The sequence below is a fragment of the Candidatus Woesearchaeota archaeon genome (assembly GCA_018303425.1).
In the GTDB taxonomy this organism is placed as follows: domain Archaea; phylum Nanobdellota; class Nanobdellia; order Woesearchaeales; family JAGVYF01; genus JAGVYF01.
In genome coordinates, this window is sequence record JAGVYF010000003.1 from 1 (window position 1) to 57671 (window position 57671).

Annotated in this window: 64 protein-coding genes, 3 tRNA genes and 1 other RNA gene (1 of these 68 running past the window's edge); 47 read left to right on the plus strand and 21 right to left on the minus strand. The window is 31.4% G+C overall.

The annotated features are described in order from the left end of the window. Nucleotides 1–150 precede the first annotated feature (150 nt). Nucleotides 151–786: a hypothetical protein gene (locus J4418_00660; protein ID MBS3112582.1), complete on the minus strand. Its 636-nt coding sequence runs from the start codon at nt 784–786 to the stop codon at nt 151–153. Nucleotides 787–805: 19 nt separating this feature from the next. Further along, nucleotides 806–1042, minus strand: a complete 237-nt coding sequence (locus J4418_00665; protein MBS3112583.1) for a hypothetical protein — start codon at nt 1040–1042, stop codon at nt 806–808. Between the two features lie 319 nt (nt 1043–1361). Here J4418_00665 and J4418_00670 point away from each other — a divergent pair, with 319 nt between their 5' ends. Both J4418_00670 and J4418_00675 read left to right on the plus strand, forming a co-directional pair. Then, entirely contained in the window at nt 1362–1550 is a 189-nt protein-coding gene (locus J4418_00670; GenBank protein ID MBS3112584.1) for a hypothetical protein, read from the plus strand. A gap of 35 nt (nt 1551–1585) precedes the next feature. Further along, nucleotides 1586–2134 carry a CDP-alcohol phosphatidyltransferase family protein gene (locus J4418_00675; protein MBS3112585.1) on the plus strand — a complete coding sequence of 183 codons (549 nt, stop codon included), beginning with the start codon at nt 1586–1588 and terminating at the stop codon, nt 2132–2134. Here J4418_00675 and J4418_00680 read toward each other — a convergent pair. The 5 genes from J4418_00680 to J4418_00700 form a co-directional block, all read right to left on the minus strand. Then, on the minus strand, nt 2131–4404 hold the full coding sequence (locus tag J4418_00680) for a CDC48 family AAA ATPase (protein ID MBS3112586.1): 2274 nt from the start codon (nt 4402–4404) through the stop codon (nt 2131–2133). The two genes, J4418_00675 and J4418_00680, sit on opposite strands and share 4 nt — an antisense overlap. A 79-nt stretch (nt 4405–4483) precedes the next feature. Further along, a complete protein-coding gene (locus J4418_00685) occupies nt 4484–6538 on the minus strand; it encodes a hypothetical protein (protein MBS3112587.1) in 2055 nt (684 codons plus the stop codon). Continuing rightward, nucleotides 6531–7136, minus strand: a complete 606-nt coding sequence (locus J4418_00690; GenBank protein ID MBS3112588.1) for a hypothetical protein — start codon at nt 7134–7136, stop codon at nt 6531–6533. Before J4418_00690 ends, J4418_00685 begins: the two co-directional genes overlap by 8 nt. Nucleotides 7137–7465: 329 nt before the next feature. Further along, the gene (locus J4418_00695; protein MBS3112589.1) at nt 7466–7855 is read right to left on the minus strand and encodes a hypothetical protein; all 390 of its coding nucleotides are present in this window, start codon (nt 7853–7855) and stop codon (nt 7466–7468) included. Between the two features lie 147 nt (nt 7856–8002). Beyond that, entirely contained in the window at nt 8003–8437 is a 435-nt protein-coding gene (locus J4418_00700; GenBank protein MBS3112590.1) for a hypothetical protein, read from the minus strand. Nucleotides 8438–8530: 93 nt separating this feature from the next. Between J4418_00700 and J4418_00705 the strand changes: the two genes are divergently transcribed. Continuing rightward, nucleotides 8531–9022: a hypothetical protein gene (locus J4418_00705; GenBank protein MBS3112591.1), complete on the plus strand. Its 492-nt coding sequence runs from the start codon at nt 8531–8533 to the stop codon at nt 9020–9022. Here the strand turns inward: J4418_00705 and J4418_00710 are convergent. Further along, nucleotides 8996–9520 (minus strand): CDP-archaeol synthase, encoded by a 525-nt coding sequence (locus J4418_00710; protein MBS3112592.1) that lies wholly within the window; start codon nt 9518–9520, stop codon nt 8996–8998. The genes J4418_00705 and J4418_00710 overlap by 27 nt on opposite strands. Nucleotides 9521–9607: 87 nt before the next feature. Here J4418_00710 and J4418_00715 point away from each other — a divergent pair. After that, nucleotides 9608–9753: transfer RNA gene (locus tag J4418_00715), tRNA-Asn, on the plus strand. A 249-nt stretch (nt 9754–10002) separates the two neighbouring features. Next, nucleotides 10003–11544: a hypothetical protein gene (locus tag J4418_00720; protein MBS3112593.1), complete on the plus strand. Its 1542-nt coding sequence runs from the start codon at nt 10003–10005 to the stop codon at nt 11542–11544. On the opposite strand, the gene dnaJ is transcribed toward J4418_00720, so the two are convergent. The 5 genes from dnaJ to J4418_00745 all read right to left on the minus strand — a co-directional run bounded on the left by dnaJ (nt 11530) and on the right by J4418_00745 (nt 16358). Continuing rightward, complete coding sequence (gene dnaJ / locus J4418_00725; protein MBS3112594.1) at nt 11530–12636, minus strand: molecular chaperone DnaJ; 1107 nt, start codon at nt 12634–12636, stop codon at nt 11530–11532. The two genes, J4418_00720 and dnaJ, sit on opposite strands and share 15 nt — an antisense overlap. After that, entirely contained in the window at nt 12617–13396 is a 780-nt protein-coding gene (locus J4418_00730) for a class I SAM-dependent methyltransferase (GenBank protein ID MBS3112595.1), read from the minus strand. Before J4418_00730 ends, dnaJ begins: the two co-directional genes overlap by 20 nt. Nucleotides 13397–13420: 24 nt before the next feature. After that, the gene (dnaK, locus tag J4418_00735; GenBank protein ID MBS3112596.1) at nt 13421–15316 is read right to left on the minus strand and encodes a molecular chaperone DnaK; all 1896 of its coding nucleotides are present in this window, start codon (nt 15314–15316) and stop codon (nt 13421–13423) included. A gap of 135 nt (nt 15317–15451) precedes the next feature. After that, nucleotides 15452–15841, minus strand: coding sequence for a DUF3467 domain-containing protein (locus tag J4418_00740; GenBank protein MBS3112597.1), 390 nt, complete (start codon nt 15839–15841; stop codon nt 15452–15454). Nucleotides 15842–15851: 10 nt separating this feature from the next. Beyond that, nucleotides 15852–16358, minus strand: a complete 507-nt coding sequence (locus J4418_00745; GenBank protein MBS3112598.1) for a nucleotide exchange factor GrpE — start codon at nt 16356–16358, stop codon at nt 15852–15854. Between the two features lie 112 nt (nt 16359–16470). On the opposite strand from J4418_00745, the gene J4418_00750 reads away from it, so the two are divergent. From J4418_00750 to J4418_00765, 4 genes are all read left to right on the plus strand, one after another. Beyond that, nucleotides 16471–16908, plus strand: a complete 438-nt coding sequence (locus tag J4418_00750; GenBank protein ID MBS3112599.1) for a winged helix-turn-helix transcriptional regulator — start codon at nt 16471–16473, stop codon at nt 16906–16908. Between the two features lie 113 nt (nt 16909–17021). Next, the gene (locus J4418_00755; protein MBS3112600.1) at nt 17022–17384 is read left to right on the plus strand and encodes a hypothetical protein; all 363 of its coding nucleotides are present in this window, start codon (nt 17022–17024) and stop codon (nt 17382–17384) included. Nucleotides 17385–17482: 98 nt separating this feature from the next. Continuing rightward, the gene (locus J4418_00760; GenBank protein MBS3112601.1) at nt 17483–18022 is read left to right on the plus strand and encodes a nucleotidyltransferase domain-containing protein; all 540 of its coding nucleotides are present in this window, start codon (nt 17483–17485) and stop codon (nt 18020–18022) included. Further along, the gene (locus J4418_00765) at nt 18022–18453 is read left to right on the plus strand and encodes a HEPN domain-containing protein (GenBank protein MBS3112602.1); all 432 of its coding nucleotides are present in this window, start codon (nt 18022–18024) and stop codon (nt 18451–18453) included. The genes J4418_00760 and J4418_00765 overlap by 1 nt, the downstream gene beginning before the upstream one ends. A 332-nt stretch (nt 18454–18785) precedes the next feature. Here J4418_00765 and J4418_00770 read toward each other — a convergent pair whose 3' ends face one another. Continuing rightward, the gene (locus J4418_00770; GenBank protein MBS3112603.1) at nt 18786–19793 is read right to left on the minus strand and encodes a Fic family protein; all 1008 of its coding nucleotides are present in this window, start codon (nt 19791–19793) and stop codon (nt 18786–18788) included. A gap of 385 nt (nt 19794–20178) precedes the next feature. Between J4418_00770 and J4418_00775 the strand changes: the two genes are divergently transcribed. From J4418_00775 to J4418_00810, 8 genes are all read left to right on the plus strand, one after another. Beyond that, nucleotides 20179–20595 carry a nucleotidyltransferase domain-containing protein gene (locus J4418_00775; protein ID MBS3112604.1) on the plus strand — a complete coding sequence of 139 codons (417 nt, stop codon included), beginning with the start codon at nt 20179–20181 and terminating at the stop codon, nt 20593–20595. Next, nucleotides 20592–20816: a hypothetical protein gene (locus J4418_00780; GenBank protein ID MBS3112605.1), complete on the plus strand. Its 225-nt coding sequence runs from the start codon at nt 20592–20594 to the stop codon at nt 20814–20816. Before J4418_00775 ends, J4418_00780 begins: the two co-directional genes overlap by 4 nt. Beyond that, nucleotides 20807–21034: a hypothetical protein gene (locus tag J4418_00785; protein ID MBS3112606.1), complete on the plus strand. Its 228-nt coding sequence runs from the start codon at nt 20807–20809 to the stop codon at nt 21032–21034. The genes J4418_00780 and J4418_00785 overlap by 10 nt, the downstream gene beginning before the upstream one ends. Nucleotides 21035–21207: 173 nt before the next feature. Next, entirely contained in the window at nt 21208–21879 is a 672-nt protein-coding gene (locus J4418_00790; GenBank protein ID MBS3112607.1) for a (Fe-S)-binding protein, read from the plus strand. Further along, the gene (locus J4418_00795) at nt 21876–23027 is read left to right on the plus strand and encodes an FAD-binding oxidoreductase (protein MBS3112608.1); all 1152 of its coding nucleotides are present in this window, start codon (nt 21876–21878) and stop codon (nt 23025–23027) included. Before J4418_00790 ends, J4418_00795 begins: the two co-directional genes overlap by 4 nt. Continuing rightward, nucleotides 23024–23329 (plus strand): (Fe-S)-binding protein, encoded by a 306-nt coding sequence (locus tag J4418_00800; GenBank protein MBS3112609.1) that lies wholly within the window; start codon nt 23024–23026, stop codon nt 23327–23329. Before J4418_00795 ends, J4418_00800 begins: the two co-directional genes overlap by 4 nt. A 109-nt stretch (nt 23330–23438) precedes the next feature. After that, nucleotides 23439–23609: a hypothetical protein gene (locus J4418_00805; GenBank protein ID MBS3112610.1), complete on the plus strand. Its 171-nt coding sequence runs from the start codon at nt 23439–23441 to the stop codon at nt 23607–23609. After that, nucleotides 23606–24505 (plus strand): S-methyl-5-thioribose-1-phosphate isomerase, encoded by a 900-nt coding sequence (locus J4418_00810; GenBank protein ID MBS3112611.1) that lies wholly within the window; start codon nt 23606–23608, stop codon nt 24503–24505. The genes J4418_00805 and J4418_00810 overlap by 4 nt, the downstream gene beginning before the upstream one ends. On the opposite strand, the gene J4418_00815 is transcribed toward J4418_00810, so the two are convergent. Then, nucleotides 24498–24908 carry a Holliday junction resolvase gene (locus J4418_00815; GenBank protein ID MBS3112612.1) on the minus strand — a complete coding sequence of 137 codons (411 nt, stop codon included), beginning with the start codon at nt 24906–24908 and terminating at the stop codon, nt 24498–24500. The two genes, J4418_00810 and J4418_00815, sit on opposite strands and share 8 nt — an antisense overlap. A gap of 40 nt (nt 24909–24948) precedes the next feature. Then, the gene (gene rnz, locus J4418_00820; protein ID MBS3112613.1) at nt 24949–25848 is read right to left on the minus strand and encodes a ribonuclease Z; all 900 of its coding nucleotides are present in this window, start codon (nt 25846–25848) and stop codon (nt 24949–24951) included. 251 nt (nt 25849–26099) lie between these two features. Between rnz and endA the strand changes: the two genes are divergently transcribed. The 4 genes from endA (at nt 26100) to J4418_00840 (ending at nt 29972) form a co-directional block, all read left to right on the plus strand. After that, complete coding sequence (gene endA / locus J4418_00825; GenBank protein MBS3112614.1) at nt 26100–26630, plus strand: tRNA-intron lyase; 531 nt, start codon at nt 26100–26102, stop codon at nt 26628–26630. 209 nt (nt 26631–26839) lie between these two features. Then, nucleotides 26840–27835, plus strand: a complete 996-nt coding sequence (locus J4418_00830) for a hypothetical protein (protein ID MBS3112615.1) — start codon at nt 26840–26842, stop codon at nt 27833–27835. A gap of 25 nt (nt 27836–27860) precedes the next feature. After that, nucleotides 27861–28883, plus strand: coding sequence for a flap endonuclease-1 (gene fen / locus J4418_00835; protein MBS3112616.1), 1023 nt, complete (start codon nt 27861–27863; stop codon nt 28881–28883). A 39-nt stretch (nt 28884–28922) separates the two neighbouring features. After that, nucleotides 28923–29972 carry a class I SAM-dependent methyltransferase family protein gene (locus tag J4418_00840; protein MBS3112617.1) on the plus strand — a complete coding sequence of 350 codons (1050 nt, stop codon included), beginning with the start codon at nt 28923–28925 and terminating at the stop codon, nt 29970–29972. 125 nt (nt 29973–30097) lie between these two features. Here the strand turns inward: J4418_00840 and J4418_00845 are convergent, their stop codons facing one another. After that, nucleotides 30098–30670 carry an RlmE family RNA methyltransferase gene (locus J4418_00845; GenBank protein ID MBS3112618.1) on the minus strand — a complete coding sequence of 191 codons (573 nt, stop codon included), beginning with the start codon at nt 30668–30670 and terminating at the stop codon, nt 30098–30100. Nucleotides 30671–30725: 55 nt separating this feature from the next. On the opposite strand from J4418_00845, the gene J4418_00850 reads away from it, so the two are divergent. Then, complete coding sequence (locus tag J4418_00850; GenBank protein ID MBS3112619.1) at nt 30726–31292, plus strand: hypothetical protein; 567 nt, start codon at nt 30726–30728, stop codon at nt 31290–31292. Nucleotides 31293–31301: 9 nt separating this feature from the next. Here J4418_00850 and J4418_00855 read toward each other — a convergent pair whose 3' ends face one another. Further along, a complete protein-coding gene (locus J4418_00855) occupies nt 31302–32435 on the minus strand; it encodes an AAA family ATPase (protein MBS3112620.1) in 1134 nt (377 codons plus the stop codon). A 348-nt stretch (nt 32436–32783) separates the two neighbouring features. Continuing rightward, complete coding sequence (gene topA / locus J4418_00860) at nt 32784–35042, minus strand: DNA topoisomerase I (protein MBS3112621.1); 2259 nt, start codon at nt 35040–35042, stop codon at nt 32784–32786. Between the two features lie 311 nt (nt 35043–35353). Between topA and J4418_00865 the strand changes: the two genes are divergently transcribed. From J4418_00865 to J4418_00895, 7 genes are all read left to right on the plus strand, one after another. Next, nucleotides 35354–37009: an AarF/ABC1/UbiB kinase family protein gene (locus J4418_00865; protein MBS3112622.1), complete on the plus strand. Its 1656-nt coding sequence runs from the start codon at nt 35354–35356 to the stop codon at nt 37007–37009. Between the two features lie 57 nt (nt 37010–37066). Then, nucleotides 37067–37396 carry a hypothetical protein gene (locus tag J4418_00870; protein ID MBS3112623.1) on the plus strand — a complete coding sequence of 110 codons (330 nt, stop codon included), beginning with the start codon at nt 37067–37069 and terminating at the stop codon, nt 37394–37396. Nucleotides 37397–37457: 61 nt separating this feature from the next. Beyond that, nucleotides 37458–38297 (plus strand): hypothetical protein, encoded by an 840-nt coding sequence (locus J4418_00875; GenBank protein ID MBS3112624.1) that lies wholly within the window; start codon nt 37458–37460, stop codon nt 38295–38297. A 95-nt stretch (nt 38298–38392) separates the two neighbouring features. Next, nucleotides 38393–38749, plus strand: a complete 357-nt coding sequence (locus J4418_00880; GenBank protein ID MBS3112625.1) for a hypothetical protein — start codon at nt 38393–38395, stop codon at nt 38747–38749. 207 nt (nt 38750–38956) lie between these two features. After that, nucleotides 38957–39042 (plus strand) — tRNA-Thr (locus J4418_00885). 39 nt (nt 39043–39081) lie between these two features. Continuing rightward, complete coding sequence (locus J4418_00890) at nt 39082–39462, plus strand: hypothetical protein (protein ID MBS3112626.1); 381 nt, start codon at nt 39082–39084, stop codon at nt 39460–39462. A 57-nt stretch (nt 39463–39519) separates the two neighbouring features. Then, nucleotides 39520–40152, plus strand: coding sequence for a nucleoside monophosphate kinase (locus J4418_00895; protein ID MBS3112627.1), 633 nt, complete (start codon nt 39520–39522; stop codon nt 40150–40152). Here J4418_00895 and truD read toward each other — a convergent pair. Next, entirely contained in the window at nt 40141–41082 is a 942-nt protein-coding gene (truD, locus tag J4418_00900; GenBank protein MBS3112628.1) for a tRNA pseudouridine(13) synthase TruD, read from the minus strand. The two genes, J4418_00895 and truD, sit on opposite strands and share 12 nt — an antisense overlap. 53 nt (nt 41083–41135) lie before the next feature. Here truD and J4418_00905 point away from each other — a divergent pair, with 53 nt between their 5' ends. From J4418_00905 to J4418_00980, 16 genes are all read left to right on the plus strand, one after another. Next, nucleotides 41136–42227 (plus strand): NAD(P)/FAD-dependent oxidoreductase, encoded by a 1092-nt coding sequence (locus tag J4418_00905; GenBank protein MBS3112629.1) that lies wholly within the window; start codon nt 41136–41138, stop codon nt 42225–42227. Between the two features lie 104 nt (nt 42228–42331). Further along, nucleotides 42332–43075: a PGF-pre-PGF domain-containing protein gene (locus tag J4418_00910; GenBank protein MBS3112630.1), complete on the plus strand. Its 744-nt coding sequence runs from the start codon at nt 42332–42334 to the stop codon at nt 43073–43075. 187 nt (nt 43076–43262) lie between these two features. Further along, nucleotides 43263–43814, plus strand: a complete 552-nt coding sequence (locus J4418_00915; protein ID MBS3112631.1) for a hypothetical protein — start codon at nt 43263–43265, stop codon at nt 43812–43814. Then, nucleotides 43808–44653 carry a hypothetical protein gene (locus tag J4418_00920; protein ID MBS3112632.1) on the plus strand — a complete coding sequence of 282 codons (846 nt, stop codon included), beginning with the start codon at nt 43808–43810 and terminating at the stop codon, nt 44651–44653. The genes J4418_00915 and J4418_00920 overlap by 7 nt, the downstream gene beginning before the upstream one ends. A gap of 213 nt (nt 44654–44866) precedes the next feature. Then, nucleotides 44867–46828 (plus strand): hypothetical protein, encoded by a 1962-nt coding sequence (locus J4418_00925; protein MBS3112633.1) that lies wholly within the window; start codon nt 44867–44869, stop codon nt 46826–46828. A 192-nt stretch (nt 46829–47020) separates the two neighbouring features. Next, a complete protein-coding gene (locus tag J4418_00930) occupies nt 47021–47644 on the plus strand; it encodes a hypothetical protein (protein MBS3112634.1) in 624 nt (207 codons plus the stop codon). A gap of 1 nt (nt 47645) precedes the next feature. Beyond that, on the plus strand, nt 47646–48326 hold the full coding sequence (locus J4418_00935) for an SMC-Scp complex subunit ScpB (protein MBS3112635.1): 681 nt from the start codon (nt 47646–47648) through the stop codon (nt 48324–48326). A gap of 117 nt (nt 48327–48443) precedes the next feature. Continuing rightward, entirely contained in the window at nt 48444–51134 is a 2691-nt protein-coding gene (gyrA, locus tag J4418_00940; protein MBS3112636.1) for a DNA gyrase subunit A, read from the plus strand. A gap of 1 nt (nt 51135) precedes the next feature. Beyond that, a complete protein-coding gene (locus tag J4418_00945) occupies nt 51136–52275 on the plus strand; it encodes a hypothetical protein (protein MBS3112637.1) in 1140 nt (379 codons plus the stop codon). A gap of 200 nt (nt 52276–52475) precedes the next feature. Then, nucleotides 52476–53357, plus strand: a complete 882-nt coding sequence (locus tag J4418_00950; GenBank protein MBS3112638.1) for a transposase — start codon at nt 52476–52478, stop codon at nt 53355–53357. 82 nt (nt 53358–53439) lie between these two features. Next, nucleotides 53440–53798, plus strand: an RNA gene (rnpB, locus tag J4418_00955) — RNase P RNA component. A 50-nt stretch (nt 53799–53848) separates the two neighbouring features. Continuing rightward, nucleotides 53849–54022, plus strand: a complete 174-nt coding sequence (locus J4418_00960; GenBank protein ID MBS3112639.1) for a preprotein translocase subunit Sec61beta — start codon at nt 53849–53851, stop codon at nt 54020–54022. A 5-nt stretch (nt 54023–54027) separates the two neighbouring features. Further along, nucleotides 54028–54366 carry a nascent polypeptide-associated complex protein gene (locus J4418_00965; protein MBS3112640.1) on the plus strand — a complete coding sequence of 113 codons (339 nt, stop codon included), beginning with the start codon at nt 54028–54030 and terminating at the stop codon, nt 54364–54366. A gap of 183 nt (nt 54367–54549) precedes the next feature. Continuing rightward, nucleotides 54550–55035 carry a hypothetical protein gene (locus J4418_00970; protein ID MBS3112641.1) on the plus strand — a complete coding sequence of 162 codons (486 nt, stop codon included), beginning with the start codon at nt 54550–54552 and terminating at the stop codon, nt 55033–55035. Then, nucleotides 55016–55501, plus strand: coding sequence for a hypothetical protein (locus J4418_00975; protein ID MBS3112642.1), 486 nt, complete (start codon nt 55016–55018; stop codon nt 55499–55501). Before J4418_00970 ends, J4418_00975 begins: the two co-directional genes overlap by 20 nt. Further along, entirely contained in the window at nt 55467–55970 is a 504-nt protein-coding gene (locus J4418_00980) for a hypothetical protein (protein MBS3112643.1), read from the plus strand. Before J4418_00975 ends, J4418_00980 begins: the two co-directional genes overlap by 35 nt. A 6-nt stretch (nt 55971–55976) precedes the next feature. Here J4418_00980 and J4418_00985 read toward each other — a convergent pair. Further along, a tRNA-His gene (locus tag J4418_00985) sits at nt 55977–56139 on the minus strand. Nucleotides 56140–56549: 410 nt separating this feature from the next. On the opposite strand from J4418_00985, the gene J4418_00990 reads away from it, so the two are divergent. Both J4418_00990 and J4418_00995 read left to right on the plus strand, forming a co-directional pair. Next, complete coding sequence (locus tag J4418_00990) at nt 56550–57170, plus strand: hypothetical protein (GenBank protein MBS3112644.1); 621 nt, start codon at nt 56550–56552, stop codon at nt 57168–57170. Beyond that, nucleotides 57167–57671: the 5' portion of a hypothetical protein gene (locus J4418_00995; protein ID MBS3112645.1), read on the plus strand. The gene runs 164 nt beyond the window's last position; only the first 505 of its 669 coding nucleotides appear in the window; its start codon is at nt 57167–57169; its stop codon lies off the right edge, out of view. The genes J4418_00990 and J4418_00995 overlap by 4 nt, the downstream gene beginning before the upstream one ends.

Sequence of the window (57671 nt, forward strand, 5' to 3'; positions counted from 1 at the left end):
ACAATGACTGGCATGTTTTACTTCCATTTGGAAATGAAAGTCCTTTTTGGTTATTAAGTTACCGCAGCAAGCTGCGGGGTATTAAACCCAAACGGTAATGAAGCCATATATTGAAAAATTGAAAATTGCTACTGGCAAAATTTAGAGCTGTTAAATCAAACTAAAAACATAATCACCAAAGTCTGTTCCAAAAACAATTTTGGGATTATCAATATATCCCGTATTCAAAAAGAATAGATAACCTTTATGCACACCTAACGGCGATACTGAACCGCTAATACCAAACTCAGGCAAATCCTGATTAATGGGGTTAAAATCAGATAAATATTCATGGCCAGTTCCATCTGCTAATTTAACTGAATTGAAAGAAATATTAAAATCTTCCAAATTTCTTACTGCAACAAATACTCTATTATACATATATTCAACATCTGCAAAAACAACAACATTCTCCGGATTTCGTTTAAGTTCTTTAATGGTATATAATCCTCTTTCTAACTTCTCAATTTTAAATTCAAGATTATTCTCATTTACAGATTGTAAAACTGGTTCTTTTTCAACATTCTCTTTAATTGTAAAACCTGAAAAAGGAGTTTCAGCTCGGGATATTAATACAACATTTTTATACAAAGAATCTGAATCAACAAACCCGCCAACAGAAAAGAATATTAAAAAAACTAATACAAACGAAACAAATAAAGAAACAAAAATTAATCTTCGGTCTAATTCATTATTAGAAAATATTGTTTCCGGAATCATTTTTTTAACCTTAAGTTTTTTTACCATTGAATTTACCCGAATTAATTTATTTTTTTAAAACCCATAGATTTAACCCTGGTTTCTTCATCCTTGTAACCTTGCCATCCAAAGCTAACTCAAGCAGTTTTTTCTCAGCAGTATTCCACGAAATTTTTAAAACCGAGGCTATCTCAGATGTGGTTGTAATGCTACCGACCCCCTCAATCACATCAAGGATATGAGTATATGTAAGTGATTTATTACGTAAAACATTACTAATTTTAGCTTTATATTTGGCAGGCATATAGGTATGAAATGTCATAATTAATATATAAATCTATTTGTTAAGTTGGTATTGTCCAAAGTCGCCCAATTATCGATTAATACTCGCATCTGAAATATCATTGCAAGAAATAGTTCTTGACTAATAATTATTCTTTGAAATATACTAATATACAGACAAGGAACTTTCTGAAGAAAATAGTTAATTTAGCAGTATGGGCTTAAAATTCTCAATTCCCCTATACTAAACCGCATTAATGTTACTTTTGTGTCTGTGTAGTGACACTTTATATCCAATTCCGACCAATAAATTTATAAATGCCCCTAAAATTCATATAAATATGTCAATTGCACACTGGAAACCAATATTAAAAAGTAGGGGAAGAAACAGAAAAGTTAGAAGCAAAAGCTTCAAATCTGTAGAATTAGCTGATGCTTGGGCAAAAGCCCATAATGTAGCAAAATATAATTTAATAGATTTAAAACCTAATTCTCTAAATAAAAAAATTAAAATTGAATATACCGAATAAAAAGTTTTATAACTTTGAATTCAAATAATCTATTTATGAATAAAAAATATTTAGTATTACCAAATATATTATCAATAATAAGGCTAATCTTTTCACCCTTTATAATCTATTTATCTTATCTGCAACGATATAATCCTGCATTGGCTCTATTTATCCTAATCTCATTAACAGATGTACTTGATGGTTACTATGCAAGAAAAAATAAAGAATGCACCCCCTTTGGCAGCGTGTTAGACAGCACTGCCGATAAAGTAACAATATTCTGCGTTATGATTGCTTTATACATAAAAAACGTTCCAAATTACATATTAATCATTTTTGGAATTATGATTTTTCTCGGAATTATCAAAATAATTGAAATGTTGTATCACTTAAAAAAATCAGATAAGAAAATTTTAAATGCCAAACTCTCGCATTTGCAAATTTCTAGAATAAACATTTTTTTGATATATGCATGGTTGGGGTTATTACTTTTAGAATTTCAAGAGATAGAAAATATAAAATATTTTTTTAGCAGTATAATTGTGCTTATAATGACTATTATCACTGCAATTTATAATGCAAAAGAATTTTTCAAGAATTAACCCATATACCGCGGCTTTTCTTCTTTCATTTCATTAGCTTTCGCAGTTCTAAACTTTTCCTGCAAAACCATATAATCTCTTATTATTTCCTTTGTAGCCGAAGGCCTTACCTTTTTTATTGCTTCCTCAAAATGCTTCATCTGAACTTCTTTAGCGTCCATATTTTCACGCAATGCAAAAATTGCTGCTTCTTTGCAAATGCCAGCAATGTCTGCGCCGACGTAACTATCAGTTTTCTTTGCAAGTTTAGATATATCGATATCTTTTGCCAGCGGCATTTTCTTTGTATGAACTTTAAATATAATTTCTCGATTTTTTTCATCAGGCGCCCCCACTAAAACAATCCTGTCAAATCTCCCAGGCCTAAGTAAAGCTGGATCCAATATATCGGGACGGTTAGTCGCGCCTATTATAACTACGTCGTGCATCTCTTCAAGCCCGTCAATCTCTGTTAATAATTGGTTCACAACTTTTTCAGATACATCATTATTTGAAGAGACATTTCTTGAAGGAGCAAGCGCATCTATCTCATCAAAGAAAATAATTGAAGGTGAAGCTTGCCTGGCTTTTGCAAATATTTTTTTCACGCCTTTTTCGCTTTCACCAACCCATTTACTTAATAGTTCTGAACCTTTGACTAAAATAAAATTAAATTCGCTTTCACTAGCTACTGCTTTAGCTAATAATGTCTTGCCTGTGCCAGGCGGGCCATACAATAAAATGCCTTTTGGTGGAGTAATGCCTAATTTTACAAATGCTTCAGGAAACTTAATAGGCCACTCTACAGCCTCTTTCAATTCTTGCTTAACCTCATCTAACCCGCCGATCTCTTCCCAATTAATATTGGGTATGTCTACAAGAACTTCGCGTAATGCGCTTGGCCTCACATATTTCAATGCTTGTTTAAAATCATCCATTGTAACTTTTAATTTCTCAAGAACATCAACTGGCACCGGTTCTTCTTTGTCAAGTTCAAGCTCAGGCAATACTCTTCTTAATACAACCATTGCGGCCTCTTTAGCCAAAGATTCAAGATCAGCGCCAACAAACCCATGTGTAACATTCGCAAGATGACTTATTTCAAAACCTTCATCAAGTGGCATATTCCGTATATGAATTTTCAATATCTCTTCTCTCGCAGCTTTAGTGGGAATTCCTATCTCGATCTCACGATCAAACCTGCCCGGCCTGCGTAATGCAGGATCAAGCGTATTAGGAATATTTGACGCCGCAATCACAATTACTTTGCCTCTTGACTTAAGCCCGTCCATTAAAGCTAATAATTGTGCAACAACCCTTTTTTCAACATCTCCTTGCGTTTCTTCACGCTTTGTAGCAATTGCGTCAATCTCGTCTATAAATATAATTGAAGGTGAATTTTTTTCAGCATCCTCAAATTTATTTCTTAAATTTTCTTCACTTTGTCCATAAAACTTAGACATTATTTCAGGCCCGTTTATAGAAATAAAATGAGCATTGGTTTCATTCGCTACTGCTTTAGCAAGTAATGTCTTGCCTGTGCCAGGCGGACCATGTAATAAAACTCCTTTAGGGGGCTCAATTCCCAGCCTTTGAAAAAGTTCAGGGTGTTTTAATGGCAGCTCAACCATTTCCCTGATCTTGCCAAGTTCATCTTCAAGGCCCCCAATGTCCTCGTATGCAATCTCAGAAATTAAATCTTCTTTCAACTCAACAGCCTGCGGGTTTAAAATAATTTGAGTATTATCAGACACGATTACAGCTTGTTTAGGATTAGTTTCAACTATCATAAACCTTAAATCACCAAATCCAAACCCGACAAAGCTCTCGCCTAATCCTGGGAATAGGTCACTAAATGGAGAATCTACTAACGTATTTTTCCTTCTTCTCATTCCGCCTAATGAGACAATATCCCCTTTAACAGCGGTCCTTCCAAGTAAACCCATCTTAAAAGTATTAGGCGCACCTTTTACATACACCCCTTTAGTTGCAGGCGCTATTATAACTGAATTAGCTTCTTTAACAACAGCCTTTTTTATTTTTACAATTTCATCAATTGATGTCCGAGCATTTTTCCTTGTTATTGGATCCATCCGAATAATGGTAAGACCAATATCTGCAGGTAAGGCTCTATCAATAATTGCAACCGTTGCTCTTTCACCTTCGACCTCAATTATGTCGCCCGGTCTAACATCTATATTCTGCATAATAGATGAGTCAACCCGAACTATTCCTTTATACACATCATCCTGCTGTGCTTCAGCCACTTTTAATTCAATAACTTTATCCATCATAATCAGTCTTCCTGTCTTGATCTATATACAGCTATTAAAAAAAGATAAAGTTTTGATTTTTAAAGATTGTTATCATTTAAAACAACCTTTCTCTAAATTTCTGAAAAAAAGTTTTTTCAGGCTCATTTAGGAGTTTAATTTCTTTAATTTTAAAATCAATTTCATCAATGCAAGAATCTAAAACTTCAATTCTTTTATAGATATCATCTTGAATCTTTCTTAGTTTAATTTCTAATTTAGGATTTGTTTTAATCTTATAATCACCCCTATCTATTTCAGGTCTTATTTGACTTAAATTAATCTTATCAACTTTCTGAATTTTAGAATCAATCTCATCAAGAAATAAGCCCCCAAACCTTTCTTTATTCTCGAATTGTTTAGTAAATCGTTCAGGTTTTTGTTTAATGTTCGAATTCCTTTCTCGATTAATTGTAATTAGGGGTCTTACTGGTTGAAATTTTATTCCCTTTTCTAAATTGTCAATGCTAGTATCTAATCTTTCAATTTTCTTATTAAGCATAGAAGAAGTTTCTTTAACAATGTTTATTATTTCAGTTTTCACTTTTATTTTAATGTTAGAAACTTTCGGAGAAACTTTAAATAAAATAATTGGTTTTATCTTTTGCAATTTAATGCCCGATTCAATGTTATCAAATTTCTCTTCTAATTTATTATTTAAACCTATTAAATATTCAGAAATAATATTGCGGCCCTCATGATGCGCAGGTTTAATATCTTTGATAGGCTCAAAAGTCCTATTCGCCAAACGTTTGTACCTACGAAATAAATCCAAGATTAAGTTAACAATTTTATCTTTTATATCCTTAATCTGCACAAGTATTTGACTAAAAATGCTTACAACAAAACCGCCGCTTTCTTTTAAGATAATAATAACCTTGTTGGAAATCAGATTTGACCATATAAAGATACTTCTAAAAAGCTCCGATATTCTTGAAAAAACCGCAAATCCTCCAAGAGCTTTGCAAGTTTGAACTTCAGGAATATTAATTTTAGGAATTAACTTTTTAACATTAATTTTAATATCTTTAACGTTGTACTTGAAATCCTCTTTTTTATTTTCAACAGTCTTAACAGTATTCCTCTTTAACCTAAACATATCTCTTCTAATATATTTATAAGCTCCTCTAATGACTTTAACTAATAAAAATGACAAAAACCCAAATAACACTTTAAAATCTAAAATGGATTGTTGAATTGCGGGTCTAACAATTAAATAAATTAATTCTGAAATTGAAAATACCTTATCCATTAAAGGTTTAACCCATAACTTGCAAAATCTTAAAATAATTTCAATAAACCGGATAAACTTATCAAATATTTTGTTAATCTCTGGTTCAGAATTTATTACAGAATTTCGGCTTATTATTAATAAAAAAGATAAAACCAAAAATACAATAAAAAACGATAATGGTCCGTCACGTAAATTATTATAACTCCTATTTGTTAAAATATCGACAACTGACATTGGCGCAACATTCTCTTTAGAAACATTAACATTTAATTCTCTGAAAAATTCAATAAATTTTGAATTAAAGTTCTCAATCAGATTTTCCCCGGCTAACAATAGAATATTATCAGATTTTAATTCAGGGATACTGCCATTCACCCCGCGTACCCAATCTTTGACAGGTTTATCTATTAAAATAGCATCAATAACTAAATTTCTATCAGCAGATAACTTATTCTGGGTATTAATAAGCGCAATTTTTAATTTATGTACCCCCAGTCCTAAATCTGTACCAATGTCTCTTTTTATCAAAACTTCATCTTTAGAATACAAGTCATATACAGTTACATTATTATCAAGATAAACCCGAATAACTCCTGCGCTTGGTCCTACTTTTAATGCTAATGAAATCACATGTCCTTCAAATTCTACTGATAAGCTAGACCCGGGCTGGTTTGAATAAAGGGCCGACCCATCTAGATAATTACCATAAACAGTTGTCCATAACCCTTCCTTGGCGAAATCTAATTCATTTATATCTTTTATAGCAAAATTTGTAATTGTTGCTTGATAATACGGGGAATACAGGAACAGAATAGCCAACATAGTAAAAACTAACACAAAGCTAACTTTCATAATCCGCTTATTCGTTTCACTAACCATTCTTCTGTAAACTCCTCCTATAAATTGTAGAAATTGTAGTTTCGCCCCTGTTTAATTTTTCAGCAATATTTCGATTTGAAAAACCTAAAGATTTTAAATAAAGAACAAGTGGCCCCAATAGTGAGTCTTTACCTTTAAAAATTAATAAAGGCACATTCAACTCGCTTTTAGTTATAGTAAAAACTTCAGCTTTTCTTTGTTTAGCTTTTTCATATGCTAACCAAATACTGCGGTTATCTTTAATTAATAAATCTGAAATCTTCTTATTTGTATTATTTTTATTTTCTCTAAGATATTTTACAAGAGACTGCAACAAACTTAGCTTTCTCTCAGCAAATATCTCAATAGGCACCAAAATCTCATTTGACATCAAAAGTTTGGCTAAATCGTCAGAACTAATATTAAACTGATTCTTAATAATCTCTAAAACTTCGATTAAAACACTTTCTTTCTCATTCTTAATCGTTTCAACAATTTTAAGAACCGCTTTGTTTTTAGCAAATTCAACGGCAGAAACAGTTTCGTTTTTTTGAGTCTTCAAATTACCTAAAAATTGTAGAATTAATTCTTTTTGTTGAATTTGAGGACTATTTACCAAAAATTAATCTATTAAAGTAGTATTAATATATAAAAGTTGCTACTTTAAACTAATTTGGTAGATAAATAATCTATCAAGGTAGTATTAAATATAAGAAACGAGCATTAATCAATCAAGACCAGACGCCACCAATGGAGCACATTGGTAGAAAATGTGATATTATGAACCGCCCGCAAGAAGTGAAGCTCCTGCGCACAGAACTTTCAGTTCTTATAGAACCAAAGCTAACTTTTGATAAACAAACTTTCTAATTACAAAAGAAATAAAATTTAATATAAAAATGCGAAAATAAAACAGGCCATTGACAAAACTATTTCAATGACACATTTTTATCTAATGGTAAAAATATTTTTGAGCTTTTTTGGAATACCCTGCAATACCAACAAAGCTAATGGAGCCGCCCAATTTGCCGTACGTTCTACAAAATCCCAAATTGGATCTCCGGCGATTGGACGTGACAATGCTGTAGCAAACGCCCACAATACTGCATAGATTAGCACAAGCCTAATCGGCCAAATAAGCGCCAAAATGGCTACAACTATATCCATTGTTCCAATTATAGGTAGCATTACCCTGGCTGATGATTCAGAAAAACCAAATGCCGTAATAAGTGGTATCCACCCTTGCTTTATACCTAGCGCAAAAATTCCGTGTCCCAAAAAAGAACCAAATACCCCTATTCGTAAAATCCATTCCGCTATTTTTTGTTGTGAATTCATAATACTAAATGTCAATTAGTGATTCTTTATATATTTTACTGAATTAACATCCAAACCCATTTCACTGAATTTAAGTATCCATATTAATAGACCAAAGGAAAAACACAATCTATTCAAAAGAGATAAATAAGAAAAAGGTAACAAAATCTAAACTGGAGCCTTTTCCACAGTTTCTACTTTAGGCAGAGGTATAGGAGAAGGCAGATTTAAATCTCTACTTAGAATAATTGACTGAATATTGCACTTTGCAAGAGCAGTATTTAATACTTGTAAAGTCATTTCTTTTTCAAGATTTTTATTCTTTTTCCAACCATCTAAAGCTTTTTTAACTTTAACAGCATCTTCCAAGATTAATACTTCCCCCACTAAATCTATATGGGCTAATACATCCTTTAAATCACTTGCATAATTAACACCATAATCAAAAGTAACTCTTAAACCTGATTGCTTTTCTGTACCTAACTGTAAATCCTTAGATTCAACTTCTTTGATAACAATGTTGTTATTTATACTGACTTTACCTTGTAACGCTTTATTTTTTTCAACTACAATTTTATTAAAATTAAATCCTACAACTGTCATATTAAAACCTCCCTAAACTTTAATCTAAAAAAGCATAATCTAGTATTTAAAGATTTAGATTATATTATAATTGTTATCTAACAAAATATATAAATGCTGAATGCATTAAATATATTAATGCTTGAGATATATTTTATTTTAGGACTTTTATCATTTGCGGGCATAATCCTGGGTCTGATATTAGGAATGATTGCTCCAGAAGAATTAAAACCTGGAGCTCCATGGTTTATCAAATTAAAAAATACAATATTTACATTATTAATATTAATATTATTATATTACAACATTTATAATCTTATAATAATACCATTAATTATTTTCTTAATATTATACTGGTACCGAGGAACTTTAGGCGAAGAATCATATATGCTTGAGTATAGTATGATGGGTTCGCTATTTGGAATGGGATATTATACCCCCGCCATACCTGAAATAATTGGATTGATTTTTATATATAAAATTACATCAGGAAGTTTGTTAATATACAAAAATAATAATTTCAATTTTTTAATAAAATCAATTTGCTTAAGATTAATATTCTATATTTTGGGATTATTATTACCACTTATGTTTGCGAATGTGTAAAACAAATCCAACATAGCTTAATAAAAGTTTAAGAAAATAAGTAAAAACTACCATTAAAACAATCTGCAAATATGTAAATTTAATTATAAGGCTTGAAAATAAAATGGCTCCTAATACCGCATCAATTTGATCTGCAATAAAAAAATTATGCCCGGGAATAATATTTATTCTCCTCTTAATGAACGATTTAAATAAATCCCCAAACATGGCCCCAGTTGCAAGAAAAAGACCTAATAACACGCTATAATCCTGATATATGATAATACTGTTGATATTAATAACCTTCTGAAAATAAAACATTATAGTGCCAAATAGAATTGCAACCAATATCCCCCTAAATGTTTTATGTGCCCCAAATAAAGAATTGCCCTCCAATTTTATCCCTAAGTCCAAAGGAAATTCTAAAGATTTCAATTTATTCCTAAATAATAATGGCATAATATCTGCTATATAAACAGGAAATAAAAAATAAATCAATTTCAGACTTTCAGCTAACATAGATTATTAAAAATATATTGCTTTAATAAATCTTATCCTATATCTAGCGAAACGTTTATAAATGAAGCTCGGATTTCATAATTCAATGTCTCCGTAGCTTAGCGGTGGAGCGTGCGGCTGTTAAATTGGCGATAAGATTAACTAAAACGTCAATTAAAGAAACCGCAAGGTCCCCAGTTCGAATATTGGCGCCAGATATTTTAGACGCCTGTGAGAAAGTCTGGGCGGAGACGTCAAAAATCTAAGATTTTTGATCGTGCACAGGATTTAAAATCCTGACACGTTTTTTATTTTCACATGAGCTTGTAGCTTAGCCTGGTGGAGCGCACGACTGATAACATTTTGTCAGAGATCGTGAGGTCCGGAGTTCAAATATTAACGCCTGAGGCAAAATGCTTCGAACGTCAGTGAGAAAATCTCCGCAAGCTCATTTTTTAAAATGATACACAAACTTTATAACAAATTACCCAAAAACTATTCTTATGTCTATAAATATTCCTGAATTATGCAAAGATGCCTATATCAATATTGCTTTAGACACTATTAGGCTAGGTAAACAAGCGCTAATTTTTACTAATTCAAAACCTGGCGCAGAAAAAAGCGCAGAAGAAATATCTAAAAAAAATAAAAATAACGAATTATCTGAACTTTCTGAACAAATCCTAAAAACACTGCCTAAACCGACTAAACAATGTGAAAGATTAGCTAAATGCGTTAAACATGGCATTGCGTTCCACCATTCAGGTTTGCACCCCAAACAAAAAGAAATAATTGAAAATGCTTTTCGGGACGGCACTATCAAAATTATCGCGTGTACACCTACACTTGCTGCCGGACTTGATATGCCTGCGTTTAGAACAATATTAAGAGAAGTCAAACGCTACACTAATACTGGCTATAACTGGATTCAAACCCTGGAATATTACCAAATGGCTGGAAGAGCCGGACGTCCGGGTAAAGAAGATTATGGTGAAAGTATATTGATTGCCAATGACAAAAAACATTCGGAAGAATTACTTAACAGGTTCATTTATGGTTCACCTGAAGACATTTTTTCAAAATTAGCCGTTGAACCTGTATTAAGAACATACATCCTTTCATTAATATCAAGTGGCTTTGTAAATTCAAAAAAAGAAATTATTGATTTCTTTTCTAAAACATTCTGGGCTTTTCAGTTTAGAGATTTGGATAAATTAATTTTCATAATCGAAAAAATGTTGCGCCTATTAATAGATTTTAAATTCATCGAAACTTCAAATACAAATAATTTTTCAAGCATTGATGAGATAAACACAAAATTATACATGGCAACAGCCCTAGGTAAAAGAGTTGCAGAACTTTACATTGACCCATTAACAGCTAACCATATCCTTAATTGTTTAAGCCGGAACGATAACCCCTCTCCGCTGGGGTTACTACAAATGACATCGCACACTCTGGAGATGATGCCTTTATTAAAAGTAAAAATGAAAGAATTTGACAGCTACCAAAATGAAATAATTAGATACACTGAAGAATTGCTTGAACCAGAGCCAACAATCTATGATTATGAATACGACGAATTCCTTAATTCATTAAAAACAGCGCTATTCTTTAATGACTGGATTGAAGAAAATTATGAAGATTATCTTTTAGAAAAATATAATATTACTCCCGGGGCAGTGCACACAAAATTAACTATACTTGACTGGCTGCTTTATACCTCCGCCGAAATAGCAAACATTGCAAATTTAAAATCAAGTATTAAGCACATCAACAAAGTTAGATTTAGGATAAAACATGGAATTAAAGAAGAATTAATTCCTCTTTGCAGATTAAATAATATCAGCAAGATAAGGGCACGTAAACTTTACAACAACGGAATCAAAGATTTAGGCGATATTAAGAAAGCTAACTTCCAAACATTAATCCAAATTTTGGGAGAAAAAATTGCATTAAATATTAAAAGCCAAGTTGGACAAAAAATCGAACCTGAAGTAAAACCAACAAAACGTATTGGGCAGATGGGTTTAACCAAATACTGATTCAAGAAAACCTTTTTTATTTTTAACTGTTTTATCAAATTCTTTCAACAAATCTTTCTGTTGTTTATTAAGTTTTGTAGGTATATCTATTACAATTTTAACATTCTGTGAACCTTTCCCATAGCCTTCTAAATTAGAAATTCCATATTCTTTCATTCTAAAAACAGTATTGCATTGAGTGCCTGCAGGGATAGTTAAGGAAGCAACACCTTTCAAGGTTGGCACATCAACATTTGCGCCCATCACAGCCTGCGCATAACTAATAGGCAATTCTAAATAAATATCATCTCCCTCCCTCTTAAAAATATCATGCTTTTGAACATTAATATATACATAAAGATCTCCTTTATTTCCTCCATTTATACCTGCTTCACCTTCGTTTTTAACTCTCAATCTCGAACCGTCATGTATACCACCTGGAATTTCAATTTCAATCTCTCTTGTATTTCTTACTCTCCCATTTCCGCCGCAATTTGAACACGCTTTGCGAATAGTTTTACCATGCCCATTACAGTCATGGCAAGTAGATGATTGCGCAAATATTCCAAAAGGAGTTCTAACCTCGCTTTTAATTACACCTGAACCTTGACACAAACGGCAATTAATAATATCCGAATCAGATTTAGCGCCAGTACCATGACAACTTTTACATGTTTCCATTCGGGGAATATTAATAGTTTTTTTCTTGCCAAACGCGGCATCTTCTAAATTGATAGTTATTTCAAATTCAATATCACTTCCCCTAACCGAAGAACTCTTCCTGCGCCTTTTTCCTCCAAATAATCCATCAAACATATCACCCAAATCAAAATCAAACCCGAAATTTCCGCCTGAAAACCCTGAAAAATCAAACCCGCCCTGTCCTGAACTAAAATTAGTGTCAGCTGTGCCAAATTGATCATACTGCTGCCTTTTTTTATCATCACCCAATACAGATGCAGCTTCATTAATCTCTTTAAACTTTTCATCCGAATCACTCTCTTTATTCAAGTCTGGATGATATTGTTTAGCTAACTTTTTATAAGCCTTTTTAATCTCTTCTTTTGAAGCGTCTTTCCCTAACCCTAAAACTTTATAATAATCTTTGCCCATTTTTTACACCAAATATTTCTAAAATTTCCGATTCACCAGAATAAAGAAGTTCAGTTTTTATATCTGATAAGCCTTGTTTCTCCATATTATAATCCATTTCTCGAGCATAAACATCCGCAAACCCTGAACAATTTGCATGTGAAATTAATAGTTTTCCGCCCGGTCTTAATATTCTAATCATATTTTGAAATTTATTCCCCATGTTAAAATCATTATATTCATAGTCCCGTTCAACACAAGCAGATTCATGTATCATGTTTGAAACTAGAACCATATCAAATGCCTTACTAAATGGCGCAGCTAATAAATCTCCTTGGACTATCCCAATATTTTTACATCCATATTTTTTAGCTCTTTTTTCCAATTCTGATAATGCTATTGCTTGAACATCTAAAGCAACAAAATAAGTTCCAGGATTATTTAATGCAAGATACACTGTTTTAAGTCCAGTTCCTGAACCAACATCTAATACTTTTTCACGCCCTTTAACGCTTTTATCCAGATAAGGAAGAATAACTTTCACGTCGCTAGCGCGAAAACAATCAACATTGCCAAACAAATTGCATCCATAAATCAAATTATACATTTCTCTTTCTAAAGGCACTAAATCACCTGACCTTGAACAAATTAACTTTTCAATTTGTGTCAATCTTTGTTCTACTGCGTCACCCATGCCTTTTTTATTCAAATCAACTAACTCCTCTAATGAAATCTGTTTAATGCCTTCATTCCCAAAATAATCACTTAGCGATATCGTCATAAAAATAAAAATTAAGTAAAGCTATTAAGCTTTACCTTTTTTATCATTTTTAACTTTGAAATCTGCATCAACAACTTTTTCGCCTTTCTTTTCACTAAAAGCTTTGCTTCTGCGCCCAGAACCCTGTTCTTGGGCTTTAGATTCAGATTTAGTTTCGGCATCTTTTTTAGCATGTTGTTCCTGAGCAACTTTTTCGTACATTTGAGTTGCAGCTTCTTGTAAAGGTTTTTGGACTTCTTCAAGTTTTTTCTTAATAGCCTCCACATTCTTTTCTTTGGCTTCCATTAACTTCTTTAGTTCCACAATGCCTTTCTTAGCTTCATCAAGTTTAGCTTGGTCAGCCTTCCCTTCCATGTCTTTCAAAGTTTTTTCTGATGTGTAAATTAAAGCGTCAGCCTGATTAACAACTTCAACTTCTTCTCTTCTTCTAACATCGGTTTCAATGTTAGCTTCAGCTTCTTTTCTCATCTTCTCAATTTCTTCCTTTGAAAGATTTGAAGATGCAGTAATTGTAATGTTTTGTTGTTTACCGGTTCCAAGATCTTTTGCAGATACATTTACGATGCCATTTGCATCAATATCAAAGGTAACTTCAATCTGTGGTATCCCTCTTGGTGCTGGAGCAATTCCAACTAACTCAAATCTGCCTAATGTTTTATTATCAGCTGACATTGCCCTGTCTCCCTGCAATACATGAATACTTACAGCGGGTTGATTATCTGCGGCAGTTGAAAATACCTGTGACTTCTTTGATGGAATTGTAGTGTTTCTTTCAATTAACTTTGTAAAAACACCCCCCAAAGTCTCAATTCCCAAATCAAGAGGTGTAACATCAAGTAATAAAACATCTTTAACATCTCCCCCTAAAATACCCGCTTGAATAGCTGCGCCTACTGCAACAGCTTCATCGGGATTAACAGATTTATCTCCTTCCTTGCCGGTTATCTCTTTTACAATAATTTGTACTGCGGGAATTCTTGTTGAACCTCCAACTAATAATACCTTATAGCCATCACTTGATTCTAAACCAGCATCTTTCAATGCTTTTTCTGTTGGAGCTTTTAATTTTTCAAGAATTTCTGAGATTAAATCTTCAAATTTAGCCCTGCTCAATTCAGTATTAAGATGCTTAGGACCAGACTGATCAGCTGTAATAAAAGGCAAACTAATTGAAGCATTGACTTTTGTGCTTAATTCAATCTTAGCTTTTTCAGCAGCTTCCTTTAATCTTTGCAATGCTACTTTGTCTTCTCTTAAATCTACGCCATGAGACTTTTTAAATTCCGTTGCTAACCAGTCAATCAAAGCATCATCAATATCATCACCACCTAAATGGTTATTGCCTGAAGTTGCCTTAACTTCAAAAACACCTTCGCTTATTTCCAAAACAGATACATCAAATGTACCCCCACCAAAATCAAATACTAAAATAGTCTGATCCTGAGTTTTATCTAAACCATAAGCCAGCGCAGCAGCGGTTGGCTCATTAACAATTCTTTTAACATTCAAACCCGCAATTGCACCTGCGTCTTTTGTAGCTTGTCTTTGCGCATCATTAAAATATGCCGGTACAGTAATAACTGCGTCAGTAATTTTAGTTCCTAAATAAGCTTCAGCATCTGTTTTTAATTTTTGTAAAATCATAGCTGAAATCTCTTGGGGAGTGTACTCCTTACCCTCAATAATTACTTTGTGATTAGTGCCCATGTATCTCTTAATGCTCCTGACGGTGTTTTCAGGATGAACGATTGCCTGATTCCTTGCTACTTGACCAACAACTCTTTCACCGTTTTTAATACTAACAACACTAGGTGTAGTCCTAGCACCTTCTGCATTAGCAATAATTGTAGGTTTTCCGCCTTCCATTACAGCAACAGCTGAAAATGTAGTTCCTAAATCAATTCCTATTGTTTTTGCCATTTTTTTCTTGCCTCCATGTGAGTTTATTATCTTAAATTCAGAATCACTAAAATACAAAAACTTCGAACACAAGTTCAGAGGTTTTTGTCATTTTAATTTCTTCCTTATGAATTCTTATCTTCTCATTGTAATTAATTAACCGAGATACCTAGGAAATTCTCCAGTTTTACCCTCATTCCCTGAATTCTCACTCTTTAATTTTGGTTTTTCCTTTCGAGTCTCCTTTTCCATTTGTTTTATTGCTTTGGATTTCTCAATTTTACCAAACCTTTTTTCATATTTTTGGACCATGCCTGCCAATACTTCAGCTACTTGTTTTGCATGATAAGGTTCAAGCATTACGATATTATGTTTTAACTGCATAACTCTTGACCCATCATTTGTTCTAGGATCTATTCTTGGCGTTACACATCTAAAGTCAAATATGAATTGTGATGGATTAAAATTAATTGACATATCATGGCTAAAAAATGGTTCACCTTCTACAATTGAAAATTTAATTTGTTGTTCTTTTTGTTCTGTCATATTTTTACCTTTAATCTTTTTTACCTATTTTTACTTTTACGGGCCTTAAGACCTTATCATTAAGCTTGTAGCCTTTTTGCAGTTCTTCAAGTACAATATTGTCCTTATCAGATTTTTCCTGCAATAAAGCTTCATGTAAATATGGATTAAACTCTTTATCTTTGGCATCAATTTTCTTTAAACCGATATCTTCTAATATTTTTACCATTTGTTCATGAATCATTGCAATGCCCGCAATAAAATCATCATTTAAGCATTTGTTCTGTAATGCTAAATCAAAATTATCAATAATTGGTAAAAGTTTAAACATTAAGCTTGAATTTGCAAATTTCATAAATTCTTGCTTTTCATTATCAGTGCGTTTTTTGTAATTTTCAAATTCTGCTTGAACTCTTTGTAATGTTAGTATCAAATCTTTTTTTTCAAAATCTGATTTTTCCTGTAATTCCTTTAACAGCTTTTGCATATCTTCAACTGGAGTTTTTAGTTCAGCAGGATTATCTTTTTTTTGTTTCATTTTAAGCACCGTTGTTGAGTTTAGCTCAACTATGTTGAATTGGATATACCGACTTGTATATAAACTTTTCGGCAAAAGTATTTATATTGATTCAAGTATATTGATTTTAGCCATGATAATCAAACACGAAGAAATCCATTCCGGACCGCTTATAGAACATAAGATTACTATTATTAGTATGCATAAGCCGAGGATTGCAGATATTAATCAAGAACTTCAGTGGTTTGGCACATCATTAGGACTATTTAATTTGAGGGATAAAGACAAATCTTGTTTTAGGCTGTTTATTGAGTTATTAAAAGCCACAAAAATGCAAAATCCAGTTAGCTCAGATGAACTTGCAGTAAGAACTGGTTTAACAAGAGGAACTGTGGTGCATCACTTGAATAAATTGATAGACGCAGGGATTATTATCACAACCAGAAATAAATACGTATTAAGAGCAGATACGCTTAAAGGGCTTGTTGAAGAGCTCAAAAAAGACATGGATGATTCTTTTGAAAACCTTGTTGAGATAGGGGATATTATAGACAATAAGCTGGGTTTGTAAAATTAGGGACCATCAACCCACAAACTTTATATACTATTTCTACTGTAAATAAATAACTAATCCTAAAATTAGCAAATCCAATTAACAAAATAAAAAATAAAGGTGATATTAAAATGTTTAATAAAAACAACAAAGGTCAAGGTCTTTCTATTAATACAATCATTCTGGCTGCATTGGCAGTAGTTGTACTGGTTGTGCTCATTGCGATATTTACGGGCAGATTGGGAATGTTTAGTAGTGTACTTAGTTCAACTAATGCCGAAAAAACTAAAGATTCTGCATTAAATAGTTGTATTCCTATGGATAAATATTATCAAAATATAGAAATTGCACAAATTGAATATAACAAAGATGAAAGTACAAGAGAAAATTTAGACAAAGAGATCCAATTAAAGAATGATGAACTTGCAAAGTGTAAAGGAAATAATATAGTAAATGCTTGTGCTTCAAGTAAGTGTCAATGGGTAGGTAACTAAACTCATTCCTTTTTCTTTTTTATTCTTTCTAATACACTAATTCTGTAATAAAATCGTAAAGCTTAAATATAAACTTAACTTTACAAGTATAAACTAAAATGGATACATATAAACTTGACTTTACTATACTAGAACTAGAGATATTTACTTATCTAAGTATTAGAACCGGAGAAATGTTTAGCCAGAGAGATATTGCAAAAGCGCTTAAAGTATCTCCAACAGCAGTTTCAAATGCGATAAAGAATCTTACAATAAAAGATTTAGTAAAATTAAACAAAACAAAAACAATCAATTTTATATCATTTAACAGAGATAACCATAAAGCGATTGAGCTTAAAAAAGTTGAAAATCTAAAACAGATTTATATTTCAGGATTTTCGGATTTTTTGGAAGAAAAACTTGCAGGATCCACAATAATATTATTTGGTTCCTACTCTAGAGGGGAAGACACAAAAACATCAGATATAGATATAGCCATAATTGGAAGAAAAGAAAAAACGCTTAGTCTAGAAAAGTTTGAAAAAACTCTCAATAGAAAGATAAATTTAAATTTTTATGATTCGTTAAGGGGGATACACAAACATTTAAAAAATAACATATTAAATGGCATTATAATACATGGTAGTGTTGAACTATAATGGTTATAAAAATATTTAAAGAATACATTAATGAAGGAACCATCCGACAAATTTCACCAGATAAGGAAAGAGCACAAGATTTATTTCTCGAATCCGAAAGAAAGTTCAATCTTTTAGAAGAAACCATACAAAAGATGGACATACGTGATGATAATGCAAATGATTATGTTGAATATTGTTACAACATAATAATGTTCTTAATAAGAGCAAAAATGCTGGAAAAAGGTTATATAAGTTCAGGACAAGGAGCTCATGAAGCAGAAGTAGCTTTTGCAAGAAATTTTAAATTAAATGATTCAGAGGTTCGACTTTTAAACCAACTAAGATATTTCAGGAATGGTATTCTTTACTATGGCAAAAGGTTTGATAAAGAATATGCAGAAAAGATTATTAAATTTACACACAAGATATACCAATTGATTAAAAAATAGTATATTAGTTTCTTTTCTTCGTTCTAAATTTTTTAGGGTTTGAAAGTGTCATATTTCTTAATACTTCAAAAACATATCAACGCAATGTATGTAAAAAATCAGATGCAAAAAGTTAGCTTCACTTCCGTGACGACTAATCGCTTCGCTTATCTAACAAGCTGGCTTGTTTTTTCATTATATATGAATAGCCGAACCGAAGCTAACTTTTGATAGGCAGACTTTCTACGTACAACGCAATTATCAAACTCACAACTAAACTAAATTAATCGCGATAAATTAAATATAGAATATTTTTACCCTTTATTTTACCTAACTAGATATTAAAGGGTAAACTAAAGAAATAAACGCCAATAATTGCTTACAAATTCATTGGCAATAAATTCAACAAGTTCTTTGTATTTTACAACATCAAAATCATCAATAGTAAGCTTATCTGCTTGATTAAGAGCAGAAAGATATTTTGCTCTTGTTTTTTGGCTTATTATAATTGGAGGATAACCATGACTCAAAAATATATAATTCATCAAGATTCTGCCTGTTCTTCCATTTCCATCCATAAAAGGATGAATTTTTTCAAATTTATGATGAAATATTGCAGCAAGAACAAGTGGGTGTAATTTTGATTTATAATCACTATAACGCTTCAAAAGCATTTTCATATCAGCAAACACATAAGGTGAAGGAGTTGATTCAAATTGAGACTTAAATACCCTCACGTCTGTAGTTCTATAACCTATCCTGCTATCAATATTTTTTAAAAGTGACTGATGAATTTCACAAATAAATTCATGATTAATATCTTTAGGAAGATTTTCAAAAAGATTCAAAAATACAGTTTCAGTATTTTGCAAATCATATACTTCTCTTAGAGTCTTATCCTTTGGAGTTAAATGTTCTAAAAATAGTTTTTTTGCCTCACGCAAAGTAATTGTATTTCCTTCTATAGATGCAGTATTAAATGCAAATTCAATAACAAAATTTTTTATTATTTCAGCTTTAGTCTCTTTATCCAATTTTTCAAAAACACTATGCCAATGGAGCTTGCATGCCTCAATATTTTCCAGCAAATGTTTTGACAGATATGAGTTTGATTTAAACTTCATTGACTTTACTTTTTCAATAAACCTGTTTGATTCGATAAATCGGTTTAAAGTTTTATATGCCTTTCTAATATCTGAAGAATATTTCGCAGGCATTTTTGAAAGTTTTTCTTTAACTTCATCAATATTTAAACCCAAATAAACAATATCTTTAGTTACGAGACGTTTTCCTTGTTTTAAAGAAGCTCTCAAATAGTAATAGGATCTTCCCCCTTTAATTTTTACATAAATATATACCATTATATTCAAAAATTTAAACAACTATATAAACTTACCCTTTATTTTTCAATATTTTTATTTAAAGGGTAAACATCAATTTGATACTAAACTAACTCTATGCAACATGCCAATTTGTACGTGATAGCTAACGTCAATTCGTGAAGTTATCTATCCACATTCTATGTAAGCTTAACTTACATTATATTAGAATCATAACAACCCCTGAATTTACATTTCACCGAAAATTATATAAAATTGAGTTAATGTCAGTTAACTATGGTAAATATATAAACTCAAGTTAACAGGTTTGCAACAAGAAATACTAAGACTTCTATTCATTAAATCGGGCAAGTCCCTAAATCAATTACAAATTGCCCGTTTTTTAAAAGTCAGCCAACCAGCAATTATGAAATCCTTACCCAAATTAGGACAAGAAGAATATATTAAGTCTTCTCAAGATAAAGAAACTAAAAGATGGTCAATTGGATTAAACCGAAATAATCCCCAAATTATGCAATTAAAAAAAATTGACAATTTGAGATTAATTTACGAATCAAATCTGGCAGATTATTTAGAAGAAAAATTTGCTGAAACAACAATTATCTTATTTGGAAGTTACTCAAGAGGAGAAGATATAATCAATTCTGATATTGATATTGCAATAATTGGTAGAAAAGATAAATTGATTGACTTATCGAGTTATGAAAACATTTTAGAACGAAAAATCAATATAAATTGTTATGACTCATTGAAAAATATAAATAAACACTTAAAAGAAAATTTATTCAATGGCATTTTACTTGCAGGCGGGTTTGAGATATGAAAGCGATACTAAATTTTGGAGAATTTATAAAAGAAAATATTGTTAAAATACAAAGCGTTGACAGTTCAAGGGCAAATTTTCTCATCCATGAATCTATAAATAGTTATAATAATCTTAAAGAAAAAATTGAAAAAATAAAACTAACAGATAACAATGCAAATAATTTCATAAAATCAGGTTACGATATAATTATGGAAATAATTCGAGCAAAATGCTTCTAAAAGGTTATAATGCATCAGGTTTTAGTGCGCATAAAGCAGAAGTATCATATATGAGACTTCTTAAATTCAATGAAAAAGATGTGCAATTTGCAAATCAGTTAAGATATTTCAGAAACGGAATGTTATATTATGGGACTAGTTTAGATAAAGAATATGCAAAAGAAGTAATAAAATTTACAAAAAAGGTTTATAATACTCCCAAGATTGACAATCTCTAAAACCCATTATCAATTATTCTTATTTTATAATACAATTCACAAACCAATAATCTATATTAATAGTCAAAAGCACTAATTTCTATACAAGCTTTTGACTGCGGAATGAACGCCAGTCATAAACAGGTAGAAAGACAGCATTATATTCCAATTAAAATTATAGGTGATAGTATAAAATGGGTTTAATTTCAACAGTAAAAACATTATTTGTAGGTAAAACCTTATTCTACCCCGGTTGCGTTACAAAATATAAGTTAAAAGAAATCAAAAACAATTATCTTGACATCCTGAATGAATTAGGATATAAAGTAGTAACATTGGAAGATGAGTTATGTTGCGGACTGCCGGCATTAAACATGGGCTATAATGAAGACTTTGAAAGGCTAAGGCATGAAAACATTAAACTGTTTGAAAAGCACCATATTAAAAATATTATCACAAACTGTCCGGCTTGCGCATCAATGTTCAAAGAAAACTATAACATACCTACGCAACACGTTACTGAAGTCATCCCTGAACAAGACATTACTGAAGATAGGGGCGAAGTTTCATACCACGACCCTTGCCATTTGGCCAGAAAATGTAATTCTACTGAACAGCCAAGAAAACTTATCAAAAGTTTAGGTTTTAAAATAAAAGATAACCTTAACCAGGGCAAAGAAACCAGTTGTTGCGGTACAGGACACATTGACTTTGATAAGCCCTTATGTAAACAAATAGCTGAAAAAAGGTTAAAAGATTTCAGTACAAGAAGAATTATCACTACCTGCCCACTTTGTTACAAACACTTGAAAGATGGCGTAGAAGAAAATGAAATTATTGAATTAAGTGAAGTGATTATGAAATGAAACTTATAGAAAAATTGTCTGAAATTGTTGGTGAAAAAAACGTTTCAACAAAATCAGATGATTTAAAAAGTTACGCAACCGACGCTTCACAATTAGAAGGAATAGCCGAAGCAATCGTCTGGCCAACAGAAATTCAGCAGATTAGACAAATAATCCGTTTAGCTAACATTAGAAATTTTAACATTGTGCCCAGAGGAGCTGGAACTTCTTTAGAAGGCGGTACAATACCTCAAAATTCAGTAATTCTCGATCTTAATAAACTTGATAAGATTAAAACCTTGCACAGAGATGAACATTATGTTGTCGTTGAACCGGGAGTCACTCTAAAAAGATTAAACGAAGTGCTTTCAAATTACAATTTATTTTTCCCAATTATCCCTAGTTCATTTAAAGTGTGTACTATCGGGGGAATGGTTGCCAATAACAGTTTTGGCAACTACTCTTACCGATTCGGTAGAACAGCCGACTGGGTAATAGAACTTGAAATACTTGACGGTTCAGGTAAATTAATCACAATAAAAGACCCGGCTAAAATCACCGGTACTGAAGGCGTAATGGCAATTATTACATGCATAAAATTAAAGCTTGTCAAACCTTTTAAAACTATATCAAATAACATCTTCACTTTTAACAACGCAAGTGACATGTTAGAAAAAATTAAAGAACTAGAATCCGACGATTCAGTATTATCAATGCATTATCAAAGCAAAACATGTTCAATGCTATTAAAAGAACCTGAATCGCATAAATTATTAGTTGAATACAGTTTAGAACTGAAAGGCGAAGCCGGAACTTTACAAAATCAACGAAATATCTTATTAAAAACATTGCATAAGACAAAGCACCACATTGTAAAAAATGTTCTGATTCCAAAACCATCTATTCCATTATTTTTAAAATTTATGCGGCAAAACAAGATTGCAGCAACCGGGCACATTTCAAACGGAATTTTCCAATTATATTTTACCAACATGCAAAAAAAAAGAGTGCATGAAACAATAGAACACATTAAACATTTGCAGGGCTTACCGTTAAATATTGGCATTTCTAATAAAAACTTTATTTCTGAAACAAAAAAAGAAGAAATGTTGAATCTTAAGAAGATTTATGATCCTGCGCATATCTTAAACAGGGGTAAAATAATATGAGTTTCCAAAAATGCAACACCTGCGGACTATGCAAAGCAATTTGTCCTGTTTATAACATAACCAAAAACGAAACTAAAAGTCCAAGGTCAAAACTAGTCCTGATTAAAGAAAATTTACTGAGCGAACAATTTCACGAATGTTTAATGTGCGATTCATGTAAACATGAATGCCCTTCAGAAATTGACATTCCAAAAGAAGTTAAAAAGGTTAGGACTGTTTTAGTCAATACATTTCAAGAATCTGATGAAGGCAAAGTAATTATGAAAAATCTAAGAGACAAAGGCAATATTTACGGAATTTAACTTATTCTTAAGAAACATTTATATACATTAAAATAGATTATTTTAAGATAAAGAGAGGTAATGGAAATTTTAAACTAATTTTCTGACCTCTTAAAAAAAAGGTGATTGCATGGCATTTACTATGGAAGAAATAAGTCTGTACATAATTCTGGGAATTTTATTTGCGATAGCTTATAGTTTAAAAAGAATTTTTTTATTAGAAACACAGATTGCAAACATTGACAAAAATATTCAAAACATGATAAAACCTAAAAAGATAATAAAACCTAAGAAAAGATGAATCTGCAAAAAGTTGTTAAGGATATCAAGACATTAAAAATACAAGGAGCAACTAATATTGCATTAGCTGGCTCAAAAGCTCTTAATTTAGTAGCGCAAAATTCTCAGCAAAAAACTAAAAAAGATTTCCTTAAAGAAATTAATAATGCCCAATTTTTACTTGTTAACGCAAGAGTAACCGAACCTAAGCTTAAAAATAGTTTAAAATACATTCTTCTAAAACTCAGATCAAGAACAGTACCGGAATTAAAAGAACAAATTAAACAAAAAAGTGAATACGTGCTAAAACATTTAACAGAAAGTAAAGATTATATTGGCCATATTGGTTCATTAAAAATTAAAAATAACATGATAATCTTTACGCATTGCCATTCATCCACTGTTATCAAAATCCTAAAATATGCAAAAACTAAACATAGAAGATTCTATGTCCACAATACTGAATCCAGACCATTATATCAAGGCAGAATTACTGCAAAAGAACTAGCCAAAGCAAAAATTCCGATTCAACACTATGTTGATTCTGCAGCTATAGAAGCATTAAAAAATGCAGATATTATGTTAATTGGAGCAGATGCAATCACGGCAAATGGTGATATCGTGAATAAAATAGGTTCAAGATTATTTGCAGAAACAGCTGAGCGTTATAATGTTAAGATTTACGCTTGCACAGATTCATGGTCATATGACCCGGAAACAAAACATCACAAAGAAAAAATTGAACAACGTGATCCTTCAGAGGTATGGAAACACCCCCCTAAACACGTAAAAATTATTAATCCTGCATTTGAAGTCATTCCGGCTAAACTTGTTGATGGAATTATTTCAGAACTAGGCTTTTACAAACCAGAACATTTTCTGCATAAAGTAAAAAGAAACTATCCTTGGCTCAGATGAGCCGTTGTTGTTTAAATAACCCTATTAACTCATCAAATACTAACCCTTTTTGTTTTGCAATTGCAAACGTAGCGCTAAACCCGTTAGGACTTTTATTTAAATCTTCAATATTCAAGAAATACCACTGATCATTATCAAAACGTATACCTATCCATGGTTCAACTCCAAACTTTTGAGAAAACTCTTGCAGTTCTAAAATTTCAGTACGCTTAAAATATTTTTTTCTTTCATGAATAGCCTTACATTCAATTGCTAATCGGCGTATGCCATTCCCTGCCAAAACATCTGGTGAAGGATAACTCATCGAACCAGAACCTGCAACTCTAACACCTGCCCAGCCTACCCCCCAAAACATATGAACTAATTCACGTTCAGCGTTCGTACCCTTCTGTTTAACTTTCACAAAAAGAATAATGTATAATAAGTTAAAATAGATTATTGTGCTACAGATTAAGTTTCATATAATCATCCGCGCATATGACATTATCAAAATACATTGCCGCGTCATCTTGCAATGGCAAACTATTTTTATACCTTTGAGAAAAATGTGTTAACACAAGCTTTTTAACACCCGCTTTATTCGCTAACAGTGCTGCATCTTTAGAAGTCATATGTTTATACTTTTCACCTTTTTCAGCAAGTTCACTTGTATATACTGCTTCAGAAATTAAAATATCCGCATCTTTTGCAAGTTTGATTGCGTTAGTACAAAGTGCAGTATCTAAAATACATGAAACTTTTTTACCTTCAACAACAAATGTAGCATTTTTTACATTAACCTTTTTACCTTTATAAACGATAGATTTGCCTTCCTGCAATTTCCTTAAGTGCGGCCCATCAAGAATATTATTTTTCTTTAAATATTCGGTATTTACTTTTAATTTATTTTTTTCAATAAATGAATAACCTAAACAGGGAATGCCATGATCAAGTAAAGCGCATTCCAAAATAAAATCTTCATTTTCAAAAAAGGTTTTTATGCTTTGGGGGTTTAACTCAACTATTTTTAAACCAATTTTCACATCAAAATAACACGATTTCAATAAATGCGACATATACTTCTTTGTACCATTCGGTCCATAAATTTCAACTACCGACAAATTATCTTCATTACCCAAAGTTTGAATTAATCCAATCAAACCGCCAATATGATCCCCATGCCAGTGGCTAACTAAAATTTTGGTAATCTTGGTTCTTTTAATGCCAGTAATATTCATTTGTCTCTGCGTCCCTTCACCGCAATCAAATAAAATTCCCTCAGATTTATAACTAAGAAAAATACCCGATACATTCCTTTCTTTTGTCGGTACCATTGAAGAAGTACCTAAAAATGTTAGTTCCATTTTATTCGTAATTGGTGAACTTGAGTTCGCCATGTTTTCCCCGGGCTTTTATTAAAAGGCCGGTACCTAAAAATGTTAGTTCCATTTTATTCACGACTGATAAGCTTTATGCTCACCTTATTTTGATCAAGCTTTTTTAAAAGGTTATATTAATCCACTAATAATAACAAATTAAAATGAAATTTATAAACTTAACTAAATATAGCTTGTAATAGTTACATTTATAAAGCAATTTTCATACCTTTCTTAATATGAGTAAAAAAGAAATTATTAAAGCAACTTTCATGAATGAAAGAGTATTAACTGAAAATACGGATTTAGCAAGAGAACTCTATAATCAAGGCTCATATGGTTCAATTGTTGACAATAAAGTACAACTTTCATTGGTTGAAGCTCTTTATCTTATGGAAAAAAAAAGAGTTGAAGTTATGAATGGTAGGAACAAAGAATTTGATGTTGCAAAGTTCATTAAAAGATCGCAAAAAATTGAAAAAACTTTTTGGATAAGATACTGCGTTTATAAGGACATGAGAGACAGAGGATATGTGATTAAACCAGCTTTAAAATTTGGAGCAGATTTCGCTGTCTACGATAGAGGCATTAAACCTGGAGAAGACCATGCAAAATGGATTGTTTACCCTGTGCATGAAGGAACTTCATTAACATGGTACGAGTTTGCTGCAAAAAACAGGGTTGCACATTCTACTAAAAAAAGACTTTTGATTGGTATTGTGGGCGACAGAGACGTTACTTATTATGAAATTAGGTGGGTCAGGCCTTAGAAATTCTATTTATTTAATTTAATTTTAATATTGATCATATAAACCATTTGTTTCATTAAAATATATAAATTTACATTATCATAACTTTGGATTTAATTCTGAAAATTAATTACTTTATAAAGAAACAAATTAATGCCCGATTAAAATAAACCAAATTTAATCTTTACAGTTTCGAAATCCTTATATAACTATCAAACCTAATTCTCATGATGATTACACAAGAACAAATTCTCGATTTTGTACGACTTAAAGGACCTGTTTTACCAATACATATTGCGCGAGAAACAAAACTTAGCATGCTTTTTGCAGGCGCATATTTAGCTGAGCTTACTTCAAGCAAAAAAGTCCTAATCTCTAAACTGGTAGTTGGTACGTCACCTCTTTATTATGTGGCTGGACAAGAAGCAAAATTACAAAATTATTCTAAATATTTAGAAAATAAGGAACAGGAAGCGTTAAATCTTTTAAGAGAAACTCAGATTTTGAAAGACAAACTGCTTGAACCGGTTGTCAGAGTAGCTTTAAGAAATATCCCTGATTTCGCTATACCGGTGAAAGTAAATCTAAAAACCGATTCAGAGCTTTTCTGGAAATGGTACCTTATACCAAACAATGATGCAGAAATAATGATAAGAGATTTTATTAACCAAAAAATGGAGGAAGAAAAAACCATAAACGCCGGGCTTTTGCAGCAGATACCTGAACCGAAACAAGAAATCATTGAAAAAAAATCTGAAATTCAACAAAAAAAAATAGAATTAATACAAGAACCAAACCCCGTTGAAAAGTCACAAAAAATAATTAAGAAAAAACAGTTAAAGACTAAAAAAGTTGTGCAAAAAGAATTAATTGAAAGAGCAACTAAGCCAATTCAAGACAATATAGATGTTAATGACCCATTATTTGATAAGGTAAAAATAAGTTTTGATGAAAAAAGCATTATCATCAATAGTTGTGAAATTATAACTGCAGGAAAAGAACTTCAACTTGTTATAATAATTCCCACCATGATTGGAAATTTGCCCTATTTTTGTAAAGTCAAAAGAAAGGTTAGAAGTACTGAAAACGATTTATTTGAAACAATGCTTGCTGCGCAAAAAAAAGGTTTACCTGGACTGTTTGTTTCAACCGGCACAATTAACAAAAAAGGTAAAGACCTCTTAAATTCTCAATCAGCCACTATTCAATTTTTAAGCATAAAATAATTATCCTTTCATATTAATATTAAAAATGGGCACAAAAATATTTGAACTAATATCTAAGAAAGACATTGAAATAAGCGAACTAAATAATAAGATCATTGTTGTTGACGCTTCGCTGTACCTCTACCAATTTCTTGCAACAATTAGGCAGGCAGATGGTTCATTATTGACAGATTCTAAAGGACAAGTAACAAGCCACCTGGTCGGATTATTTGCAAGAACTACAAGCTTAATGGAACAAGGTTTAAAATTAGCATTTTGTTTTGATGGTAAACCCCCTGCGCTAAAATCACGAGAACGTGAAAGAAGAAAAGATATCAAGATTAAAGCGCAAACCGAATATGAAGTTGCAAAAAAACGTGAGGATATTGAACTTATGAAAAAATATGCCGCCAGAACTTCTAAAATAACTCCTGAAATGATGCAAGAATCTAAAGATTTACTTACCGCCCTCGGCTTACCGGTAATACAGTCCCCTTCTGAAGGAGAAGCCCAAGCAGCATATATGGTCAAAAATAAAGATGCTTATGCTGTAAGCACAAATGACGCAGATTCATTGTTATTCGGCGCACCAAAACTCATTAAAAATTTATCTATAAGTCAAAAGAAAAAAATACATGGTAAGTCTGCCTATTCGTCAGCAAAACCCCAGCTTATTGAACTAGAATCAGTACTCAAAGAACTAAGTATTAACCAGGATCAGCTAATTACGCTTGCAATACTAGTGGGAACAGATTATAACTATGGCGGAATTAAAGGCATAGGCCACAAAACTGCTTTAAAACTTGTTAAAGAATATAAATCTGATTTTAAAACATTATTTGAAAAAATAGAATGGGATAAATTCTACAATTTTAGCTGGAAAGAAATATTTGACACAATTAAAAATATGCCTGTGGAAAAAAAATATGAACTTAAATGGGATTTGCCAAACATTAAAAAAATTAAAGAAATTTTATGCGAAAGACATGATTTTGCTGAAGCCAATATTGACAATAAGCTTGCAAAAATCAAGAGTAAGTCTCAACAAGGATTAAATAAATTCTTTTAACCACAAACTTATTAAACCAATTTAATTATTCTAAAAGAAATGATAGTATTAGAAGTTCCACTTAAAACAACTGAAAAAGTAAAAAAAACATTAATCGCAAAAGAATTGATTGACCATAATTATAAACCGCTTAAAGATAATAATTTCTTTTATTTCCCGCTTAAAAAAGCAGTTAAAATTCCCAACACCAGATTGATTGACAAAAAACTAGAACCCTTCCAAAAAAAAGAAACTAGCCTTAAAGAAAGATTAAAATATTATCTTACTAAAGAAGAATTAAAACTATTAAAAACCAGTTATGATATTATTGGCTCTATTGCAGTTATTGAAATACCCCCTGAGCTTGAACCAAAAGAAACTATCATTGCCGAAGAACTGTTAAAACTTAATCCGAGCCTTAAAACCGTTGTCAAAAAAAAGAATATCCATCACGGCACTTTCAGAACTCAACAAACCGGGCATCTCGCAGGTAAAAAAAATAAAACTTCGATATATAAAGAAAATGGCATAAAATTAAAAGTTAACCTTGACAAAACTTATTTTTCAATACGCCTGGGAACAGAAAGAAAACGTATTGCTAAACAAGTGAAGGTTGGAGAAAATATTTTAGTAATGTTTTCAGGCGTAGCTCCATATCCTTGTATATTAGCAAAAACTACAAAAGCAAATTCAATAGTCGGTATAGAAATAAACCCGTATGCCCACAAACTGGGGCAAGAAAATATAAAACTGAACAAAATAACAAATGTAACCCTAATCAATGATAATGTAAAAAAAGCCGTGCCCAGACTGAAACTAATCTTTGACAGAATCTTAATGCCCCTTCCAAAAACTGCCGATGAATTCTTAAGCACTGCATTACAAGCATCAAAACAAGGCACAATTATACATTTCTACGATTTTCTGAATGAAAACAAATTCAAAGAAGCATGTGCCAAAATCAAAGATACTTGTAAAAAAGCAAACTTAAACTGCAAAATTCTTAAAACTGTCAAATGCGGACAGCATGCGCCAAAAGTTTATAGGATTTGTGTAGATTTTAAAATAGTCAATCGAAACCCGACACCGCCAGTTACCGCTTCGTTATAGACTAATAACATACTCATCTTATTTTGTCGGGTTTCTCATACCCTCATTTTCCACTCACTAAATAATTAAAAGATAAACCACCTGTGAAACACACTCGTAGAAAATGAGATTTTAAAATATCTATTTTATACCCTTATAACCTTATATCCGATACACACATAAAAAACTTCTTTACTTTTCTTTTTAGATCCTTCGGGCTTAGAGGTTTTGACAAGTTTAAATTCTTTTCGTAACTCGCGCAAAAAATCATCTCCTTCTTTACTTTGAAAAATTTTACATAAGAAATTGCCATTACCTCTTAATACATGAGTAGCAATAAACCATGCGCGTTCACAAAGCACTAAACTACTTTCTTGATCAACAAAAGTTTGTCCCGTAGTTTTAGGCGCCATATCAGAAATTATAACATCAAACTTAGACTTATACTTTTGAATCTCCTTAACAATATCTTCATCCATCACGTTTTTTTTAAGAAAATATGCGCCTTTAACATCTTCAACATCAGAAATATCGACTCCAAGCACATATCTGCAAAACCTTGACAAATACTGCATCCATGAACCTGGTGAAGCCCCTAAATCTAGAACACTATCAGTAGGTTTAACAAATTGATATTTTTTAACAATATCTTTCAATTTAAATACAGACCTTGCCCTGTATCCTTGAGCTTTCGCCCGTTTGGTAAAATGATCTTGCATAATATAGATAAAATCACATGAATCTATAAAAGGTTTTCTAGTAATAAAACAAAATATGGCCAAAATATCATACCTCAAATTAATTATGGTTTTACTAACCCTATTTTTCATATGGAAAGGCATCAAAGAATTTTATAGTCAAAATCCTGAACTATTATTTGACAACTTCCTAACAATAGCCTTACTTTTGATATTGCTGTTTCAATACAGCAAATGGAAATTTAACAAATTGTCAGTAATAATTGCATTATCAGCATTAGGACTGCATCACGCTAAATTGTATGGCACATTTTTTTATTCAATTCCATTTGACAGGATAATGCATTTTGTAGGGACGTTTGCATTGGCTTTAATCATTTATCAGATGATAAAACCTTCACAAAAAAATGTATTTACTACTGCACTTATCACAATTTTAATTACAATGGGCCTGGGCACGATAATTGAACATCAAGAATTTATAGGATATTCAATCATTGGAGAAGGTGAAGGTATTCTGGGCTATGGCGCAGGCGACTGGGGAGAATGGAACAATATTTCTTGGGATTTAATATATAATACTTTGGGCGCGATTGTTGCAGCACTATTATCTCTGCTAAGCTATAAAAATATTGAAAAATAAAAAATCTAATTAACCTAGTACTTTCATAAAATCAGTTTCTTCTTCTTCACATTTAACTTTGGTTACGGCGCTAAAAAAATCTTCTTTTCCAACTTTGCCCCGATTATCACGAATAGCGAAATATCCTGCTTCAGTACATACAGATTTAATCTCTGCGCCTGAAAATCCATTCATTAACATCGCAATTTCGGCAAGATCCACAGACTTATGTAATTTGATATTCTTTGCATGAATCTTTAATATTTCATATACCCCAGCATCATCTGGATTAGGAACCTCAATTAACCTGTCAAGTCTTCCTGGACGAAGAATTGCCGGATCAAGAATATCCATCCTATTGGTGCACCCTATAACTTTCACATTACCTAAATTTTTAAACCCGTCAAGTTCAGCTAAAAACTGCATAAATGTTCTTTGTACTTCTCTTTCCCCGGAGGTACCAAGCTCAACCCTCGTAGCAGCTAATGCATCAATTTCATCAATAAATATAATTGTTGGTGCTTTCTCTTTTGCTAACTGAAATATTTCTTTCACAAGCTTAGCTCCTTCACCAATAAACTTTTGCACTAATTCAGAACCCACAATTTCAATAAATGTTGAATTTGTACTTGCAGCAACTGCTTTAGCAAGTAAAGTTTTCCCTGTTCCGGGAGGGCCATAAAGTAATATTCCTTTAGGCGGCGTTATACCTATTTTCTTAAAAAGCTCAGGTTTTAACAACGGCAATTCAATAACTTCTTTAACTTCTCTTACTTCATTATATAATCCCCCAACTTCATCCCACGAAGTTGTTGGTTTTTCCATAATAACAAATTTTTCTACATTAAACTTTTTATTATTGTCAAGCTTGCTTATAACAGTTAAATTCTTTTGCTCAACTAAAACCGAATCACCAGATAAAAGTTTGGGGCAATCAGATGCAATATTGACATGAAACATATTGCCGTTAGGAATTTTAATAACTGCATTGCTGCCGTTAATCTCCCTAATTTCACAAACCATTAAAGGATTTTGTCTATATCTATCTAATTCATTTTTCAACTGAGAAACAGTTTCTCGTAAAATTCTGTTTTCTTGTTCTAACTGATTAGTTTCAGCAGTATATGTATACATGATTTTTGAAATTTCATCTTGAGTTGTCATATTGCCAGCCTTGATTTAGTATATTAAAAGAGATGTATTTTTAAATGTTTCTTATAATTCTTAAAATTTATTAAAATAATCTATAAATGATTATTTTCTGAATATATAACAAATATCCCATCATTAAGATAAAAACCAAATAATATTAATAAAAATTTATTTAAAATCTCATTTTCCACCAGTGTCTTTCACTGAAAGTTTATCTTTTAATTATTTAACTAATGGAAAATAGGGCCTTAGAAACCAGACAAAGCGAAACAAACATATTATCATAAATAAAGCGGTGACTGGCGGTGTCGGGTTTAGATTAACAATTAAACATATGCCTTAATTAAAATAACATTGCAATTACTTTTTCTTTTTCACAGGCTTATTTTTGGTTTTCTCAAGTCCTTCTTTCTTATCTACAGTTGAAAGACGTTCCGTATATTTACATTGAGGATATTTACTGCATCCTAAAAATTGCCCATAAATGCTTGACCTTAAAACCAGCTCACCAACACATTTAGGACATTTCTTTTTAAAGGCTCCTGACAAAATATTTTTAGCTTCTTGACTTGCTTCGACAGATAATTTTTTAGTTGGGCAATCGGGATTAATGCAAGCCTCCCTTGGCCTTTTGCCTTTATTAATTACTAGGATTAAAGGATAATTGCATTCTTTACACTTTTTATCCGTAGGTTGTACTAGCCCAAAACTTGGAACTGAAAAGGTAACCTTGCATTCCGGATATTTTGAACACGCAATAAACTGCCCATATTTGCCTCTTTTCATCTGAAGCTCCCCTTTACACGACGGACATTCTCCAACAAATGCAGCCTGCTGCATACTTTCACGGTTAGCAGAAAGCAATTCTTTTCCAATATTATTTTTATTTTTATTAAATTGTTCAAATATTTTTAGTAAAACTTTTTTAGCTTGGTCAAGTATCTTTTTTTGATTGCTTTTTTTTTCACGTATTTTTTCCATATCAGTTTCAAAGTCTCTAGTTAATTCTTCATCAACAATTGTAGGACAGTATTTGGAAAGTGTATCAACCATCCTTATACCAAGTAAAGTTGCTTCTAAAGATTTACCCACCACATAACCTCTTTGTACAAGCGTATCAATTATACTGGCCCTAGTAGATTTAGTGCCCAGATTCCTTTTCTCCAGTTCTTTTATTATAGAACTCTCAGTATAACGTTTAGGTGGCAAAGTTTCTTTGTCCAGTTTTTCAATCTTTTTAACTTGAACCTTATCACCCTCATGCAATTTAGGCAACTCTTCTTCTTTAAATATTGCAAATCTTCCATATAACACATGCCAGCCTTTTTCCAGAGTTGTTGTGCCTTTTGCTATAAACATTTCTTTATTACAGTCAATTGTAAATTTCAATGTTTCCCTTAATGCAGCTTCACCAAACACCGCTAAAAATCTCCTTACGATCAAATCATATAAATTTTGATTTGGACCGGTTATGGCTTTAGGAACAATACCCGTTGGAAAAATGGCCGGATGCGCGGCATCATTCTTAGGGCCTTCATTCGGTTTTAAAGTTTTTAAACTTAATAACATTTTAATCTCTTTTGAATAACCAGATTGTTTAGATAAATCTGATAATATTTTTTTATAACCAATTGCAACTGGCAATTTCTGAGATGATGTTCTAGGATATGAAATATACCCCGAAATATACAAATTTTGAGCAACTGACAATGTTTGTTTAGGGCTTATATGTAACAACCTATAAGCTTCAACTTGTAACGAAGTTAAATCGAACGGGAAGGGGGGATTTTGATTAAACTTTTTAGATTCAACTTTAGAAACTATTGCGGTTTTAATACCCTTAACTTTCTTCATAACGTTATCTGCTTCTTTCTCGTCCCAAAATATATCTTTTTCATGTAATGCAGTAAGATCTTTTTGCGCATGGCCTAATAAGGAAATTTCCCAATATGGCTCAGACTTAAACGATTGGATCTGTTTTTCTTTATCAACAATTAATTTTAATGCCGGACCTTGAACACGCCCAGTTGACATTACTTTGAAAGCGCCTGCTGATTTAATAGAATCAGTTAATGCTCTGCTAAGGTTTATACCGAAAAACCAATCTAACATATGCCTAGTTTCACCTGCTTCAGCTTGTGGCCAATCGATATGCGGTGAAGCGGTTTCATAAGCCTTAACAAGATCCGGTTTAGTCTGTGTAGAAAATTTCATACGTTTCGCATCTTCTTGACCGGCAGCATATCTTACAACATTCAAACCTATAACTTCCCCTTCAACATCATAATCGCATGCAACAATAAATGTTTTAGCCTTTTTTGAAAGTTTTTTTATAATATTAATGAACTTATTAGTATTAGATAAAGATTTGTCAATCTCAGAGGTCGGTACCCATTCAATATCAAATATTGGGTATGTCCACTTCTTCTTTTGATCTTTTTGGGCTAAACCATATAAATGGCCAATTGCAGAAACAACAACAATATCTGTTTTACCGCGCGTAACTTCATAATAAGAAACCCCTTTATCATTTCGTAATATTGGCTTACCGTCTGCCAGAGCATTAGCCATATTTTTTGCAGCAGAAGGTTTTTCACAAATAATTAATTCATATGACATAAAATTAGTAAAGAAAGAAGCCTTTTAAAAAGGTTTCGTATAAATAACGTCCTTGTTTAATCAAGAAATAAAGTAACATTTTTTGTAGTATTTAAAAGACTAAACACTGCATACATATAATGGGCGCTGTCCAGAGTCATTCAGATTTAGCTATAACTGCAAAAACGTTCTTGGCTACTTTATGTTTCAAATTATATACTAATATACAGACAATGAACTTTCTGGACAGCGCCATATAATGACAAATTATATAAACATAATAAGCGATTAACTCAATTGATATACCAATATTATAAGAGAGGAAATTTTCAATGCTTAATCAGATAAGGTATGATATAAAAAATATCAACAGGTTTAAACAAATTTTGTCAGTATTTTTTGCAGAAGGTTTTGGGTATTTAATTGATGAAACTCCATTAAAAACATATATTCCTTATCACGAAAGAATTAAAAAAACAATTTTAAAAGATAGTGAGAATTCATTTCCAATAAGAATACGAAAAGCATTTGAGAAATTAGGTCCAACATTTATCAAACTCGGCCAAATCTTAAGTTTAAGGCCAGATTTAATTCCTCCAGAATATGTCATAGAATTTGAAAAAATGCTTGATAAAGTTCCAACTTTCTCAGGTAAAGCGGCTATAAAGATAATTGAAACTGAATTAAAAAAACCCATTAAAGAAATTTTTTTATCATTTGATGAAACCCCATTTGCTTCTGCATCCCTTGCGCAAGTGCATAGAGCTGTGCTTTTTAATAAAAAAGAGGTTGCTGTTAAAGTCCAACGTCCCGGTATTGAAGAGATCATGAAAAATGATTTAGAAATAATGAAATATATAGCAAGAATTCTTGATAAACATTTCAAAAAATATAATTTTCATATTACAACTATAATCACTGAATTTTCTCGCTGGACTGAATCAGAATTAAATTTTTACGTAGAAGCGATTAATGCCGAAAGATTTAGGGAAAATTTCAAAAATAGTAAATTAGTTTATATCCCTGAAATCTATAAAAAATATACAACCCCTAAAGTTTTAACAAGCGAATTATTAAAAGGTATAAAACTAAATGATATAAATAATCCTAAATACAAAAATATAGACAAAACAAAGATAATTAATAATGGATTTGAAGCATTAATACTGCAAGTTTTTAAATACGGATTTTTTCATGCAGACCCGCATCCCGGAAATTTTGTAGTATTAAAAGATAATAGATTGGGAATTGTAGATTTTGGGATAGTGGGTGAGTTTGATAAAAGATTAAAACATAAAACTTTAAAAATCTATAATGCCATCATAAATCAAGATTTAAAAAATATTGCCTCCGGAATTCTCTCGTTAGACCCTCGAAATAATCAAATTGACATAAATGAATTTGAAAGAGATTTACGTTATGTGATTTTTCCTATGCAACTGGACTCATTGAATCATACTCAAATAACTGGATCAATATTAAATATATTAAATATTGCGATGAAACATCAGTTAAAAATACCAATAGATTTCGTATTATTTGGAAAAACCTTAATGACCATTGAAGGAATTGCAGTTAAATTTGCTCCGGATTTTAAAATAAAAAAAGAAAGTGTAAGGATAATAAACAAACTATTGCATAATAATAATTGGCCTAAAAAAATTATAGAAGAAATCAAAAACCATTCTTTTGACCTCGTTGAAATGGAAGATGGGTTGCCCGATTATACCAGAGATGTGCTTGAACGTTTAAGATCAGGTAAAATCAATGTTGACCTTGAAAATAATAATGTTGAAAGTTTTGTTAATGAATTCGAAAAATTTTCAGGAAATCTGTCTTTTGGCATAATTATTGGGGCATTAGTTATTGGTTCATCACTAGTTTTTACATTAGAAGCCTTCAGATATTTAGCAGTAATAGGATACTCATTATCGCTGATTTTAAGCATGTGGCTAATTAAACGAACAATCTTTACCGGTAATGAATAAAAAGAAAGTTTTAAAAATATAAAAATAAATATACTCTAAAAGAGGTGAATTCATATGATGAAAAGGAGAATAAAAAGAGCATTTAGACTACTTCTTAGTCTTACTAAAAGAGAATCCCGCAGAATTGCCCAAAGCAAAGAAGCAAAAGAATTAATGAGCGAATTTAGAGAAGGTGCAAAATTAGGAGAAGCTAAACTTGCTAAAGGAGTTAGAAGTGCCAGAATAAAAGGAATGGCTCTTTCAAAGAAAGTTATAAAAAAAGCCAAATCTGTAGGTAGAACAATAAAACATAAAGCTGTTGTTAAAAAAACAAATAAGCGAAAAGCTATAAAACATACCGTAAAAAGAAAAATTGCACAAAAAAAATCTAAAAAGAGAAGAAGATAAACTGAAAAACCAAGTTTAGTGAACAATAATCTTTATTTAGATTTTCATATTATTTTTGATTATGCTAGATTATAATAAAGTTATTAATATAATTAAAAATCATAATTTTAATAAAACCAATTTAACAGTAAGTCATATCATTCCCGATAACCAGACATACCCATTATGTTTTATTGATGGAGGAAATTCTGAGATTATTTCTAGCCCAAAACTTTCATTACAAGCAATAAAGATTGTGGCAATAATATTAAAAGAAAATAAGATAAATAAGATTATTATTAAAAAGGAATTGGTTTTAATTAAAGCAAATAACTCAGGATATGAAATAGAAATCATCAACAAACAAAAATTTAACATTGTTTTATGCAAAAACATTCATGAAGTGGGAAATATAATTAGAAATGCCCTGGAACTAAAAATGTATACGCAAATGCAAGGCATATTTAATGGTTTAATTATTAAAGACGGTGGATTTGAAGCATTTACTGAACTCGAGAGAAAAGAAATTAATGGATTAAATACGTTTTGTGGCCTTTCCAAAACTTCTGAAAACAAAGATAACTCTCTATTTAATTCAATATCTGGATGTTGGTACTTGGAAAAAGAAAAATATTATATTACAAAATTAAATTCTCATTCTAGTTATTCTTTCAAGCTTGAACTTAAAAATTTAGAAATTAACAGAGTAATACAAAAATTGATATCTAATTCTAAAGATTATATTTACCCCGGTTATCCATACGGATTAATGCTTGTTGACAGATTGGCGCGAGTAAGTAATCAGGAAATTTTAAATTTGAAAGTGTATTTAGAAACAAAATTAGGTAAAGATTGGGAAAAAATTAAATTTTTAGAAAATTCAATCAATGCCCATCAGCTCCTTGATAATCTAGTTTTCTAGCATATTTATGAAAACATATATAAATGAGTAAATCTAATAAATAATTGTAGTAATACATTTATTACTATTTTTAAAAAAAAGGAGGTAAGATATAAATGGCCAAAAAAAGTCGCGCAAGTAACAAACCCGGGAGATATTCATTCTTAGCTGGAATTTTAATCGCTGTAATTGCAGGATTATTTTCTGACATCATCAGAGTGGAAACTGCAACATTCATACTAGCGGTTTTAGGTTTAGTTGTAGGGTTCTTAAACGTCACTGCTAAAGAAGTTACAGAATTTTTGGTAGCTGCTATCGCTCTGTTATTGGCAGGCGTTGCAAATGTAACTGTTAGTTTAATTCCAGTCATTGGAAGTTACTTACAAGCAATTTTAGTAAACATTACAACATTTAGCGCATTTGCTGCATTAATAGTAGCTATTAAATCAGTAGTTATGTTAGCAGAAGAATAATTATTCAAATTTTATTTCTTTTTTTATTTTTTTGTATCTATCAATATAATTTCATTCAAAATAGATAACTTTTTAAATGATTTTCTTATCCCAATACTAATTAAACTAATACAAAACTAAGCCCCTATAATATAGTCCCCAACTTTTAATAAAGCTTGACTAAAACAAAGCGACCTAAAACAAATTTAAGTCACTAAAACAAACTACGCCTCTGTAGCATAGCAGCTATTGCGTCGGCCTTGTAATATACACAAGAAAGCCGAAGGTCGAGGGTGCAATTCCCTTCAGAGGCTTTATACATTTTTAATCAAAAAGACGAAGAAAGGTTTAAAATGACCATACATCCTTTAAAAAAAGAGTTATCACAAGAAGCTTGGAAAAAAGCAGAAGAAATAGAAATATTAATTAATGCACAATTAAACCCAATATGTAGAAAGATTCAACATTACAAATCAAGAAGAGAAAATATAGAACCGGACATATACACTAAATTCTATTTCTGTATCAATTGGAGTTATAAAACAAAATATCATTCTTTTATAGGACGCCTCGATACAAAAATACATGATTTAGAAACAAAATTAGATAAAACTTATCAAAAATTACTTGATAAACATGGACCAGCCTTATCTAATTCACTAGCTTGCATCCTCGGTATTTTTGATAATTACCCGCCAGCAGGTTTAAAAAATGAATCTTATACAATTAATTAATTCTCTATTACAACAATCTATTTAAGCAAAAACTTCCTAAAAAATGAGGGTGATAATATGAAAATTGTATTCCTCGGGTCTCCGGGAGTAGGTAAAGGGACATACGCAGACATTCTTTCAAGATATTATAAGATTCCACACATATCAACTGGAAACATATTTCGAGCAATGAAACATGATAACTCTGAACTAGGCAAAAAAGTAAAAGCGCTCATAGAGGCAGGACAATTTGTTGATGATAAAACTACCTTAAAAGTAATAGATGATAGGCTTTCAAATCCGGATTGCAAAAACGGATACATTTTAGACGGTTTTCCTAGAACTTTATATCAAGCAAAACATTTTATTAATATTGATACGGTGCTAAATTTTGACGCAAATGAAAAAAGAATTATTGAACGCTTATCTGGCAGAAGAACTTGCCTAAACAAATCATGTCAAGCAATATACCATATAAAAAATAATCCGCCAAAAATAAAAGATACTTGCGACAGATGTGGTGGTAGTTTAGTGCAAAGAAAAGATGAACGACCAGAAATTATTAAAGAAAGGTTAAGAATTTATGAAGAAAAAACTAAGCCTTTAATCACTTTTTATAAACCTAAAAATAAATTGCATGAAATTAATGCAAATGGGAAAATTCCGGAAATTATTGAAGAATGTAAAAAAGTTCTCGACTTATTCAAATAATTGACGGACAACTTCAGTCGCATAACTTCCTTTGCCTAATTGAAAATTTAAATTTAGAGTTTTTCCTTTTTGTTCCATATTAAACTCCTTAATATCCATATAAATCTTACGATTATCACCTTCAGCACTTAAATCTGGCAAAGCCCGAACAATAAAATCTCTAAAATTTAATCTGTCAACCTTCATTATCCGATTAACAATTTCCTTAAGCTCCAAATTTTCAATATTTAAACCAAACCCTATCATCGGAACTTCAATATTTTCCCCCGGTTGATTATTTTTCAAATAAGATTTAACGGTTTCATTCCACATATAAGATTGATAAGAATTCACATAAAGTTTTAATAACTTTTTAGGCATTAATTTTAAAGCATTGACAAAATCATTGGGCTTTTTGTCTAAATATGCTTCCAATTTTCTAAAATAAAAAGAATCACTTTTTTCAATCAATTGTACAGCAATATTAAAATCACTTTTTATAAGAGATTTCCCAATTGCTATATTATAATCGGAAAACCTTTGTTCACCAAAATAATTAATAAAATTATTTTTCTTAACTGCTTTCCGGATTACATTTCTTAAAACAATTTTAAACTTATTTCCATCAAGTTCTCCTAAATGTAATGGTTCATCTCTATAACCAAAAAACCTTAAGTCTATATCTTTAAACTTTAATTTTTCAATTTGTACCCTGTTTTTACCTTTTATAGAAATTAATTGTGTAGTAATGGCAACCTTGTCTTTAGTTCCGGCAAAATTGATAAATTTAGGCTGAGTATGCAACGCTTTTGCGATATATTCTATGGCTTGCAACGTATTAAGATTTGTTTTCTTTAACCAAAAACATATAAACTTTCCATCTTTAGAAGGTTCAACATTTGTAACTTCTTCAACTACAAAATCCTCCGGCTTTTCTTTAATTGTATACATATATATTGAGTTATCTATAAATCTTTATAAAGCTTCCATAAAATTATAAGTGCATGATATCAATTATAGGTGGCGGACCGGCTGGAGCATATTCAGCTTATTTACTTTCTAAAGAAGGCTTTGATGTTGACATTTATGAAGAACATGATACTATTGGTCAGCCAGTCCAATGCACAGGCATAGTAACTTCTGCTATAAAAGACATTTTACATATTAAACCAGATATAATTGTTAATAAGATTAAAACTTTAAAAATCATTAGTCCTGAGCAAAAAAGATTAGAAATTAAATTAAAACAACCAGACCTTATCTTAAACAGAACAAAATTTGATCAATATTTAATTGAAAAAGCAATTGAAACCGGCGCAGGAGTATTTCATAACCACAGATTAACTGGAATAGAAAATAAGAAATTAAAATTTTCAATTAACGGCGAAACTAAATATGTGACTCAAAATAAATATATTGTCGGCGCTGACGGACCTTTATCAGTTGTTGGCAAAAGTATGGGTTCCGGCATCAAAAATTTTTTTATAGGTTCACAAGCAATAATAGAAGGTAATTTTGAAAAAGATATAGTTGAAACTTTCTTGTTCAAACAAGGTTTTGGATGGGTAGTTCCGGAAAATGAAAAAATTGCAAGAGTGGGAATATTTAGTTATAAAGAAAGTGGAACGAAACTAGATCACTTGTTAAAAACAAGTTATAACAATGCCAAAATAATCGAAAGACAAGGCGGTTTAATTCCAGTATATGATCCATCACTTAAAACTTATCAAACCAATACATATCTTATAGGAGATGCGGCAGGCATGATAAAAGCTACTACAGGCGGAGGCATTGTCCCTTCATTGCAAGCAGCAGAACAACTTACAAAAAGCATCAAAACAAAACAAAATTATGAAACTTTATGGAAACATAAACTTGGTAAGTCATTAAACTTGCATCTTTGGACAAGAAAAATTTTAGACAGGTTAAATAATAACTCATTAAACAAACTGGTAAGTCTTTCAAATCAAGATAAAATCCAAGATATCCTTGGCACGCATAACAGAGACCAAATATTACAGATGAGTCTTAAAATGTTATCAAAAGAACCTAGATACTTCTTGTTCTTAAAAGATATTTTAATTAATAATTCTTAATACATCTAAACATAATTAATTGACAATGAAACTACTCCGGATGAACCCACAAATACGAAAGATATATAAGGTTAAATATCTAAATATTAAAAAAGGTGGAGTATATGAACATTAAAGATATTACAATTCTGACAACATTATTATTAATTTTTTCAAATTTGGTAATTGCAGCTGAAGATATTACCGGCGAAGCAACTTATGGAACAATTGAATTTAGCAAACACTGGGAAAAATTATCAGCTGTTGAGCCAACAAAATTCCTTGCTAATAATGAAGAATTTAACATTAGAGAGATTTGGATTAATGTCAATACAGAAACTGAAAATTCCGTATTCAAACTTATAAAACTACCCTACAGACCTGTAACAACCCCAATACTGAATACAGAAAGCTATCAATTTTATGAATTCAAAACATCTAATATTTTAAAAAGCAATACTAGAACGTCAAAAATAATATTTAGAGTTAAAAAAGAATGGGTTGAAAATAATTCTATTGATGAAGATAATATAAGATTAAATGTTTTCAAAGACATTGATTGGATAAAATTATCTACAAAAAAAAGAATCTCAATAAATGAAGAATTTTATGAATTTGAATCTGATGTCAATGAATTTTTGCAATATTATGCAATTTCAGCTCCAAAAAAAGTATTTTATGATGAAAAAACAACTTCTGAAAACCCTGAAACTATTAAAAAAACAGAAACCATATCTGAAAAACCCGCGAAATTAGAAACCTTCGATAAGGCAGGCTGGATAATATCATTTCTGCTTTTGTTAACATTGATTTATATTTTTTACCAAAAAAACAATAAAATCAATCATCAAAAACATAAACTTAACTAAACCGCATTAATGTTACTTTTGTATCTGCGCAGCGGCACATTACTAAATTTATTACTACCGTAACATAATTACGGTTTAGAACACTACTATAACATAATTAATGTTTAAAAAAATCAAGACCACCGAAAGCCTTATATAATTTCTTAGAATAGATAGGTATAATAGTTAGACTGTTAAAGGTGAAAGATTGAACCACGAACAACTTCTAAAAAAACATGATTTTAAGCAAGAAAAAGCTAATGCTAATTATTTAGATGAACCCGATTTAGCTTTCCCACAATCTATTAAAAGATACAAATTAGTTTTAGAATCTTATGGAATGAGTATAGAAGAACCATACTTTTGGATTCTGAACATGCTACGTGAAGGAATGCAATACGTTGATATTATAAAACTTAAAGATGTGTTCACAGCAACAGAAACTTCGTCATTCTTTGGTTTAACAGGCACAAGATTAGAAAGACAGCAAACTCTTGCAATGCAATATCTTGCGCAGATTGGCAAATTCATAAAAGAACTTTTTGGTATGATTCGCGAATTAAAAACAATTGATTTAAGGCTTGAAATGTATACCGAAAGCAACAAAAAATTTAGAAATAACGAAAAAGATAAAATCGAAAATAAAAATTTAAACAGGTCTGAAAGCCAATCTGCAGAAATCGCGTTAAAAAACTTATGGATAGAATTAGTAGAAGGCGGCGCTAAAAATTCAAATTCAGTTTTTGGATTAATGTGTTAAAATCAAAACTTTATTCTTATTTTTCATGGAAAGAAAAAAGTTATTATGAATATGTAAACCGAAGAAAATTCATGATAAAATATTTAAGACAACATTATGAAATAATCAGAACATACATGAACTGGGTTCGTCCTTATTTAACACAGGCAAAAAGATTAAGTTCAGATTTAGAAAGAATAAAAAGTCCGGATTTAGTCGGTGCTTTTGAACAGTCAATGATTGAAGTTGAGTTCCTTGCAAAGAAAAAAGGCGCCCCGCATAATCGGTGTATACTTGTCCATTTCCTTTACAAAACAAGGCCCGCTTTAGAGTTTCATAAAGAAAATTATCAACATAAAGGAGCTATCCATGTTGGAAGAGTTGAAGTAAGTTTTAGGGGTTATACGTGGAAAAATGAAGAAATTGATGCATTTAAGAAATTAAGGGAAGATGAAGATTTTGAATTATTAGGTTCAGTTGATACTTCAATCAGCGCTGCAATGGAAGTGCTTAAAGATGATTTAAAAGCTTATTTAAAAGAGGCGGGGCTTGAAACATTCAAAGAAGACGAAAAAACTGCAAAAGAGAAAGAAGAGGATAAACCTAAACCCCCCAGACAATCATTGTTTGAACCATTTACAGAACTCGCTAAAGCAACAATATCGCCACTCAAAATGATGGGCGAAGGTTTTGCTGAAATGGTTGGAATAGACCTTTCAAGAAAAGTAGAAAAAGCTAAACCTAAAAAAGAAGTTGATGCAGAAAAAACAGACAAAAGTAAAGCCGAAAAAGATGTTCAGATGACACTTTACCTACTTTTCAACTTATACAAAAAGGCCCATGGAATGGCCTCATTCTAAACCAATAGAAAATCAATTACAAGAAAGTTAGCTTCACTCCTATGAGAGCTAACCATTTTGTTTATTCAACAAATATAGTTTGTCTTTTGCCATAGATGAATAGCTTAACAGAAGCTAATTTTTGATAAACCGGCTTTCTAAATATTATTCTATGTAGTATCAGGACATTATTCTAAGCAAATTTTATATAGTCCAAATAGAAGATATAACTAAATGGTAGAAATTAATCTGGGCTATTATCATAGCATGGACAGAGAATATGAAATGTTAAATAATTTACAAAGTGAAAATAGAGCAAGTAAAAACATGTCTAAACCTTTATTAAGCATTGAAGAAATAGGTACAAGTGTTACTGAAGGGAAACCGGTACAAGGTCAAAGATTAAGGCAAACTGTAACGGCTGCAATGGGCCGGGGAGTTAAAGAGATTGAGCTTTCTATGCAGGCAAGCAACGTGTTTGAAGGTCCTGGCAGTTACAGCCCGGAAGAACGTGAAGAATTAAGAGAAATGGCCCGCATAAATCAGGTAAGATTTACAAGTACTCATGTTAGTCCTGGAACAGTTGGAAATTTATCTGGCCTAGGACAAAGAGGATTTTCTGAACAGGAAAGACAAAGACAGCTGGGTGAAATTAGAGAAGCTATCCAGTTCGCAGGAGAAACAGCGCTAGGCGGAGCAATTGTTGTTCATACCGGAGAATTTCCAAGGTCTATCTCAAAAGCAGACAAAGACGGAACTCTTTTTTCAGAATTTGCAGGCGAAGAAGGAAAAAAAGAAAGGGTGCATCATCTTATTGACAAAAAGACTGGACAAATAATCCAAACAGTGAGAGAAGACCAGGTGAACTACGATTTTTATTATGAAGGCTTAAATGGCGAAATGGTTACTGATGAAAAACTTGCAAAAACAGAAACTATAGCTGGTGAAAAAGTTCCAAAATTGTATGTAAACGAGAAAGGCGAATATGAGTCATTTAAAAAAACTTGGAATTATTACGAAAATCAAGCCCATAAAATACAAAAAGAAACAGGTAAAAATATTGACCCGGGTAAATTATTTTTTGATGAAACATTAAAAACTCAGATGCAAAAAGCTAACAGCCAATCGCTCGATTACCAATCAAGATATTTTGAGGCCAAAGAAGGCGCAGACAAAGTAAAAGAGGAAATAAACAAAATTAAAGAATATATTAAAACTTATCCTGCAAGTGAAGAATTAGAAAGAATAGAAGATCAGATTTCAAAAATCATTTTTATCCCTGAATCTGAAAAGGGCAACAAAGATTTAATTTTAAAAAGACTAGACCAGCAAATTAAAAATAATGAAAGAAAAGTAGAATCGTTTAAAGAAGCAACGATGTCAAGTCAAAGAAATATAAAAGAACTTGAAAGAGTGCAAGAAACAACTGACTCAATTAGCAATTATGCAAAAAATAAAAGTATAAACTCTCTAGCTAGTTTGGGGATAGATGCAATGAAAGAAACACAAAAAGCCGAAGCAAAATTTGGCAAAATCCAAAAAGTCCGAGACATTTTTATTGCGCCTGAAAATATATTCGCAGAAATGGGTCATGGCAGCCATCCTGATGAACTTATTGAACTTGTACAGGAATCAAGAAAAAGTATGGCTGAGCGATTACATAAAGAACAAAATATTGAAATGTCTGAAGCAGAAAAACTTGCAAACAGACACATTAAATCAACATTGGACACAGAACATTTAGGTATGTGGAAACGTTATTTTCAAAAAAAACCTGGCGAATCTGAAGAAAAATTTGATAAAAGATTCGAAAAGTGGTACCTTGAACAAATAAAAAAATTGGGTGAAGCTGATGTTATAGGTCATGTGCACATAGCTGATACTTTTGGTTACTCTCAGAGCCAATTGCCTGCTGGACACGGGGCGATGCCTTTATATGACGCAATAAAATATCTAAAAGAAAAAGGATACAAAGGAACTTTTGAATCTGAAGGCTGGGGAGATCCAGTAAAACAAGAAACATCAGCATGGAGTTATTTTGGAAGCCCAATATACTCTATAAAATCATCCAAACCTGTGCAATTCGGCCAGGTTCATCAAGGTTATTTTGCCAGCAGATCCCCTTATAGAAATGTAACTCCCCCATATTACCCCTCTGAAGATTGGCAACTATGGAGCGAAGTACCTTTAGATTAAACAAAAATTATTCCGGCATTGCAAAAATCTTTCCCATTATTGAATGAACAATATGAGCATTATCATATCTGAGTTTACTCTTAGTATTCCAGTAAATAATATTTTTATCATTTAAACAACCCATATGAAAGAATTTCTGCAAAGCGGTATTGACCACAAATAATATAAATCAAACCTAAATTATAATCTAAAATGGAAAAACTAGAAATTAAAAGTTGGATAGATCTCGGATATTTACATACCCGGATAATTTTCGAAATAGTGGGCAAACCAAAAGAACATATAGAAGAAACGATTAAGAAATATGTTGAAACTATTACAAAAAGCACCACAATTAAAATGATTTCAAAAGAAATTGCAGAGGCAAAAGAACAGGAAATTCCAACAGAAACAGGCGGAGAGGAAAAAGAAAAAATATGGAGTACTTTTGCCGAAATAGAATTCCTTATTAAAGGTGTTTCAAACCTTGTAGGATTTTGCTTTGATTACATGCCCGCTTCAGTTGAAATCCTGGGTCCTGATAAAATCATATTTAATCACCATACAATTACAGATTTTATTAATGATCTACAAGCGAAACTCCATAAGATGGATGCTGTATTAAAAAATCAAAATAACGAAAATATATTCCTAAAAAAGAACATGCAAACAACAATACTAAACCTTTTACTGGTTTCATTGCATAATAAAAAATTAAAAGAAGAAGAATTATCAAAACTTTGTGGAATCCCTGAAGAAGGTTTAAAACCATTCATTGAAATATTATTAAAAGACAATAAGATTAAAAAAGAAGAAGAGTATTATTATTTATCATAAAATGACACAAACCCCTAAAAAAAAAGTGGAAGCAGTATTATTTACAATCGGCAAACACATATCTTTAAATGAAATCAAAAAATTGTCTGGAATTACTGAAGATAGCCTTCTTAACCAATACCTTAATGAGTTAAAGGAAGAATATGAAAAAAATGATTCATCGCTCCGTCTTATCCAAGATAACGAATTTTGGAAAATGGGAGTTAAAGAAGAATATTGCGATATCGTAGAAAATATTGTTAGCGATACAGAGCTAAGTAAAAGTGTAATGGAAACCCTAGGGGTTATAGCATGGAAACATCCCGCGCTCCAAGCTGATGTCGTACACATTAGAACAAATAAAGCATATGACGACATAAAAGAACTTGAAGAGTTAGGCTTTATTTCAAGAATTAAATCTGGAAGAACCAAAAAAATAAATTTAACGGAAAAATTCTTTAATTATTTTGATTTACCTACACATAAAAAAGAAAAAGAAGTTCTAAAAAATTTAGTCCCTGAAAATATTAAGGATAAAATAGATGAAACTGAGATTGAAATTCATGAAGGAGAAAAAGCGGTTGAAAATCATAAAATTAAGTCAGAACTGCAAAAACAAAAGCAGGAACAGCTTAAAACTTTTAATGATGCTGAAAAAGAGATTCATCTTGCAATTGAATCCATAAAAGAAGAACGAACCTAATAATTGATATTTCTAAATTTAGGGGTTATAGACGCTATAACCCCTAAATTTAACACCAAAAGGCTTATAAATAATGCAATTTTCTAATTTAATAAACATTAAAATTATAGGTATAAAATGGAAGAAGAAATTGCAGTGCAAAATCATGCAGAAACAGGAAATGTTGTTCTCAAATTAATTGAAAATGAAATGAAAAAATCTTATCTAGATTATGCCATGTCTGTTATTGTAAGCAGGGCTCTACCGGATGTGAGAGATGGTTTAAAACCGGTGCATAGAAGAGTTCTTTTTGCAATGAACGAAATGGGAATGTTCCACAACAAGCCTTATAAAAAATCGGCAAGAATTGTGGGAGAATGCCTTGGTAAATATCACCCTCACGGGGATTCAGCAGTTTATGATACAATGGTAAGAATGGCCCAACCATGGTCATTAAGATATATTTTAATTGATGGGCAGGGCAACTTCGGAAGTGTTGATGGTGATAATGCCGCTGCAATGAGATATACAGAAGCAAGGTTAAAATCGATTGCAGAGCAATTATTAAGCGATATTAAAAAAGAAACAGTAGATTTTCAACCTAATTTTGACGGTTCATTAAAAGAGCCAACTGTTCTGCCTTCGAGAGTCCCAAATTTACTTGTTAATGGAACAAGCGGAATTGCAGTAGGAATGGCTACAAACATGCCTCCCCATAACATTGTAGAAGTTATTGATGGCATTATACATTACATTGAAAACCCCGAAGCTTCTGTATACGATATAATGCATTATATTAAAGGTCCAGATTTCCCGACAGGAGGAACCATTTTAGGAAACGCAGGTATAAAGCAAGCATATTTAACTGGCCGTGGAAAATTAATAATAAGAGCAAAAGCTGAAGAAGAAGAAAAAAAAAGTAGGAAAAATATCATTATTACGGAATTACCTTACCAGGTAAACAAGAGCGCTTTAATTGAGCAAATTGCGGATCTAATAAGAGATAAACACGTGCAAGGCATTGCCGATCTAAAAGATGAATCCGATAGAGAAGGAATGAGAATTGTTATAACCCTAAAAAAAGATGCAAATTCAGAAATTGTTTTAAATCAGCTTTACAAACATAGCAGACTGCAAGTTACTTTTGGTGTTAATTCATTGGCGCTTGTAGATCAACAGCCAAAAACATTAAACCTGATACAAATAATCAATCATTTTATTAATCACCGTATTGAAGTTGTCACAAGAAGAACACAATATGATTTAATAAAATCAGAAGAAAAAAGTCACATCCTCGAGGGATTAGTAATAGCATTAGAAAATATTGATTCTGTTATAACATTAATCAAAGCTGCAAAATCTGCAATTGAAGCAAAGATAGATTTAACTGAAAAATATAATTTAACTGAAAAACAATCTCAAGCTATTCTTGATATGAGGTTGCAGAGACTTACAAATCTTGAACAAGACAAAATCAGATATGAACACAAAGAAACAATGTTATTGATCAGTGAATTAAAATCAATTTTAGATTCTAAGATTAAATTAATGGATATTATTAAATTTGAACTTAAAGAGATAAAAGAAAAATTCAAGGACGAAAGAAGAACAAAAATCAACGAAGGCGGAGACCTTGAAATTGATAACGAAGACCTAATTGAAGAAGAAAAAGTCGTTGTAACTATAACCCATAAAGGATATATCAAAAGACAAAGTATGGATTCATATAAAACCCAAAACCGCGGCGGGAAAGGAATAATTGGTACAAGCACAACGGAAGAAGATTTTGTAGAGAATTTATTTGTAGCGTCAACACATTCGCATATGCTCCTATTCACGGATAAAGGCCAGTTGCACTGGTTAAAAGTGTATATGATACCCGATGGATCAAGAACATCAAAAGGCAAGGCTTTGATCAACTTAATCAGGTTAGATGCAGATGAACGTATTACTGCAATGATTCCAGTCAAGGAGTTTAACCGCGATAGTTATTTAGTCATGATAACAAAAGATGGCACTATCAAAAGATGTTTATTAAACTTATTTAATAGACCGCGCAATGGCGGGATAAGGGCCATTTCATTAGATGCAAATAATCAACTTGTTAATGTTTTAATGACTTCCGGAAATAATGAGGTTATGATTGCTACAAAGAATGGAATGGCAGTAAAATTTAACGAAAAGGACGCAAGATCAATTGGAAGAAATGCCCGCGGAGTAAAGGGAATTACTCTTAAAAAAAATGATCAAGTAATTGACGCAATAATTTGTGAAAATAATGAAACGATATTAACAGTCACTGAAAAAGGTTATGGAAAAAGAACTCCGGTTTCAGACTACAGAATAGTTAGAAGAGGGGGAATTGGAGTAATTAACATAAAATGTACTGAAAAAAACGGCAAAGTTGTTGCAACTAAATGCGTTAAAGATAAAGATGAAATTATGATGATTTCTCAAAGCGGAATCATGATAAGAATAAATGCTAAACATGTTCCAAATATTGGAAGAAATACTCAAGGAGTAAGGCTAATGCGATTAAATCAAGGTGATGCAGTAAGAGCTATTGCAAAAATAATTCCAGAAGACAATCCTGAATCTGAAATAATTCAAAATAAAGATCCAATTCAATCATCAAACATGCCCCCTACCAATGAGGATATCATGCCAATAAAAGAATCTGAATTTAAAAAAGAAGCAGTTCCAGAACAGATGCCAGCAGAACCAAAAAATAACTCTGAAATGCCGAATTATAACCCTAAGCCCAATCCTGAAAATGTCCCTACATTGGAAGAATTAAAAAAACGTCAAATGATGAAGGCCAGATATTAATATGAAAATTATAGCCTTATGTTTTCCTGGAACAGAAGATATCTGCGCAACTGAAATAAGAGAACTATGCGGTGTTGATTCTTCACAACATGAAAGCGCCGTAATTTTTGAGTTAAACGAGGCTAAAGTTTTAAATTATTGTTACATGTCGCAGACTCCAACAAAAGTGCTTGGTTTTTTAGGTATGCTAAAATTTAATTCACTTGAAGAAATATTAGATTATGTTAAAAAAATTAAACTGATAGGCTGGACAAATAAAAATACAACTTTCAAAGTTAAATGTACTCGTTCCGGAGAACATAAATTTTCAAGTGAAACTATTATGCAGGAAGTTGGTGAAATATTCTATGAAAAGGACCAGTTAAAAGTTGACCTTGATAATCCAGAAATTTTAATATATGTTTATATCCATGATAATAATTGTTATATAGGGATTGATTTAACTCTGTTAGACCTTTCAAAACGTGATTATAAAATGTTTTCATCTGCTGAAACCATAAAAGGTCCAATTGCATATAGCATGGTCAGAATTGCGGATTATAATGAGAAAGATGTATTATTAAACCCTGCTACAGGTTCAGGCGCAATTGAAATTGAAGCCGCATTATTTATGCTGCAAAAATCGGTCAACTTTTACAGAAAAAATAAATTCTGCTTTGAGCGTTTACTTCCTTTCAAAGAAACGTTTTACGAGGGCTATTTTGATGAACTGGATAACATAAAAACCTGTAAACTTAAAATTTACGGATATGCCAGTCTGCTTTCTCATGTGAAATATGCCCAAAAAAATGCAAAAATTGCAGGTGTAGATAAGGATATACATAATACAAAAATTGATATTGAATGGCTTGACACAAAGTTTGAAAAACAAACAGTAAACAAATTAGTAACATACCTGCCTTGTCCTTCTAAACGCAGATCTGAACATGAAATAATAAAAATATATAAAGAACTTTTTTATCAAATAGAATATATTTTAAATCAAAATGGTTTATTTGTTGCATTGACGCAAAAAAATGAGCTTCTTAAAAAAATGGCTGAAGAAAACAAACTCCGGATGATTCATGAAAGAATAATTATGCAGGGCAAAACTAAATTCTGGCTAAATGTATTTGAAAAACAGGCTTCATCCAAAAAATAAAAATTACACTGGAAACAGAACTCCGAAATATTTTTAATTTTTATGGTTAAAATCAAGAATCACTGGTAAAAACTAGCGGCATGACTGGACATTGGCAACGCTAAAACTGTGTTATCCCTCAAATATTTCGCACTTGTTTAAAGTATGATAAAGCTGTTGCTTTATCCATGAAATTAATAATTAAAAAACAGGTGCGTATAGTGAAAAGAAAACAAAATAGATTGTCATCAGCTTTAATCGCTAAGCAGTTTAATATTTCAAAACGCAGAGTGGAGCAAGTTTGGAGCTATTTCTGTAAAAATACCGCATATCTCCCGATACAAAAGCCAGGAAGGAAGCCTTATAGGAAGGAAATCCCTAATCTAAAAGATAGGATACTTAGAATCCATAAGAAGCATAATTTTGGTGCTACTTATATTGCGAAATTTTTACGAGATAAACTTAAAATACCAATCTCAAATAATTATATTCATCAAATATTGCTTGATGGGGGATTAGCAATGCCAAATAAATGCAAACAAAAACGTAGAAAACCTTGGGTTAGGTATGAAAGGAGACATAGCTTGTCTGCGGTACATATGGATTGGCATTATAGCTCTAAATTGAATAAATGGATGTGTGCAGTATTAGATGATGCTTCAAGAAAAATTATATCTGGTGGGGAGTATGATAACGCATATGCAAGTCATTGTATAGATATGCTTGAAAAAGCATATGAGAAAAATAAACAGATAATTGGCATTAGGGAAGTGATTACCGATCATGGATCTCAATTTTTTGCAAATAAAAAGAAAAACGATGGAGACCAATCTGAAAGTAAATTCCAGGAATACTGCAAGAATAAAGGAATTAATCATATTTTCTGTAAGTATCATCATCCACAGACAAATGGGAAATTTGAAAAATGGAATCATACCTATGAACTACATAGATATAGGTTTAATTTTTTTGAAGAATTTGTCGATTGGTATAACAATCGACCTCACGGAAGCCTTAATTTTATGACTCCGGAACAAGCGTTCTGGTTCAAAGCACAAGATATTATTTTAGGGTGGTTTTTTAAATGGGCAGAACTAAATTAAAGATGCGAAATAATTACGAGATAACACAACGCTAAAAAAAAACAGCAACCTTTATAAATAATCCGAAAAGCATAAACCCTGAAGTAGAAAGTTACTTAACCAACGGTAAACTATGAAAATTCAAGTGTTAAATCACTGAATTTTAAAGTTCACTGAGGAAAGTCCGTCCACCCCATATTTTATATGGAAGTAATTGCTCATGAAAATGAGGCGGAGCAATCTGCGGCTCTGGGTAAGAAACACACGGCCATTAAGAATAGGAATGATGTGCGCGAAGCATTGGGTGACCGATGTTAGTTAACCCACAGACGACCTTAATGGAAACGATGAAATCCGAACCCCTTTTGGTGCAAGTCATGTTGACGCTTAGTTGAATGTTAAGACAGTCTGTTCGACACTTTGTAACGAAGACTGACAAAAGACGGCTTATTACTCTCTACTTCAATTTTTACCCAAACTTTTAAAAATAGCAATATATTCTTATAATTAACATGACACAAGATAAAATTTCAATGCCTTCATCACAAAGCGGTTTAGTGCGTTATTATGAAGAATACAAGTCAAAAATTTTATTCAAACCTGAACACATTATTCTTATTGCTGTTATCATAATAACTATAGAAATATTGCTTCATACATATGGCAATTCATTTTTGGGGTTATAAACAATATGTTTCCAGGCATGAATCCACGAAAAATGCAGCAGATGATGAAACAGTTAGGTGTTAAACAAGAAGAAATCTCTGCTGAAGAAGTAATAATTAAAACTAAAAATAAAGAGCTTGTTTTTTCAAATCCGCAAGTGACAAAAGTTAATATGATGGGACAAGATACTTTCCAGTTAGTAGGAAACTTTATTGAAAGACAAATTTCGAGTATTCCTCAAATTGACGAAGATGATATAAATACTGTTGCTGAACAAGCAAATGTTTCAACTGAAAAAGCAAAAGAGTCACTTAAAAAACATAAAGGAGACATTGCAGCGGCAATTCTAGACTTCCATGAATAATTTTGAAAAAAATAGATTAAGAATTAATTATTTCTAAACTAAAAATTAAGTTAATTAAACCAAATAAACATTACTTTTTAAATTTAAGCATAACAACTTTGACATTAACAACCAATAAAAAGAACCCTTATATAACTCTACAATAATAATATTTAAAAACCTATATAACATATATATTATAGAATGAGTGTTTATGATAAATATCTTCGAGAAGCTTCTAGGACATTTAAAATTGCAGACCACATGGTTTCGGTTACTTACCCGTTGGTAAAGGACACCAAACTATTACTGGCAGTTCTAGAAAATTTAAATTTAACCCTAAAAAACTCAATTGCCGCCCTAGTCTATTATGATAGACACTACAAACGTTTACCCCCATTCCAAGACTCGTTCGAATCGCAATTTAATGTATTCAGAGCTAAAAGTGTTGAAAGGTATAAAATTGACAAATCATATATAACACTAATCCAAAATATTGAATCGCTAATCAAGGATCATAAAGCAAGTCCAATGGAATTTATCCGAAAAGACAAATTTGTTATTTGTTCAGATAACTATAACATTAAAACATTTTCACTCGAAAATATCCGTGAATATGTCTCAAAAATAAAAGAATTTAAGGATAAAATATGTTTAATAATAAAAGAAAATGAAAGAATCTCTCCGTGATGCATTAGAAGAAATAAAAAGAGTCGACCATTTGATTTATGTTAGTTTAAAATATACCCGAACGGTTGATGTAATAAAAAGCATTGTACAAAGAATGGTTGATGCAATGGATTTTCTAATAATGGCTAATCTTTTAACTGAAAAAGAATCCACCGCCGAAATTTTCCCGCAACATGCATCTGAAAGAGCAAGGTTACTAAAGTCTAACTTCCCGCAAAATAACCAATTACAAGATTATTTGGAATTTTATTTGTTGCTTAGAAAAGTATTAAGAGCAAAATATACTGCTTCACAAGAATTTAGAAGACATGTTACAATGTCAGTAAATTTCACTGATGCAGATGAAAATTTAGATATAAATATTGATTTAATCTATGAATATTACGAAAAATTAAAAAACTTCTTTGATTATACATATCAATTAGTTGAAAATGCAGAAAAAACAAACGGCAAAGAAACGCCATAATCAAAAAATAAGTAAAAGTTACAAACCACACTTTAATGTGCCATTAAGGCAAATAAATATGCCTCAGAGAAATAATGTTACATTTTGGATGGCTTTAGTAGTACTTTTGGTCTCAAATTTTACAATTTCAATTGTGCTTATTCCGTTTTTAATCATTCTTGAAAAAATGCCGTTATATACACTAATATTTTTAATTGGAATAATGTTTGGTTCATTATTTAAACTAACCTTAGACTCAATAAATAATTTAGAAAAAAAACATCAGAATATAGCAACATTTTTTATCCCTGCGCTTGCCATTGTAAATATAGCAGTTATTACCACGCTTAGCAATAAAATGGCTGAATTACTTGAACTTAGCATAGCACATAATCCACCTATAATTGGATTAACATATGCATTAGCTTTTATTACGCCGTTCATTTACAAATCAATTCTAGATAAATTAAACTTTTTGATTTATAAATAAAAAAAGGGCAGCGAGAGGGAGTCGAACCCTCCTCACAGGATTTCTGCAATTTGCCTTTAACCATCAGAAATGAGCTAAAATAAAGTTTTTGCTCGCTGATTTTGGTCAAGCTTTTTGCTTGGCAAAAAGGTTGCCACAGTCCCATATTCTACCGATGAACTACCGCCGCCATATATTTTTAAGTGGTTTTATCTCCTTTATAAACCTTATTATAAATAATTATAAAATGAACTAAACCGCATTAATGTTACTTTTGTATCTGTGTAGTGGCATGAAACCCGCCGTCTCCATCCCTCTTTATGCGAAAGAAATAATTTGATCTACTAGAAAAAATTGATTGAATATTTAATCATCTAACGGGCTTTTAATATTGCGAATATTCTTGTTTGAAACTTTAGTATATATTAGAGTGGTACTTATATCCGAAACCTTAGGAAGATAAATTAACTCAAGTAGAAGGTTGTAGTTTAAATGCTGAACCAGCCGATTATGGTTCATTAATATAATGCAAAGGCTACATCAAACATAAATTAATTAATTATAGAAACCTTTATATAATAGTTATATCTAGATTAAACTATGAGAAGGAGAGAACTTCTGCAAAAACTAGCTGGAATTCAAACTATGGGTTCGGTTATGGATATACTTAAAGTAGATAAAAGAATGGCAATTTATTACATACACCGCCTTAGAAAAGAAGGTTATGTTAAAACCAAGAGACAGAGCAATAATCGAAGAGTTTACAATATCTCACTTGAGAATAAATTAGGTGGCAAGAGCTATTACGAGATTATTAATCAACATTCCCCCATTAAAATCTCAACGCCAGTAATCTATAGAATATACGGTAAAGAACCAAGCCTAGAAGAAACCTTAATTTATGCAATAAAAACTAAAAGTATCAGGACTATTCTTGCGTCATTGGCTTTATTTGGAAAAATTATTAATTGGGTAGAATTATATAATATAGCTAAAAAGAATAATATTGAAAGACAAGTTGGGGCATTATATGATCTTGCTCGCCAGATTATGAAGGTGAGAAAAATGTCTCCTAAATTTAGAAGTAGTACTCTCCCAAAAGAAAAATATAAGTTTGAATATGTTGTTCCAAAATTAAAATCTAGAGATTTTACTGGAATAGAAAAAATATGGAAAATTTATCTTCCGTTTAACAAGAAAGATTTGGAGGAGTACAAATGATTACTATAGACCAACAGCAAAAATTATTATTAAATGTTGCTAGAAGACTTAGCAAGAAAATAACTATTTACGCCATTGGCGGAACTGCCATGATGTTCCTTGGTTTTAAAGATGCAACTTTAGATATTGATCTAGTCTTTAAGAATGAAAAAGACCGCGCTGTATTCAAAGAAGCTGTAAAATCTTTAGGTTATTTAGAAATGGACGCTATTAAGATTTACGGAGTAAAACGAAATACACCTGAGATGTTTAAGCTTAACGATGAACGCTTTGATTTATTTGTAGTAGAAGTAGTTGATTTTATCTTTTCAGAAAATATGAAACAAAGAACCGAACAAACGCATCAGTTCGGAGAAACACTCATTCTAAAAATAGCCAATCCCCATGATATTATCCTTATGAAATGTGCTACTGATCGTTTAAAAGACAAAGACGATGCAAGAAGAATTATTAATTCCACAAAAATAAATTGGGATACCATTATAGGAGAAGCTAAAAACC

Excerpts from the sequence above, each read along its gene's own strand:
- J4418_00795 (MBS3112608.1), top strand. The coding sequence starts at position 21,876 with ATGAAACTTATAGAAAAATTGTCTGAAATTGTTGGTGAAAAAAACGTT.
- J4418_00775 (MBS3112604.1), top strand. The coding sequence starts at position 20,179 with ATGAAATCCTTACCCAAATTAGGACAAGAAGAATATATTAAGTCTTCT.
- J4418_00805 (MBS3112610.1), top strand. The coding sequence starts at position 23,439 with ATGGCATTTACTATGGAAGAAATAAGTCTGTACATAATTCTGGGAATT.
- J4418_00930 (MBS3112634.1), top strand. The coding sequence starts at position 47,021 with ATGGAAAAACTAGAAATTAAAAGTTGGATAGATCTCGGATATTTACAT.
- J4418_00755 (MBS3112600.1), top strand. The coding sequence starts at position 17,022 with ATGTTTAATAAAAACAACAAAGGTCAAGGTCTTTCTATTAATACAATC.
- dnaJ (MBS3112594.1), bottom strand. The coding sequence starts at position 12,636 with ATGGGCAAAGATTATTATAAAGTTTTAGGGTTAGGGAAAGACGCTTCA.
- J4418_00780 (MBS3112605.1), top strand. The coding sequence starts at position 20,592 with ATGAAAGCGATACTAAATTTTGGAGAATTTATAAAAGAAAATATTGTT.
- J4418_00770 (MBS3112603.1), bottom strand. The coding sequence starts at position 19,793 with ATGGTATATATTTATGTAAAAATTAAAGGGGGAAGATCCTATTACTAT.
- J4418_00980 (MBS3112643.1), top strand. The coding sequence starts at position 55,467 with ATGCAGAAAAAACAAACGGCAAAGAAACGCCATAATCAAAAAATAAGT.
- J4418_00670 (MBS3112584.1), top strand. The coding sequence starts at position 1,362 with ATGTCAATTGCACACTGGAAACCAATATTAAAAAGTAGGGGAAGAAAC.
- J4418_00875 (MBS3112624.1), top strand. The coding sequence starts at position 37,458 with ATGCTAGATTATAATAAAGTTATTAATATAATTAAAAATCATAATTTT.
- J4418_00855 (MBS3112620.1), bottom strand. The coding sequence starts at position 32,435 with ATGACAACTCAAGATGAAATTTCAAAAATCATGTATACATATACTGCT.
- J4418_00880 (MBS3112625.1), top strand. The coding sequence starts at position 38,393 with ATGGCCAAAAAAAGTCGCGCAAGTAACAAACCCGGGAGATATTCATTC.
- J4418_00975 (MBS3112642.1), top strand. The coding sequence starts at position 55,016 with ATGAAAGAATCTCTCCGTGATGCATTAGAAGAAATAAAAAGAGTCGAC.
- J4418_00965 (MBS3112640.1), top strand. The coding sequence starts at position 54,028 with ATGTTTCCAGGCATGAATCCACGAAAAATGCAGCAGATGATGAAACAG.
- J4418_00960 (MBS3112639.1), top strand. The coding sequence starts at position 53,849 with ATGACACAAGATAAAATTTCAATGCCTTCATCACAAAGCGGTTTAGTG.
- J4418_00675 (MBS3112585.1), top strand. The coding sequence starts at position 1,586 with ATGAATAAAAAATATTTAGTATTACCAAATATATTATCAATAATAAGG.
- rnz (MBS3112613.1), bottom strand. The coding sequence starts at position 25,848 with ATGGAACTAACATTTTTAGGTACTTCTTCAATGGTACCGACAAAAGAA.
- J4418_00700 (MBS3112590.1), bottom strand. The coding sequence starts at position 8,437 with ATGACAGTTGTAGGATTTAATTTTAATAAAATTGTAGTTGAAAAAAAT.
- J4418_00850 (MBS3112619.1), top strand. The coding sequence starts at position 30,726 with ATGGCCAAAATATCATACCTCAAATTAATTATGGTTTTACTAACCCTA.
- J4418_00830 (MBS3112615.1), top strand. The coding sequence starts at position 26,840 with ATGATTACACAAGAACAAATTCTCGATTTTGTACGACTTAAAGGACCT.
- J4418_00705 (MBS3112591.1), top strand. The coding sequence starts at position 8,531 with ATGCTGAATGCATTAAATATATTAATGCTTGAGATATATTTTATTTTA.
- J4418_00785 (MBS3112606.1), top strand. The coding sequence starts at position 20,807 with ATGCTTCTAAAAGGTTATAATGCATCAGGTTTTAGTGCGCATAAAGCA.
- J4418_00790 (MBS3112607.1), top strand. The coding sequence starts at position 21,208 with ATGGGTTTAATTTCAACAGTAAAAACATTATTTGTAGGTAAAACCTTA.
- J4418_00800 (MBS3112609.1), top strand. The coding sequence starts at position 23,024 with ATGAGTTTCCAAAAATGCAACACCTGCGGACTATGCAAAGCAATTTGT.
- J4418_00810 (MBS3112611.1), top strand. The coding sequence starts at position 23,606 with ATGAATCTGCAAAAAGTTGTTAAGGATATCAAGACATTAAAAATACAA.
- J4418_00890 (MBS3112626.1), top strand. The coding sequence starts at position 39,082 with ATGACCATACATCCTTTAAAAAAAGAGTTATCACAAGAAGCTTGGAAA.
- J4418_00720 (MBS3112593.1), top strand. The coding sequence starts at position 10,003 with ATGTCTATAAATATTCCTGAATTATGCAAAGATGCCTATATCAATATT.
- fen (MBS3112616.1), top strand. The coding sequence starts at position 27,861 with ATGGGCACAAAAATATTTGAACTAATATCTAAGAAAGACATTGAAATA.
- J4418_00695 (MBS3112589.1), bottom strand. The coding sequence starts at position 7,855 with ATGAATTCACAACAAAAAATAGCGGAATGGATTTTACGAATAGGGGTA.
- J4418_00680 (MBS3112586.1), bottom strand. The coding sequence starts at position 4,404 with ATGGATAAAGTTATTGAATTAAAAGTGGCTGAAGCACAGCAGGATGAT.
- J4418_00750 (MBS3112599.1), top strand. The coding sequence starts at position 16,471 with ATGATAATCAAACACGAAGAAATCCATTCCGGACCGCTTATAGAACAT.
- J4418_00910 (MBS3112630.1), top strand. The coding sequence starts at position 42,332 with ATGAACATTAAAGATATTACAATTCTGACAACATTATTATTAATTTTT.
- J4418_00970 (MBS3112641.1), top strand. The coding sequence starts at position 54,550 with ATGAGTGTTTATGATAAATATCTTCGAGAAGCTTCTAGGACATTTAAA.
- J4418_00660 (MBS3112582.1), bottom strand. The coding sequence starts at position 786 with ATGGTAAAAAAACTTAAGGTTAAAAAAATGATTCCGGAAACAATATTT.
- J4418_00945 (MBS3112637.1), top strand. The coding sequence starts at position 51,136 with ATGAAAATTATAGCCTTATGTTTTCCTGGAACAGAAGATATCTGCGCA.
- J4418_00935 (MBS3112635.1), top strand. The coding sequence starts at position 47,646 with ATGACACAAACCCCTAAAAAAAAAGTGGAAGCAGTATTATTTACAATC.
- truD (MBS3112628.1), bottom strand. The coding sequence starts at position 41,082 with ATGTATACAATTAAAGAAAAGCCGGAGGATTTTGTAGTTGAAGAAGTT.
- J4418_00745 (MBS3112598.1), bottom strand. The coding sequence starts at position 16,358 with ATGAAACAAAAAAAAGATAATCCTGCTGAACTAAAAACTCCAGTTGAA.
- J4418_00685 (MBS3112587.1), bottom strand. The coding sequence starts at position 6,538 with ATGGTTAGTGAAACGAATAAGCGGATTATGAAAGTTAGCTTTGTGTTA.
- J4418_00865 (MBS3112622.1), top strand. The coding sequence starts at position 35,354 with ATGCTTAATCAGATAAGGTATGATATAAAAAATATCAACAGGTTTAAA.
- dnaK (MBS3112596.1), bottom strand. The coding sequence starts at position 15,316 with ATGGCAAAAACAATAGGAATTGATTTAGGAACTACATTTTCAGCTGTT.
- J4418_00870 (MBS3112623.1), top strand. The coding sequence starts at position 37,067 with ATGAAAAGGAGAATAAAAAGAGCATTTAGACTACTTCTTAGTCTTACT.
- J4418_00740 (MBS3112597.1), bottom strand. The coding sequence starts at position 15,841 with ATGACAGAACAAAAAGAACAACAAATTAAATTTTCAATTGTAGAAGGT.
- J4418_00710 (MBS3112592.1), bottom strand. The coding sequence starts at position 9,520 with ATGTTAGCTGAAAGTCTGAAATTGATTTATTTTTTATTTCCTGTTTAT.
- J4418_00765 (MBS3112602.1), top strand. The coding sequence starts at position 18,022 with ATGGTTATAAAAATATTTAAAGAATACATTAATGAAGGAACCATCCGA.
- J4418_00730 (MBS3112595.1), bottom strand. The coding sequence starts at position 13,396 with ATGACGATATCGCTAAGTGATTATTTTGGGAATGAAGGCATTAAACAG.
- J4418_00845 (MBS3112618.1), bottom strand. The coding sequence starts at position 30,670 with ATGCAAGATCATTTTACCAAACGGGCGAAAGCTCAAGGATACAGGGCA.
- J4418_00840 (MBS3112617.1), top strand. The coding sequence starts at position 28,923 with ATGATAGTATTAGAAGTTCCACTTAAAACAACTGAAAAAGTAAAAAAA.
- J4418_00925 (MBS3112633.1), top strand. The coding sequence starts at position 44,867 with ATGGTAGAAATTAATCTGGGCTATTATCATAGCATGGACAGAGAATAT.
- endA (MBS3112614.1), top strand. The coding sequence starts at position 26,100 with ATGAGTAAAAAAGAAATTATTAAAGCAACTTTCATGAATGAAAGAGTA.
- gyrA (MBS3112636.1), top strand. The coding sequence starts at position 48,444 with ATGGAAGAAGAAATTGCAGTGCAAAATCATGCAGAAACAGGAAATGTT.
- topA (MBS3112621.1), bottom strand. The coding sequence starts at position 35,042 with ATGTCATATGAATTAATTATTTGTGAAAAACCTTCTGCTGCAAAAAAT.
- J4418_00760 (MBS3112601.1), top strand. The coding sequence starts at position 17,483 with ATGGATACATATAAACTTGACTTTACTATACTAGAACTAGAGATATTT.
- J4418_00990 (MBS3112644.1), top strand. The coding sequence starts at position 56,550 with ATGAGAAGGAGAGAACTTCTGCAAAAACTAGCTGGAATTCAAACTATG.
- J4418_00665 (MBS3112583.1), bottom strand. The coding sequence starts at position 1,042 with ATGCCTGCCAAATATAAAGCTAAAATTAGTAATGTTTTACGTAATAAA.
- J4418_00895 (MBS3112627.1), top strand. The coding sequence starts at position 39,520 with ATGAAAATTGTATTCCTCGGGTCTCCGGGAGTAGGTAAAGGGACATAC.
- J4418_00905 (MBS3112629.1), top strand. The coding sequence starts at position 41,136 with ATGATATCAATTATAGGTGGCGGACCGGCTGGAGCATATTCAGCTTAT.